Origin of the sequence: Methanolobus profundi (genome assembly GCF_900114835.1) — an archaeon.
In the GTDB taxonomy this organism is placed as follows: Archaea; Halobacteriota; Methanosarcinia; order Methanosarcinales; family Methanosarcinaceae; genus Methanolobus; species Methanolobus profundi.
In genome coordinates, this window is the sequence record NZ_FOUJ01000003.1 from 57,672 (window position 1) to 115,342 (window position 57,671).

General features: G+C 37.7%; 47 protein-coding genes (1 of these 47 only partly in view). 17 read left to right on the plus strand and 30 right to left on the minus strand.

Going from position 1 to position 57,671, the window contains the following annotated elements; all coding sequences use genetic code 11:
• The 5 genes from BM008_RS07855 to BM008_RS07880 form a co-directional block, all read left to right on the plus strand.
• Positions 1–419 carry the 3' portion of a DUF5050 domain-containing protein gene (locus tag BM008_RS07855; protein ID WP_177188020.1) on the plus strand. The gene continues 577 nt to the left of window position 1, outside the view, so the window shows 419 of its 996 coding nt (coding positions 578–996); its start codon lies off the left edge, out of view; its stop codon occupies positions 417–419.
• A 93-nt stretch (positions 420–512) separates the two neighbouring features.
• A complete protein-coding gene (gene carA / locus BM008_RS07860) occupies positions 513–1,610 on the plus strand; it encodes a glutamine-hydrolyzing carbamoyl-phosphate synthase small subunit (RefSeq protein ID WP_091935840.1) in 1,098 nt (365 codons plus the stop codon).
• Positions 1,610–4,834: a carbamoyl-phosphate synthase large subunit gene (carB, locus tag BM008_RS07865; RefSeq protein ID WP_091935842.1), complete on the plus strand. Its 3,225-nt coding sequence runs from the start codon at positions 1,610–1,612 to the stop codon at positions 4,832–4,834. The genes carA and carB overlap by 1 nt, the downstream gene beginning before the upstream one ends.
• A 48-nt stretch (positions 4,835–4,882) precedes the next feature.
• Positions 4,883–6,064, plus strand: a complete 1,182-nt coding sequence (locus tag BM008_RS07870) for an argininosuccinate synthase (RefSeq protein ID WP_091935844.1) — start codon at positions 4,883–4,885, stop codon at positions 6,062–6,064.
• A 625-nt stretch (positions 6,065–6,689) separates the two neighbouring features.
• On the plus strand, positions 6,690–8,072 hold the full coding sequence (locus tag BM008_RS07880; protein ID WP_245747972.1) for an ATP-binding protein: 1,383 nt from the start codon (positions 6,690–6,692) through the stop codon (positions 8,070–8,072).
• A 138-nt stretch (positions 8,073–8,210) separates the two neighbouring features.
• Here BM008_RS07880 and BM008_RS07885 read toward each other — a convergent pair whose 3' ends face one another.
• A complete protein-coding gene (locus BM008_RS07885; protein WP_091935849.1) occupies positions 8,211–9,545 on the minus strand; it encodes a type IV pilin N-terminal domain-containing protein in 1,335 nt (444 codons plus the stop codon).
• Between the two features lie 367 nt (positions 9,546–9,912).
• Between BM008_RS07885 and BM008_RS07890 the strand changes: the two genes are divergently transcribed.
• Positions 9,913–10,932, plus strand: coding sequence for an acyltransferase family protein (locus BM008_RS07890; RefSeq protein ID WP_091935851.1), 1,020 nt, complete (start codon positions 9,913–9,915; stop codon positions 10,930–10,932).
• Positions 10,933–10,950: 18 nt separating this feature from the next.
• Positions 10,951–12,237: a flippase gene (locus BM008_RS07895; RefSeq protein ID WP_091935852.1), complete on the plus strand. Its 1,287-nt coding sequence runs from the start codon at positions 10,951–10,953 to the stop codon at positions 12,235–12,237.
• Between the two features lie 437 nt (positions 12,238–12,674).
• Here BM008_RS07895 and BM008_RS07900 read toward each other — a convergent pair whose 3' ends face one another.
• From BM008_RS07900 to BM008_RS07950, 11 genes are all read right to left on the minus strand, one after another.
• Positions 12,675–13,259 (minus strand): DapH/DapD/GlmU-related protein, encoded by a 585-nt coding sequence (locus BM008_RS07900; RefSeq protein ID WP_091935854.1) that lies wholly within the window; start codon positions 13,257–13,259, stop codon positions 12,675–12,677.
• A 164-nt stretch (positions 13,260–13,423) separates the two neighbouring features.
• Complete coding sequence (locus BM008_RS07905; protein ID WP_091935855.1) at positions 13,424–15,196, minus strand: hypothetical protein; 1,773 nt, start codon at positions 15,194–15,196, stop codon at positions 13,424–13,426.
• Positions 15,197–15,213: 17 nt separating this feature from the next.
• Positions 15,214–16,389: a glycosyltransferase gene (locus BM008_RS07910; protein WP_091935857.1), complete on the minus strand. Its 1,176-nt coding sequence runs from the start codon at positions 16,387–16,389 to the stop codon at positions 15,214–15,216.
• A complete protein-coding gene (locus BM008_RS07915; RefSeq protein ID WP_091935858.1) occupies positions 16,386–17,726 on the minus strand; it encodes a phenylacetate--CoA ligase family protein in 1,341 nt (446 codons plus the stop codon). Before BM008_RS07915 ends, BM008_RS07910 begins: the two co-directional genes overlap by 4 nt.
• Before the next feature lie 10 nt (positions 17,727–17,736).
• Positions 17,737–19,080: a nucleotide sugar dehydrogenase gene (locus BM008_RS07920; RefSeq protein WP_091935860.1), complete on the minus strand. Its 1,344-nt coding sequence runs from the start codon at positions 19,078–19,080 to the stop codon at positions 17,737–17,739.
• A 10-nt stretch (positions 19,081–19,090) separates the two neighbouring features.
• Positions 19,091–20,137 (minus strand): DUF354 domain-containing protein, encoded by a 1,047-nt coding sequence (locus BM008_RS07925; RefSeq protein WP_091935861.1) that lies wholly within the window; start codon positions 20,135–20,137, stop codon positions 19,091–19,093.
• Positions 20,138–20,139: 2 nt separating this feature from the next.
• A complete protein-coding gene (locus tag BM008_RS07930; protein WP_091935863.1) occupies positions 20,140–21,021 on the minus strand; it encodes a hypothetical protein in 882 nt (293 codons plus the stop codon).
• A complete protein-coding gene (locus BM008_RS07935; RefSeq protein ID WP_091935864.1) occupies positions 21,018–22,043 on the minus strand; it encodes a Gfo/Idh/MocA family protein in 1,026 nt (341 codons plus the stop codon). The genes BM008_RS07930 and BM008_RS07935 overlap by 4 nt, the downstream gene beginning before the upstream one ends.
• A 112-nt stretch (positions 22,044–22,155) precedes the next feature.
• Positions 22,156–23,706 carry a glycosyltransferase family 2 protein gene (locus BM008_RS07940; RefSeq protein WP_091935866.1) on the minus strand — a complete coding sequence of 517 codons (1,551 nt, stop codon included), beginning with the start codon at positions 23,704–23,706 and terminating at the stop codon, positions 22,156–22,158.
• Between the two features lie 354 nt (positions 23,707–24,060).
• Positions 24,061–24,243 carry a hypothetical protein gene (locus tag BM008_RS07945; protein ID WP_143072315.1) on the minus strand — a complete coding sequence of 61 codons (183 nt, stop codon included), beginning with the start codon at positions 24,241–24,243 and terminating at the stop codon, positions 24,061–24,063.
• An 86-nt stretch (positions 24,244–24,329) separates the two neighbouring features.
• Positions 24,330–24,914, minus strand: a complete 585-nt coding sequence (locus BM008_RS07950; RefSeq protein WP_091935869.1) for a metal-dependent hydrolase — start codon at positions 24,912–24,914, stop codon at positions 24,330–24,332.
• A 95-nt stretch (positions 24,915–25,009) separates the two neighbouring features.
• Here BM008_RS07950 and BM008_RS07955 point away from each other — a divergent pair, with 95 nt between their 5' ends.
• The 6 genes from BM008_RS07955 (at position 25,010) to BM008_RS07980 (ending at position 34,207) form a co-directional block, all read left to right on the plus strand.
• On the plus strand, positions 25,010–25,546 hold the full coding sequence (locus BM008_RS07955; protein WP_091935871.1) for a metal-dependent hydrolase: 537 nt from the start codon (positions 25,010–25,012) through the stop codon (positions 25,544–25,546).
• A 158-nt stretch (positions 25,547–25,704) separates the two neighbouring features.
• Positions 25,705–29,868, plus strand: a complete 4,164-nt coding sequence (locus BM008_RS07960; protein WP_177188021.1) for a GAF domain-containing hybrid sensor histidine kinase/response regulator — start codon at positions 25,705–25,707, stop codon at positions 29,866–29,868.
• 152 nt (positions 29,869–30,020) lie between these two features.
• Positions 30,021–30,686: an acyltransferase gene (locus BM008_RS07965; protein WP_091935874.1), complete on the plus strand. Its 666-nt coding sequence runs from the start codon at positions 30,021–30,023 to the stop codon at positions 30,684–30,686.
• A 64-nt stretch (positions 30,687–30,750) separates the two neighbouring features.
• The gene (locus tag BM008_RS07970) at positions 30,751–31,836 is read left to right on the plus strand and encodes a DegT/DnrJ/EryC1/StrS family aminotransferase (protein WP_091935876.1); all 1,086 of its coding nucleotides are present in this window, start codon (positions 30,751–30,753) and stop codon (positions 31,834–31,836) included.
• Positions 31,830–32,768: a UDP-N-acetylglucosamine 3-dehydrogenase gene (locus BM008_RS07975; RefSeq protein WP_177188022.1), complete on the plus strand. Its 939-nt coding sequence runs from the start codon at positions 31,830–31,832 to the stop codon at positions 32,766–32,768. Before BM008_RS07970 ends, BM008_RS07975 begins: the two co-directional genes overlap by 7 nt.
• Positions 32,769–32,773: 5 nt before the next feature.
• Entirely contained in the window at positions 32,774–34,207 is a 1,434-nt protein-coding gene (locus BM008_RS07980) for a nucleotide sugar dehydrogenase (protein WP_091936321.1), read from the plus strand.
• Positions 34,208–34,233: 26 nt separating this feature from the next.
• Here BM008_RS07980 and BM008_RS07985 read toward each other — a convergent pair whose 3' ends face one another.
• The 3 genes from BM008_RS07985 to BM008_RS14900 all read right to left on the minus strand — a co-directional run bounded on the left by BM008_RS07985 (position 34,234) and on the right by BM008_RS14900 (position 36,077).
• Complete coding sequence (locus BM008_RS07985; RefSeq protein ID WP_091935879.1) at positions 34,234–34,845, minus strand: VanZ family protein; 612 nt, start codon at positions 34,843–34,845, stop codon at positions 34,234–34,236.
• A 50-nt stretch (positions 34,846–34,895) separates the two neighbouring features.
• Entirely contained in the window at positions 34,896–35,795 is a 900-nt protein-coding gene (locus tag BM008_RS07990; protein ID WP_091936323.1) for an NAD-dependent epimerase/dehydratase family protein, read from the minus strand.
• Between the two features lie 123 nt (positions 35,796–35,918).
• Complete coding sequence (locus tag BM008_RS14900) at positions 35,919–36,077, minus strand: hypothetical protein (protein ID WP_177188023.1); 159 nt, start codon at positions 36,075–36,077, stop codon at positions 35,919–35,921.
• A 424-nt stretch (positions 36,078–36,501) separates the two neighbouring features.
• Here BM008_RS14900 and BM008_RS07995 point away from each other — a divergent pair, with 424 nt between their 5' ends.
• Positions 36,502–37,395, plus strand: a complete 894-nt coding sequence (locus tag BM008_RS07995; protein ID WP_245747973.1) for an MraY family glycosyltransferase — start codon at positions 36,502–36,504, stop codon at positions 37,393–37,395.
• Positions 37,396–37,424: 29 nt separating this feature from the next.
• Positions 37,425–37,601: a hypothetical protein gene (locus BM008_RS14905; protein WP_177188024.1), complete on the plus strand. Its 177-nt coding sequence runs from the start codon at positions 37,425–37,427 to the stop codon at positions 37,599–37,601.
• Between the two features lie 560 nt (positions 37,602–38,161).
• Here the strand turns inward: BM008_RS14905 and BM008_RS08000 are convergent.
• Entirely contained in the window at positions 38,162–40,888 is a 2,727-nt protein-coding gene (locus tag BM008_RS08000) for an Ig-like domain-containing protein (RefSeq protein WP_143072316.1), read from the minus strand.
• 1,098 nt (positions 40,889–41,986) lie between these two features.
• Between BM008_RS08000 and BM008_RS08005 the strand changes: the two genes are divergently transcribed.
• Positions 41,987–43,483: an MOP flippase family protein gene (locus BM008_RS08005; protein WP_091935885.1), complete on the plus strand. Its 1,497-nt coding sequence runs from the start codon at positions 41,987–41,989 to the stop codon at positions 43,481–43,483.
• A 113-nt stretch (positions 43,484–43,596) separates the two neighbouring features.
• Here BM008_RS08005 and BM008_RS08010 read toward each other — a convergent pair whose 3' ends face one another.
• From BM008_RS08010 to BM008_RS08065, 12 genes are all read right to left on the minus strand, one after another.
• Entirely contained in the window at positions 43,597–44,775 is a 1,179-nt protein-coding gene (locus BM008_RS08010; RefSeq protein ID WP_091935887.1) for a glycosyltransferase, read from the minus strand.
• Between the two features lie 29 nt (positions 44,776–44,804).
• On the minus strand, positions 44,805–46,382 hold the full coding sequence (locus tag BM008_RS08015; RefSeq protein WP_091935888.1) for a hypothetical protein: 1,578 nt from the start codon (positions 46,380–46,382) through the stop codon (positions 44,805–44,807).
• Entirely contained in the window at positions 46,346–47,251 is a 906-nt protein-coding gene (locus BM008_RS08020) for a glycosyltransferase family 2 protein (protein WP_091935890.1), read from the minus strand. Before BM008_RS08020 ends, BM008_RS08015 begins: the two co-directional genes overlap by 37 nt.
• Positions 47,242–47,895 (minus strand): PIG-L deacetylase family protein, encoded by a 654-nt coding sequence (locus tag BM008_RS08025; RefSeq protein ID WP_091935892.1) that lies wholly within the window; start codon positions 47,893–47,895, stop codon positions 47,242–47,244. The genes BM008_RS08020 and BM008_RS08025 overlap by 10 nt, the downstream gene beginning before the upstream one ends.
• A gap of 16 nt (positions 47,896–47,911) precedes the next feature.
• Entirely contained in the window at positions 47,912–48,832 is a 921-nt protein-coding gene (locus BM008_RS08030) for a methionyl-tRNA formyltransferase (RefSeq protein ID WP_218146697.1), read from the minus strand.
• A gap of 1 nt (position 48,833) precedes the next feature.
• Positions 48,834–49,502 (minus strand): WbqC family protein, encoded by a 669-nt coding sequence (locus BM008_RS08035; RefSeq protein WP_091935896.1) that lies wholly within the window; start codon positions 49,500–49,502, stop codon positions 48,834–48,836.
• Positions 49,503–49,564: 62 nt separating this feature from the next.
• Positions 49,565–51,004: a flippase gene (locus tag BM008_RS08040; RefSeq protein WP_091935898.1), complete on the minus strand. Its 1,440-nt coding sequence runs from the start codon at positions 51,002–51,004 to the stop codon at positions 49,565–49,567.
• A 63-nt stretch (positions 51,005–51,067) separates the two neighbouring features.
• The gene (locus tag BM008_RS08045) at positions 51,068–52,108 is read right to left on the minus strand and encodes a DUF354 domain-containing protein (protein ID WP_091935899.1); all 1,041 of its coding nucleotides are present in this window, start codon (positions 52,106–52,108) and stop codon (positions 51,068–51,070) included.
• 3 nt (positions 52,109–52,111) lie between these two features.
• Complete coding sequence (locus BM008_RS08050; protein ID WP_091935901.1) at positions 52,112–53,212, minus strand: carboxylate--amine ligase; 1,101 nt, start codon at positions 53,210–53,212, stop codon at positions 52,112–52,114.
• 18 nt (positions 53,213–53,230) lie between these two features.
• Positions 53,231–53,695 (minus strand): acyltransferase, encoded by a 465-nt coding sequence (locus BM008_RS08055; RefSeq protein WP_091935903.1) that lies wholly within the window; start codon positions 53,693–53,695, stop codon positions 53,231–53,233.
• Between the two features lie 21 nt (positions 53,696–53,716).
• A complete protein-coding gene (locus BM008_RS08060; protein ID WP_091935905.1) occupies positions 53,717–54,742 on the minus strand; it encodes a lipid II:glycine glycyltransferase FemX in 1,026 nt (341 codons plus the stop codon).
• Between the two features lie 16 nt (positions 54,743–54,758).
• A complete protein-coding gene (locus BM008_RS08065) occupies positions 54,759–55,547 on the minus strand; it encodes a polysaccharide deacetylase family protein (RefSeq protein WP_091935906.1) in 789 nt (262 codons plus the stop codon).
• Positions 55,548–55,787: 240 nt separating this feature from the next.
• Between BM008_RS08065 and artC the strand changes: the two genes are divergently transcribed.
• On the plus strand, positions 55,788–56,612 hold the full coding sequence (artC, locus tag BM008_RS08070; protein ID WP_091935908.1) for an archaeosortase C: 825 nt from the start codon (positions 55,788–55,790) through the stop codon (positions 56,610–56,612).
• A gap of 12 nt (positions 56,613–56,624) precedes the next feature.
• On the opposite strand, the gene BM008_RS08075 is transcribed toward artC, so the two are convergent.
• Complete coding sequence (locus BM008_RS08075) at positions 56,625–56,861, minus strand: hypothetical protein (protein WP_091935910.1); 237 nt, start codon at positions 56,859–56,861, stop codon at positions 56,625–56,627.
• Between the two features lie 9 nt (positions 56,862–56,870).
• Positions 56,871–57,656: a M48 family metallopeptidase gene (locus BM008_RS08080; protein ID WP_177188025.1), complete on the minus strand. Its 786-nt coding sequence runs from the start codon at positions 57,654–57,656 to the stop codon at positions 56,871–56,873.
• Positions 57,657–57,671 lie beyond the last annotated feature (15 nt).

Sequence of the window (57,671 nt, forward strand, 5' to 3'; positions counted from 1 at the left end):
ACAACGTGGAACCATCCTATAGTCCGGATGGGGAATTGATAGTCTATGCATCCAATGTTGGTGGAGACTATGACCTGTGGGTACTGAACTCCGATGGCAGTTCCCATATGAAGCTTACCAGTGACAGGTCTGCAGAACGGGCACCTGCATGGAGCCCGGATGGAAGCAAAATAGCCTATGTGTCCAACAGGGATGGTGAGTTCAATATATGGGCCATGGCGGTCCAAAACGGAGATATAGAGCTTGAAAGGATCGAAGAACCTCCTGAGGTCGAGGAAAAGAAGATCGATAATGAGTATGTGCTCAAACTGCGTGACTATGCTGCAAACAAGCCCAGGGAGTTCATTGGTATAGTTCTTTTGGCATCTTTCGCTTTTGTAGTACTTATTGTGGGGTCATTCCTGAGAAAGATCTCATAATCCTGAATTTTTCAGCCTTACTCTCTTCAAAAAATGAAGAGGCCATCGCAATGCTTATAGCCTATTCCTCACATGTATTCGCAGGTTCAAAAGATGAATGCAGTACTAGGATTAGAAGATGGGACTATTATAAAAGGCACTGGCTTTGGTGCCGAAGGTATCGTTTCCGGGGAACTTGTTTTCACAACTCAATATACTGGCTATGAGGAGGCTCTTACAGACCCTTCATATAAAGGCCAGATCCTTATGTTCACTTATCCTCTTATAGGCAACTACGGCGTCAGTGGCAACTGTATGGAGTCCAGTGGCGTCAAAGCTGAAGGTCTTGTGGTCAGGGAGGCTTGTCCCGAGCCGTCTCACCACTTAGGAAAGAAGACCATTGTTGAGCTTATGGAGGAAGAAGGCAAGCCCGGCATTGCAGGCGTGGACACACGTATGCTAACTATAAAGACCCGTGAGCACGGAACGATGCGTGCAGCCCTCGTCAATGGTAGTGATGATGGAGAGGAGGCAGTAAGGATCGCACGTTCACAGAAGAGCATTTCTGATATAGATCTTATCTCACAGGTAACCTGTCCTGAGCCTTTCAGGCTTGAGAGTCCTTTAAGGGACCCTAACAACCCGATAAATGTGGTTCTTGTGGACTGTGGCCGTAAGCTCAGCATCGAGAGGAGCCTTCTGGCAAGAGGTATAGATGTGACCGTCGTACCGGGTAACTCATCTATCTCAACAATAGAATCATACGACCCTGACCTATTGTTCATTTCCAATGGTCCCGGAGACCCTGCACAGGCACAGGATGCGGTCGCTGCTGTGAAACACTTCACAGGTGAACTGCCGATAGTAGGCATATGCCTGGGTCACCAGATCATCTCCCGTGCACTTGGTGCTGATACATATAAGTTGAAGTTCGGTCACAGAGGAGCAAACCAGCCTGTTAAGGACCTTGAAACAGGGATCGTTCATATCACATCCCAGAATCACGGATTTGCTGTGGATGGAGATTCCTTTGAAGAGGCAGAGGTTGCAGTTACACAGTATAATACTAACGACAAGACGGTCGAAGGTATTGCACACAAATATCTGGACATGTTCAGTGTACAGTATCACCCTGATGCACACCCCGGTCCAATGGATACCGAGGGAATATTCTTTGAGAAGGTTCTCAAACTAGCAGGAGGAAAGAAATAATGCCAAAACGTGACGACATTAAGAAAATACTCCTGATAGGTTCAGGACCAATTATGATCGGGCAGGCAGCAGAATTTGACTTCTCAGGAAGTCAGGCATGCCGCTCCCTTAAGGAAGAAGGTTATGAGGTCGTACTTGTAAACTCCAATCCGGCAACCATAATGACAGATCCGGATACAGCAGATGCAGTTTACATCGAGCCAATAGAGGCAAAGACCATTGAGAAGATCATAGCGAAGGAAAGACCAGATGGTCTTATTGCAGGTATTGGTGGACAGACCGGACTCAATATTACAAGTGAGCTCGCCGAGAATGGCGTCTTTGAAAAGTATGGAGTGGAACTCCTTGGTACTTCCCTTGAAGCTATCAAGAACACTGAGGACCGTGAACTTTTCAAGCAGGCAATGGAAAAGATAGGCGAAAAGGTACCTCGCAGTACTGCAATATCAACATTAAAGGAAGCTGAAGCTCTTATAGATGAACTTGGCCTTCCCCTGATCATCCGTCCTGCATACACTCTTGGTGGTGCTGGTGGCGGTATCGCTTACTCCAGGGAAGAGTTGCTGGAAATAACGGAGAGAGGACTGAGGCGCAGTCGTATCAACCAGGTACTCATCGAGGAAAGTGTCCTCGGATGGAAAGAATTCGAGTACGAGGTAATGCGTGATTCAAATGACACCTGTATTGTCATCTGTAACATGGAGAACCTTGACCCAATGGGTGTTCACACAGGCGAGTCCATTGTTGTAACTCCATCACAGACCCTCAATGATGAGGAACACCAGATGCTTAGGAGTGCAGCTATTAAGATCATCCGTGCATTTGGAATTGAAGGTGGATGTAATATCCAGTTCGCTGCAAAGGATGGGGAATACCGCATTGTGGAAGTCAACCCACGTGTATCCCGTTCATCAGCACTTGCTTCAAAGGCAACAGGTTATCCGATCGCCAGGGTAACAGCTAAGATCGCTATTGGAATGGCACTTGATGAGATACTCAATGATGTTACCAAGAAGACACCTGCATCCTTTGAACCAACTATCGATTATATTGTCACAAAGATACCAAGGTGGCCATTCGACAAGTTCGTAACAGCTGATAACACGCTTACAACAGCCATGAAGAGTACCGGCGAGGTCATGTCGATCGGCCGTACTATTGAAGAGTCACTTCTAAAGGCTGTACGTTCCCTTGATATCAAGATGGACTTTGGCAATGGAGAATGGTCCAACAACGAGGTCAAGACCCTGCTCAAGACACCTACGAGCGAGAGGCTTTTCGTGATCTACCATGCACTTGCAAATGGATTCTCAATTGAAGAGGTGTCAGAGCTCTCAGGAATTGATGTTTTCTTCCTCCGGAAGATCAGGAACATCATTGATATGGAGAACTCTATAAAGGAGGCAGCAAGCTCCGGCGATCTATCTGCAGATGTTCTGCTTGATGCAAAACGTATGGGACTGACAGATACAAGGATCGCTGAGATCACAGGCAAGACCCGCGAGGAGATCAATGACCTCAGGCGCGAGTTAGGGGTCATATCTACATACAAGATGGTAGATACCTGTGCAGCGGAGTTTGCAGCTGCAACACCATACTATTATTCATGTTATGAACAGATGTGTGAGGTCGAGCCAACCGAGAATAAGAAGATACTGATCCTCGGTGCAGGTCCTATACGCATTGGTCAGGGAATAGAGTTCGATTACTGTACCGTCCATGCAGTAACTGCTATCAGGGATGAGGGGATCGAAGCCCACATCATTAACAACAATCCTGAAACAGTATCTACTGACTACGATACCTCAGATAAGCTCTTCTTTGAGCCTCTGACGCTTGAGGATGTAATGAATGTGATCGAGCGTGAGGATCCTGATGGTGTACTGGTGCAGTTCGGTGGTCAGACATCTGTCAACCTTGCTCTGCCACTTGAGAAGGAGCTTAAAAGGCGTACCGATCTTAAGACCGTTATCATGGGAACATCCCCTGATGATATTGATGTCGCAGAGGACCGTGAAAGGTTCAATCACATGATGGAAAAGCTGGAGATCAACCAGCCGGATGCAGGTTATGCAACATCACAGGAAGAAGCGATCACTATTGCTAATCGCATTGATTATCCTGTACTTGTGAGGCCATCATACGTTCTTGGTGGAAGGGCCATGGAGATCGTCTACGACCAGAACGATCTGGAACGTTACATGCGTGAGGCAGTAAATGTTTCACCGGAACATCCGATCCTTATCGATGATTTCCTTGAGGGTGCTGTTGAGATCGATGTTGATGCCGTGTGTGACGGTGAGGACGTGCTCATCGGTGCTATCATGGAACATATCGAGGAAGCTGGTGTTCACTCCGGTGACTCTGCATGTGTGATCCCACCGCAGTCACTCTCAGATGAAACACTGCAGATAGTACGTGATTACACTCGCAAGATCGCACTTGCACTTAATGTCAAGGGTCTTCTGAACATTCAGATGGCACTTCAGAATGACAAGGTCTATGTGCTTGAAGCAAATCCACGTTCAAGCAGGACCATTCCATTCGTATCAAAGGCAGTCGGACTTCCAATGGCAAAGATCGCAGCCCATGTTATTATGGGGCAGAGCCTGAAAGAACTTGGCTACACTTCACTGGATGAACCAAAGGTCAAACACGTTTCCGTGAAAGAGGTACTTCTGCCATTCGATAAACTCCCGGGAGCTGATCCAATACTCGGTCCTGAGATGAAGAGTACCGGTGAGGTCATGGGTGTGGATTACGATTACGGACGTGCATTCTTTAAGGCACAGCTCAGTGCTGATAATCTCCTGCCACTCTCAGGCAAGGTATTCATGTCCATCAGGGATGAGGACAAGGAACAACTGGTGGATGTGGCACGCAAGCTGAAAGATGCAGGTATAGAGCTTATCGGTACCCGTGGTACTGCTGTATTCCTTGAAGAGAAGGGGATCGAGATGGACATCATTAAGAAGGTCCATGACGGCAGTCCAAATGTGATCGACATGATGCGCAGGGATGAGGTGGCTCTTGTCATCAATACCCCAACCAACAAGCAGTCCCGCAAGGACGGCTCAAGGATACGCCGTGCAGCAGTGGATTTCAAGGTTCCGTATATCACCACTATCCAGGCAGCTGTTGCAGCATCCAACGCCATCGTCTCAATGAAACAGGGAGAGGGCGAGGTCAAATCGATAAATGAATATCACAGGGATATGGCTTAATTCTCCTTATCCCCTATTATTTTCAGGATCAGTTAAGGATCTGATATTATGACAAAGAAAGTAGTACTTGCTTATTCAGGCGGACTTGACACTTCAGTGTGCATTCCGCTTATCAAAGAAGAATACGGCTACGATGAAGTGATCACTGTCGCCGTTGATGTAGGACAGCCTGAGGATGATGTCAAACAGGCTACAGAGAAGGCACAGAAGATCAGTGACAAGCACTTCACCCTTGATGTGCGTGAGGAGTTCGTCAATGATTATATCTTCCCTCTTATCAAGGCCAATGGTGACTATGAAGGATATGTCATGGGCACATCCATCGCACGTCCACTCATCGCAAAGAAGGTCGTTGAGATCGCTGAGAAGGAAGGCGCTGTTGCACTTGCACACGGCTGTACCGGCAAAGGCAATGATCAGCTTCGTTTCGAGGCAGTTTTCCGCCTTACAGACATGGATGTCATCGCACCTATGAGGGACATGAACCTTACCCGTGAATGGGAGATCGAGTATGCTAAGAAGCACGGCATACCAGTAAGTGTCACAAGCGCAAAGCCATGGAGTGTTGACGAGAATATCTGGAGCCGCAGTATCGAGGGCGGTAAGCTTGAGGACCCTGGATTTATCCCACCTGAGGAGATCTACCAGTGGACCGTTTCCCCTGAAGCAGCTCCTGAAGGACAGACACTTGTTATCGGCTTTGAGAACGGTGTCCCTGTTTCCCTTGACGGCGAGGAGATGAACGGTGTTGAACTTATCATCAAGCTCAACGAGATAGCAGGTTCCCATGGTGTCGGCAGGACCGATATGATCGAGGACCGTGTTCTCGGACTTAAAGCACGTGAGAACTACGAGCACCCTGCAGCAACTGTACTGCTCACAGCTCACAAGGACCTTGAGAAGCTTGTACTCACAAGGGCAGAGCTGAAGTTCAAGAAAGGTGTTGACGACCAGTGGTCAGAACTTGCCTACTACGGCCTTGTTGACGAACCACTCTACGCAGACCTCAATGCTTTCATCAACAAGACACAGGAACGTGTTAGCGGTACTGTGACAGTGAAACTGCACAAGGGCAGCGTTATCATACTCGCACGTACATCCCCGTATGCACTCTACTCAGAAGACCTCGTGTCCTTTGACAGTGCGACCATCGACCAGAAGGATGCCGAGGGCTTTGCAAAGTACCATGGCTTCCAGGCAAGGATGTACAAGAAGGTTATTGAAAAGTGAAGTTCACCTTCACTTTCTAATTCTCTATTTTTTTGTCAACGTTACTCTGATCTGTAGTGCAATTTCATCTACAGTCAGTTTTATACTGGAAAATGCTACTTTATAGAAAAGCATAGGCCCTTGACCAAGTATTTACTCCTTTGAAATGTTGTGCCAAATTGGAAGTATGACTTTTTTATATATAATGCAACTTTGAACTCAACTGTTTTCAATAACTGCACTATTTAAAGACTCTCCAGAATTCTAGTAAAGGAACGTGCCGCCTACGGCGGATGTCACATTTATTTGTAGCCAATTATTTGTTGCAGATCTGCCAGAAACATAAGGTTACGGTGGATAATAAGTGCTACCAACAGGAAATCGTAAATAACTAAAACCTTCCCGAAGGGTCCGGCGAAGCCGGCATGATCCGAAAAAATGAATACAAATATATTGCCTTCAATTCTTTTTCTGAATCTCTGCAATTTAAAAACGTGATAGATTTCATAAGTGTTGTAGCAAAATATCTTGACAAGGATGACGATTGCATAAGATATTCAAATGTGTATTCTTCAAAGCTCATTTTTAACTATCTTTGGCCTCATAAACAATGATTATAAATATAATGATTACAAAAATAATCATTATGGAATTCTACAACCGGGAGAAAGAACTCACCCTAATGTCCCTCCTGGACAAAAGCAAGCCGTCCTTTCTCGTGATAACCGGGAAAAGAAGGGTCGGAAAGACCGAGCTTATCAAACAGTTCAGCAGAGACAGGCAGGCGCTCTATTTTTTTGTGGACAGCAACAAGAGTATTGACATACTCATGGATGAGTTCGACAGGATGCTCAGGGAGGAAATGGACCTGCCGGATTACATCAATGTTAAAGAGCCGGAGAATTTCCTCAGGTTCATCACATCCTATGACAAAGACATGGTGATAGCTATTGACGAATTCCAGAGATTCCTTAAGATCTATCCTTCTTTCATTACGCAGCTTCAGCGATACTGGGACATGAAGACGGACAATTGCAGGGTCTTTCTCATCGTATCCGGTTCTTCAATTGGGATGATAAGGAAGATATTCATCGAAGAGCAGGCTCCGCTCTTTAAGCGGGCGGACAACATACTGACACTGCGACCTTTCACGGTTCGCGAGACCTTTGCCATGCTTGATGGCATGGGCATCACGGATACACAGGAGAAACTGAATCTGTACTTCCTTTTCGGAGGAACGGTCTACTATTACCGCCTCTTCGAAAAATACCAGTGTACCGGTTTCCTTGATGCACTTGAAAAGCTCGTGTTCAGTGAGTTCGCACCTCTGAAGGACGAGGTAAGGGATATCCTCATAGAGGAATTCGGCAAGGAACACTCCACCTATTATGAGATAATATCCGCCATATCACAGGGCAAATGTTCCAAAAACGAGATAGCGGAGATGACGCACGTATCTTCAAGTTCCCTTTCCCCTTATTTCTATGACCTTGCGGACCTGCTTGGAATAGTTGAGTACAGGATACCTGTTACGGATGATCTAAAAAAGAGCAAGAAGGGTCGATATTTCCTCAAGGATAATTTCTTCAGGTTCTATGGACGTTTCATCTATCCATCATTGAGCCAGTACATGGCTGGTAAATATGACCAGATAATAGACACCGTTCTGCAGGAGTGGCAGAGCTACACAGGGAAACTTTTCGAGGATATGGTCCGGGAGATGATAGCTGACAGGATCATTTCCGAGTATCCTGAAATTGGAAGCTGGTGGAACAGGAAAGGAGATGAGATAGACCTACTTGCCATAGATCGCGAGAAAAGAAAGGTTCTGGCGATCGAGATCAAGAACAGAGAACTTACCGGGAACGAGGCAAGGAGAATTCTCAACTCAACTACAGACAAGGCAAAACTTGTCAGCGAAGTATCAGGAATGAGTTTCAAAATAGGGATCGCTGCAAGAAAGATAGAGGACAGGAAGTCGCTTGAAGATGAAGGTTTTTCTGTATGGGAACTGGAGGAACTCCTATAGAACCATATCATTGATCATTCCAGCAAGTAATGATCTTCCTCTTTTCAGCAATAATGCAAAGTGCCGCCTGCGGCGTATGGTTGCGTTCTGCAGTATATCAATATAGCTTTGATGGTCACTTTTTAAAATAGAAATTGATCAATTGATAGAATAATCAGCATCGAAGCCAGCTATGTATGTATGGCTGGCATCGTACTCCATCCTGAAGTTGATACTGTTGCTTGGTGTTATGTTGTAGAGAGTGATCTCTGAACCATTGGCAGGGAACCAGTCTATGATGACGTTGCTGCCGCCGTTCTCGCTCAGGTATGTTGTTGAGAGATCGGATGGCAGGTAGTATGTGAGTGTGGACTCGATGTTATCTGCCTTACTGATGAAGATGCTGTCAATGTCACCGGTGTTTGTCAGGACACCGTTGAGGTAGAACTCTACATTGAAGTCATAGGTAGTTATACGTCTGGAACCACCTGATATGCCTATATCTATTTCGCCTGTGTTCTGCTGACCGTTCATGACAAGCATGACATCCCTGTTGTTAGGTATGCCGGTTGTGACACCATTGATTGTTATGGAGCTACCACCACCTCCACCTCCACCGGTTCTGAATTTGATATAGTCACCGTCTGCGACGTACCCGCCTTTATTGTTCTTCTGCAGGACCATGTTGGTACCAGTGGATACTACCGGAGCAGGTGTGGTCACTGTCCATGTCCATGTGAGCGAGTCGGTGAGCAGTGGGTCCACAGTGTTCCTTGCAATGAGCGTGACCGTGTAAGTACCATCTACCGAGGTCGTGTTGGTATATGTAGGACTGGTGCCGTTGGACCATGCAAGATGCTGACCGTTGAGCAGGAACTCGTTTGTGGATGCCTGGCTGCTGGTAGCGCTGAAGGTCACGGAAGTGGAGGTATTGCTCTCATAAGGTGTCAGTGGGCTCTGTCCCGAAAGTACCGGAGCTGTCGGCGTGGTTCCGTTGCTTCCGCTTCCTCCTCCACCGGATGAGCCTGTTACATCCTGAGCCTCACCAAGAAGAGTACCGCTCTTTATCACAAGATTGGAGTCCGTGGTCAGCATGATAATGGCAACGTTGTCATCCTCACCAATACTCTGCGACCACAGGTCTGAAGTGTTGATCATGATGGTCTCACCAAGATCCCATATGTCACTGCCCTTTACCAGTTCCAGTTCAGATGAAGATAACTCCCACCTGGTCCCATTGATATCCAGCAGGACCCGTGTCTTTGTGATATCGACCCTCTCGCCACCTGCATGACGAAGATAGACCGTGTCAGAGTCCACGTCCACCCATCCCTGTATGTCCGCATGAACCTGCTCCTGCGGGTCCGCATACGAGAACACAGACACAGCTATGACAGAGAATGCAAGCACAGCAATGGCTGTCAGAAGCACCTCTCCTATCACTTCGGAGACTGCTTGCGTATTGTTCAGGAATGAATTTTGGTTGTTGGGCATGGGCGGTCGTCTTTTTGTTTGTGAATAGTATTATCACGGATAATATATAATATAGTTGGTATTTAATACAGATATTAGATGCAGCATACTCGACATCACCCACCATCTGTGCAAATTTTTCACAATAAAATTTCACAAAACTTAAATATGTATAAATGGTTTAGTGTACCCAGTGGAGTACAAAAGTACAGGCATCTAGCCATGCTCACAAAACGATATGGGTGATTCGAAAAATGGTGGTATTGGATAATTTTTTTGATTTTGACTATTTGCTAGTAGTTATTACCTGAATAAAACTAAAAAATGTATTCCAAAGTAGTTGTCAATTAAATACACATTAAAATAATCAAACTGGTATCATAAAGTTATGAGACATCAATGGATTGACTCTTTAAAAGGATTTGCAATAATACTAGTTGTCATAGGCCATTTAAACGATGTATCTGAAGGATTAAATACGTATATTTACTCTTTTCATATGCCGTTGTTTTTCTTCATATCAGGATACCTATTTAATTATCAAAAATACAAAAATAATTCAATCCAGTTTATCCGAAAAAAAATAAATTCATTAGTAATTCCATATTTTACATTTACATTAATATCCTACTTATATTACATCATCACTGATTACATGTACGAACCAAATATTACCAACATAGAATTACTTGGAAATGGAATAATATACAACTTATACACTAGTATTTTTGCAATCAGTAAAAGTATTATAAATACACCATTGTGGTTTTTACCCTGTTTGTTTATAACGGAACTAACATATTTCTATATACTAACAAAAGTTAGTGAAAAAAAAATGAAATTGATGATTATACTAGTTGCAAGTGCGCTAATAGGATATTTATATAGTAGTAATGTTACTATCCGCCTACCGTGGGGACTTGATATAGCATTTGTTGCAATTATATTCTATGCTGCTGGAAATATTTTAAAGAAGCATTTTCAAATAAAACAACCTACACAGAATACATACACATTATTTTTACTTTTTGTTTTCAGTCTATCATTTTGCTTATTGAACAAAAGAGTGGATATGTATAATTTAGTTTATAATAACTACATATTATTTTATACATCGGCATTTTTAGGGATTATTTTCTACATGCACATATTCCTAAAAATAGAACCAAGTAATATTCTATCATATTATGGACAAAATAGTATAATAATATTAGGAATTCATTATCCATTGATTTCTTCAATTAAGTACATGATACTTTTTTTGAGCCCCATAATTTCAATTCAAACGGGGATTTACTTATTTGCACTAAAATTAATTTTAGTGATTATTTTCCTTATCCCAATTATATACGTAATAAATAATTATATTCCTTTCATAATATGTAAAAAACGAGCAAAGATAAAATGATATTTCATAGAGGTTAGAATGTCAATATTAAACATGAGCAAAACAATGAAAGACGTGCAATGGTCTTTTATTAGTCTTGCTACAGTTTCTCTGTCCCATTTAATTCTTAGAATAATCCTTGGAAGAGAACTTGGACCATCGAGACTTGGAGTTTATACATTAGTATTCACTATTTATATGTTTGGAATGCAGTTTGCTGCATTTGGGATTGGTGCTGCCCTAACTAAATATATCGCTGAATTCAGTGATAATATTAATCAAATAAAAAAATATATCTCCTCTGGAATAGCTGGTTCTATTATAACAGGAGTCATTATGGGGATAGCCCTTCTTTTGTCATCCAACATTATTGCCAACAGTATATTTACAATACCTGAAATGACTAATCTATTGAAGACAATAGCTATCTGTTTTCCATTCATCGCAATGCATAAAGCAGCTATTGGAGCTCTTAATGGTTTTAGGAATATGAAAGCTTACGCCTTTCTTAACATTTTGCTTAATATCTCAGTATTGTTCTTATCAGCATTTTTAGTCCTTTTTCTAAAGATGAATGTTTACGGAGCGGTTTTAGGGTTTGTATTACCGACAATTGTAATCGGTTTGCTCTCTATAATTCCCATTCACTCTTATCTATTATATCCAAGCATATCACTGCTGCAAAATAGTATTTTAAAAGAAATATTAAATTTTGGTTTTTATGTGGTCCTTGGAAACTCGATAGGTTATATCTATGCACACATTGACAGCTTGATGATAGGATACTATCTCAATGAAACAGAAGTTGGCTTTTACGCAGTATCCATGATTTTTATCCAAGGAATTACACTTATACCCAGTGCTATTCAAAGAGTGACCACGCCCATGATTGCTCGAAGTTTTGCAAAGAAGGAATATGAATCAATATTGAATTTACTTAAAAGTGTTACTTTGAAAGTACTTATAATATCACTATTCTTCTCCCTGATTCTGCTGATGTTTGGAGAAAAATTGATAGTTCTCATTTTTGAAGATGCTTACCTACCTGCATACACTCCATTGTTAATCTTACTTATTGGCTATACAATATACTCTATGTTCATGTCAATTGGTACTTTTTATGCAAGTATTGGACGTGTTCAATTATCATATCAGGTTGCTTTATTCTCAGCGCTATTAAGCATTTTAATGAATACCCTGCTAATTCCAAATTTTGGAATTATTGGTGCAGCAATAGCAACATCTTTCACACTAATTCTATTGACTGTTTTCCATTACATTATCATAAAACACATTATAAGCCAGGTTACAAAGTATGACATGTAGAAAAACTATTCCCCATTTTGTTTTATCATAGTATTTTAAAAAAGATTAATTTCCTTGAAATTACATGCTATTGAAACACAAAAATACGGATGTGTTGTTTATAAATCTTCAGAAAATTACGTAAAAAAGCAAATTCAAGATATTAATGAATAAACTTGCTAGGCAGTATACCACATACTGTAATCAAAATAAGGATTTCTATTGATCGTAATATTCATTCACATTCCTTTAATATATAAGAAATCATATCAACAATAATTACTATCAATCTATTGGTAACTAAGTGATTCACCGCATCGTAATTATAAGCTGCTATCCAATTTAGCACCTTTTAAATATATGCATAATACTACGGAATAATAATAATAAACCACGTATTACACAATAAAAAATTAATTGAGTATATGATAAATATAAAATCAACAATACATGAATTATTATTTGAATGCATTATTCAATTTATTCAAAATATCAACATCATTTTCAGGTATAAATGTGTTTTCTTCACAGTATACCCATTTATTTCCATGTTTAGAATAAAAATGATTATTCAAGTTATCTTTTTGAATAATCAACGGTTTTGAAGAAATAACTACAGAGTTGTCAGGAATATCTTGAAAAACCGTCGTATTAGCACCTATTCTACAATTGTTTCCTATATTAATATTACCAATAATTACGGCACCTGCACCAATATAACAATTATCACCTATTGTAGGAGATCCCAATCCTTTGGAGTCTGGTAAAGTATTTGAACCTATGGTTGTGTTTTGAAAAATAACACAATTCTTACCTATTACAGCATTTCCTGAAATAAAAATCCCATTAATTCCATGTGGTAAAGTGGGAGTTGCTGCAAATATGGAATTGTAACCAATAAAACTACAATTAGATTTTAAATACAAAACATATAATAAAAGATATATTTTTTTTACTAATAAATGGTTGGTGCTGTTAATTTTGTTTTTTAATTCAAAAAATCCACCATTTAATCTTACTATTAAATCAACTATTATCAGCATAATAACCTCATCCATAACAATAACAACTATTTAAGAACTCCATAAGATATTAATACAATATATTGTAAGGATAATAAAATGTTTGGATAAAATAAACCAGAATCACCTATCCATGTAGATAAGATATAAATATAAATACAAGACTACTTAAGAGTCATAGTTGCTCATGAACTAACAATAAATATATCAAGATTTAACGTATCATAAATTTTGTTAATAGAAGGGTCATTTCTAATTAATTCAAAATCTTCTTTGTTAAACCTACCAGCTCTTTTATGAGCTGGAAGTTCTTGATACAGCAATTCCCCATATGAGGTAATAAGAAGATAGCCATAATTATAATCACTTAAAAAAGAATCAAAATATACCTCACTAAAATCAGATACATTTAAACCATAACCAAAGTGGTCAGGTATTGTATCCTTATAAACCCAATTTGAGCGTGCAAATCCAAATATGTCAGGATATCTAGAAGTTTGTTCAAACATCATATTTATAGGATAGTTCATCTTTGAATCAGAAAACCAAGTCATTCCTTGAATTTCATTATTTGTAAGAGCAACATTTGGACGATACACATTAGGAGAATCAAAAACTCCAAAAAAACTAATTGCCCAAATTGATGTAAGAATACTGCAAATTAGTAAAACATGAGTTAATGAGTTGTTTTTTTTAAAAATAAGATAAAGTGATATAGAAAAAAGAGGTATTTGCGCATATACAATAAAATTAAGATTCATTATTCTATCAGGTTGATGCACAATTAATGGATTGAACAAAAGAATAAGTTGTATTAGTGCAAATAGAAGATATAATACTATAATAGCAAAATATTTTCTAAAAAATACATGTGAGATTTTTTGCCTATTGTGAAAAATAAAAATAAAACCTATTAAAATAAAGATTGTTGGAAAAATATACCTGCCATAAAAAAAAATTAATAGCTTAAAGTAATCAAAATAATCAAAATTTACTTGACTTAATTTCTCTGCAGTCCAAATTGCCGTAGGATCACGCCCTATTTGGTTTATATAAACATGTATTTGTTTAACTAAATCATTAAGAAGACGCCCTTGATAAACAAACCAAGCAAGATAGGATATAATTAAAACCAACAAACTATTTAATTTGAAAAAATTTACTACTGATTGATTTCCAAGATGTTTAAAAATCAGCGGACTCAATATATAATATATAAATAATACAAATACAAAGAAAACAATGAATGGATGACTATAAGGTAAAACTAATGTGAGCAAAATAAACATGAAAACGTAACTTAATAATCTTTTATGATTAGATTTCATGTACAAAGTAATAATATATAAATAAAATGGCATATATGCAAAAAATAAAGCATGAGGAACATTTAAAAAATTGTAGATGCCTAAGTATAAGATAAATGATGACGGTATTGCTATCAAATTTGCAAATTGACATGAAAGTAAGATCCTTGAAAATAAATAAGCTCCCGCGCAAAACATAAAAGAAAATAGCACAGGAATTATTAAAGCTATTACATGAGGCTCTAAATTAGAGATATGGGAACTCACTGCTCCCATAATATGACTCGCAGGATAAATATCCCAATTTGCAATATGACCTGAGTTTTTAATCTGCAAATATTCTCCAATATAAGTCATATCATCTGCTCTACCCATTGAATAATATCCTAACATACAAGGTATCAAAAGTACCTCTAAATGATTCATGCAGAGAATTATTGTTCCTAGAACCTTTTTTTCATTTAAAACTAAAAATGAAGCAATAAAATAAGTAATAATCAATCCTAAGTAAAAGCTAAGTGGAAACATTGAATATATATTTGTAATATACCCAACTGATATAGTAAATTTTAGGAGCAATAGACCTCTTATTAATAAAAAAAAAGCCACAATAGCTAAAAGTGAAAGTATTTGATTTCTATTAATTCTCATAAAATCACATGACCTAGCTAGTGAACATACCCTGCTTTTTCATATACAGTTATAATTTGCTTAGATATATTTTCCCATCTAAAATTGTAAGCATAATTAGTAATAACATTTGAATCCCAATCTTTGCCCAATGCTGACAGTATTTTGTTCGCCAACTCTCTTGAATTGCCAGGATTGACCAATAAACCGTATTCATCTGAAATAATTACTTCTGGAACTCCACCCACTTTAGTTCCAACGAATGGTTTACCACAACCCAAACATTCAAACATTACTGTAGGATTTCCTTCATTGAGACTAGGTAGAACAAATATGTCACAGGAATTCATCCAAAGTGGTATTTCATCATGAGATTTGCCTCCAACAAGTTTGACATAGTTTTCTAACTTGAAATCCATAATTTGATCTTGAATTACATTTTTTAGTTTTCCATTCCCAACGATGACACAAAAAACATCATCCCTATATTTAACTACATCATTCATAGCTTCAATTAAATACTTATGACCTTTTGCTTCATCATAGAGATTACCAACATATAACAATATTTTTTTATCCAATGGTAAACCAAGTTTTTTTCTGCATTCTAAGGTGTTATCATTATAAAAAATAGAAGAATCAAAACCATTAGGAATGGGAAAAACTTTGTTCTTAGATATACCTATAGACTCAAATGAGCTTATATCATTTTTTCGAACTCTAATAATAGCATCACATTTATCCCATGTATCAATAAATATTTTCTCTTTTCTTTCCACAGCTCTTTGGAAAGTTATTGATGTGTGCTCAGTAACTATAACTGGCACATCATATTTATCCCCTATTTTAATTGAGCATGAGCCAGAAGGCCACGTAAAATGTGAATGAATAATAGCAAAATTAAGGTTTTTAGATTCAATCGATTTAATTATTGCTTTCGTAGCAAAATAAATCCATGAATCTTTAAAACAAAAATAAAATAATGGTATATTAAAGTATTTAGGATAAAATACTTCCACATTATCATACTTATAATTTTTATAAGTTGTTTTTCTAAATTTATCTATACCATATGCAACTGGAGAAATAACATATATATTTTTAAAATAGTGTTTTAAGTAATTTATTTGTTCCTTAACAAATATTCCGCCTACATAAGAATCATCTTCATTTGGGTAATTATTAGTAATTACTAACAAATTATTGGAACTCATAAACTAACCTCATTAACTATGAATTTATACTTTCCCGCTTTCGTCCGCTCAATCTCATCAACAAACCTAAACTCTACATCCCAACCATTCTTTTTCATTATAGTCCCACGTATATAATCTAATTGAGATTTGTTAAAATCATCTTTGCAAACCATATTGAAAATAATACCATCCTTATTCTTTTGAAGAATCTGACATTCTACAATACTATTAGCATCATTGAATTTACTTATCATATTATTATAGAAAGCAGCCCCATGAACATGTTTTCCATCGGGCGTAATCAATAATTCTTTATCCCTTCCAATAACTTCCTTTAATAACCGTGAACCACGCCCACAACTACAAGAATCTTCAATGATATCACCAAGATCACCGGTATCATAACGAATAAATGGCATCGCAAAATTTCCTAAATTAGTAGCAAGTATTTTGCCGACTCCACTATTAATTTGTTCTCCATCATTTGAAGATATTTCCATGATACTTCTTTCTGTATCTATATGCAAACCATTATGTTCGTGACATTCATAAGCTCCAACACCACCATCAGTTAAACCATAAGCATCAAAAACATCGCAATTAAATGCGTTTATAATTTTTTCTCGCATATCTGGATACAATTTCTCAGAAGTTGTTGATACAAATAATGGAGATTCTATATGTAAACCATTTTCATCTATATACTTAGCCAAAAAATTAATGGATGATGCATATCCTCTTATCATTTTTGGTTTGAAGGAATTTATCACATTAACATAATTGTTCATTTCCAACTCATTCATATCAAAAGCTGAAAGTTTTTTTAAATTTCTAGTTATTTCATGAATTTTTTTAATGATATAAGGATTTGACCCCACATCAAGAGATGTTCCTGCTAAAAATACTTTCTTATCTCCTGGTTTATATCCTGCATATCCCCATCCCCTATAAAGTAAAGCAGCACCTAAAAAACGATTCGGTTTTGATAAACGATATTTTAAAGGTGTGCCAGTTGACCCTCCGGTTGTCCAATTATAATATTGCATAGATTTTAGATTTCGAGGTTTAAAATCATCCCAATTTTTCTTAATAATCTCTTTATTCAGAATGGGGAGTTTTTCTAAATCTTCAATTGTTTTGATAGCTTCTGGCCTTAGACCTAATTCTTTGAAAAGTTTATGATAGTACGGAACATATTCATATGAAAATTTTATCATATACCGAAGTTTTTGTTCTTGGTCTAATTTCTGGGCTTCATAAGAATTCCATTGATTTTTTACAACATGATCATACATTGAATTAAATTCAGGACACTGAAGCTGATGTGCTAGTCGAAATAGTTGTTTTTGTAGCATAAATAACCCTTCATTTGTTATCTACGAAACTGCACGCTTTTCCAATTCCAAAATAAACTAATTTATCAGTATTTGAAAATAGATTTTTACAATCAATTACAACAGGATGTTTCATGACATCAACTATTTCCTGAAGATTCATTACCCTAAATTTACTATGATCCGTAACAAATATAGCACAATCCACTTCATTTAAAGTGTCTTCAATAGTATTTTCAGAGATAAATACGCCAGCATTTGTTTTTATCTCTGAAGTATATGGATCATAAACTCTTACTTTTGCTCCAAGATTAACCAATTCCTCAATTATTTTTTTAGCTGGAGATTCCCTTGTATCAGCAATATCTTTTTTATATGCAAGTCCCATTACTGCCACAGTTGATCCATAAATTTTTTTGTCAACTTGCTTTAGTCCTTTCTCCACTAAGTTAATTGTATGAATTCGCATGAAATTATTAATTTCACCTGACGTTTCAATAAATCGTGGAATTAAACCAAATTTTTTGGCTTTGTAGGACATGTAAAAGGGATCAAGTGGAATACAATGTCCACCAATCCCAGGACCGGGATAAAATGGCATAAACCCATATGGCTTAGTTGCTGCAGCATCTATAACTTCCCACGTATCAATGTCCATTCTTTCAAATATCAATGCCAGTTCATTTACAAGTGCAATATTTACATTTCTGAAGATATTCTCTACTATTTTAACAGCCTCAGCAGTTCTTGCATCTTGTACAGGAACGATTTGCTCAATTATACTTCCATAAAGTTTAGAAGCTATTTCAGTACACTCTTCTGTAATACCACCTACAACTTTAGCAGTGTTTGAAACAGTATAATTTGCATTTCCGGGGTCTATCCTTTCAGGAGAATATGCAAGACAAAAATCATCTATGACTTTTAAACCAGTAGATTCCAGTATTGGAAGAACCACATCTTCAGTTGTACCTGGGTAAGTTGTACTTTCAAGTATTATGAACTGACCTTTCCTTAATGTTTTAACAATCGTTTCACAAGCACTTTTCACATAAGCAAGATTGGGTTCGTTTTCTAATGTTAAAGGAGTGGGTACACAAATAATAATAAAATCACATTTGGCCAACTTTTCATGATTAGTTGTTGGATAAAATGATTTGTTTAGTTTTGAAGCAACTATCGAATCAGGAACATCTTGAATATAAGATTTACCACTCATAAGTTGATCAATTGCTGACTGATTGACGTCGTAACCTATTACATCAAACTTTTTAGAGAATTCAATCGCAAGAGGTAAACCTACGTATCCTAAACCCATAATTCCTACACATGCGCTACAATCTTCAATAATTGTGTTAAATTTATTCAATGCCATTCCACCTGAGTTATTTATTTTGCACAGTGTTTTCGATTATATTCACCATAAATTCTGTAACTTCAATTGTATCTTCAAGTAATATTTTCTGTTTTTCTCTTCCCTTTTTTTTCAGATCAGGATCTTTTAACAACTCAATTGCCTTATTAACAGAATTTTGTTGACTTGCTTCGTCTAATTTGAAATTATAGACTAAATCATATTTTTCTTCTTCTTCATCTGTGTAACCGCGACCTGCAAAATCAGAGAATATAGCATGTGTACCTAGTACTGCACATTCAGATGCCATTGTTGCACTTTCACCATAGAGAAGAGTTGCATAATACAATAGATCATGCATTTTTTCTGGAGAAACTGTAACTCTATAAGGTTCGAATTCTGCATCAAGAGGCTTTTCAGATGTAATTAAAACACGACCAAATTTACTTAGTTCACTAACAGCCTTTCTTTTTATATCTAAAGATAAACCTGCACATCCTATATCGTGACTTGCGCCCCATGACACAAATCTCATAATAATAAAGGTATCATCTTCTGTAAGTCCTAACTCTTCAAGCACAGATACGTTAGGTGTGAAATATTTTGGAGAAAGATATGCAAGTTCATGGTAACCATTATACCTTACCTGTTTAGAACCTATTGATTTATTGTAACAATTAGGAGTAGCAATGGTTGAAACAAAAGGAAAAGAGAGAAAATCCTGTATTTTTCCATGTTCAGTATCATTAAACAGAATAGAGGGTTTATTCAATAAAAAAGAAACATGAGCCACATATACATTTCCTACTCCTCCAACCAGAATATCTGGATTGAACTTTTTAGCCAAGAAATACAATTTGAAGTCAATTAAGAGCATGTATAGTCCCTTCAAAATAGGATTGTTCTTATAAACACCTATTTCAGAATAAGCAATCCCATATGCCCGTAGCAAATCTAAAGTAACCTCCTTATTTCTTCCAGTAACTTTAACATCATGCCCTTTTGACTTTAAAATATCAATAGCATTCCTAAATTGATGGACATGAGCCGGATGTGAAAGATCAAACAGAAGGTTCATAATTATACCTTTGACATGTAATCTTTAATTAGTCCAAATGTCTCGTTTGCATGTTCTTTTGTAGATACACCTACAACAACCGATTCTATATTAGGTAATGAGAACAGATATTCATAGGCCTCTTTAGGTTTCAAATATCCTGAAGCAAGAGTACTCATAGCAAGAACATCAACATCGTATTGGCTTAAACACTTCTCACATTCCTCTTTTGAAGGATTCATTTGAAAACCTGCTTTGTTAAAAGAACACATAACCAATGGTTTATCTAAGCCCCATTCATCAAAGCTCTCAACTAATTTTACAAAGTTCATAGTTCCATATGCAGGTATTGCATTATAGTTCTCTTTTACATAGTTGTTAAAATACCTGAATATTTCAGGAGAATTCATTGAAAGTGCAAGATCTGTTAACACATTATGTAAGAAAATGGCTTTTACGTTTAAACCATTAAAAGGCAACATTTCGACATCAATAAAAGTTGAAAGTATACTGAAAAAATCCTGATTCAAAGCATTGATTCCGCCTTTAAGCATTATTTTTAACTTTGTGGAAGTACTTGCTGGCTCTAAGGTGTCTTTAAGCATACCTAAGATTCCAACTTCGTTAGCTTTTCTTACATAACCCTGAGCATAAGGAATTAGAGGATAAATATTCATATTCTTTGCAAGAGTTGAATCTGAGCGAATAGCATCTAGAATATATTTGGTTTTTGGATGAGTAGAAAGCATAATTCCTGTTCCACCCAAATCATAAAAATCACGAATAACATTAAGAATTCTATCTGAATCATTAAAATAGTCAGTTCTGCTTCTTGCTCTTTCTTGTGAAAAATGATCAACACCGATAAACTGATTGTGGCCCAAAATAATTGGATCTATGCTCATAAATTACCACCTTCTATTGAAGAATTAATAGTAGAAGACTTATATATGCCATCTACAACTTTTTGTACTTTCAATCCATCGTACACATTCAAGCCAGTATCTTTATTGTTTTTAACAGATTCAACCATATGCATATCTTCTCTAGTATATTCGGGTCCACCCAAATCAAAATAAACTCCATTATCTAAATCTTGCTTGTAATAAGTATTCCATTTAGAATCGGAATCACGGTAAATTTTTACAAAATCATTTGACACAATTAATAGACCATTCTCACCATGGATTTCGATTGTTATTTCAGGGAGACGATAATTCCTTACACTCCAAGAGGCATCTAAGTATCCTTCCAACCCAGACTCAAATAAGAAATATGAATGTACAAAATCTTCAACATCTCTTGAATAATAAGAATTAGTATGACCATTTAGTAGAGAAACATCACCAAAATACCATAACAATAAATCTACAATATGTGTAGCGAGGGTACTCAGCACTCCTCCTCCACTTTTATTCTTATTATACCTCCATCCTTTACCTTTTGAGAAATTCTGAGAAACATACATACTGGATTTAAAATAAATAAGTTTACCAATATCGTTATTGTCTAAAATTTCCTTTGCTTTCAGAAAAGTATCAGAGAAACGCATAGAATAACCAATCATATTAACAACAGGATTATGAGCAAGTTCTTCAATTAATGGTTTGCATTCAGCTACTGATGTGCTTAGAGGTTTTTCAACAAAAAAAGGAATGTTTGATTCTACACAATCCAAAGCCATTCCTATATGAGATGAAGTAGGCGTGGTAATATAAACTAAATCCAGGTCTTCATTCTTGATCATACTCGAATAATCACTATAAGTGGCTATTTTTGGAAGCACCTGCTTTAACGGTTTTAAAATAAGAGATTGGCTTTCTGCAATCGCAGTTACATTTGTTCCATTTAACATATTGAGTATTCCTGTGTGCAAAATACCCATTTTTCCCATTCCAATAATTCCAACATTAAGATTATCTTTCACTAAAATCACTCACCAAAAACAAGCAAACAATTAACATATACCAATTTTTTCATCATCGAGTTGATATAAATACGTTTTTTCACTATTCTTCGCTATTAAAAATGTTAAAATATTATTGATTAGCCAGTAAATGATTATTCTCCTGCATATCAAAGAGCATCGCAAATAATGTAAACTGTATACCTGTAATTAACAATAAAGCATCAAGTAATGGCATGTTTGTGGATACAGGCCAACCCGTAATCAGCTTTGATATGAAAATATAAGAACCTAACAATACACCCGATGGAACCAATACCATACCGAAAATATAGAATAATACTAGCGGATGGAAACTCATAACCATATATTTCATTTTTAGCCTCCACAAGAATTTGCGGAAAAGCATAACAGAAACTTTGCTAATATACCTACTATATTTTATCGATGATCGTTCCTGCCCATAGCGAGATGGCATTGGAATATCCATAACTTTGAAACCAAAAGTATTTAGTTTTATAAGCACATCATTACAATAACCATAATACGTGTAGAGACTGTTTATATCAATGTTAGATAAGGCCTTCTTGGATATTGCTGTATAGCCGTTTTGAGGATCCATGATATGCCAGTTTCCACTTGCAATTTTAGTTATCATTGTAAGCATGGAATTACCAAATGATCTCCATTTACTCATGCCTACACGATATTCCTCATGGAAAAGTCGATTTCCTTTTGTATAATCTGCTTTACCTTCGATAATTGGCATTAATAGATTTGGAAGCTGTAAAGGATTCATCTGATTATCGCCATTCATAATGACAGCAATATCCATGTTCTCTTTAAGTGCTTCCTGATAGCCATGCAAGTTTGCCGCACCAACACCCTGGTTAACTTCATGCGTAATGACACACAAACGAGGATCGTCAATAGACTCTAAGACCTGTGCAGTACTATCTGTACTGCAATCATTGACCACATATATACGGCTAATATAATCTGGCATTCCACTTATTGTCGTTCTGATCAATTTCTCTTCGTTGTAAGCAGCAACAACAACACCTATACGATATTTATGGAAAACACTATGGTCATACTCAAACAAAGGAGAAGCAGAAAGCAATTTAATATCATAACCTGCATTTTTCACATCCTGTAGAAGAGTAATCTCAACTGCAGTACCATTCTCATGAAATCGAAGCGAATCAACAGCGTTTGCTGAAAATGCAGTGAAGCCCATACATTGTTCTATTAAGCCTGTATCAATAGCAGTGTCACACATCAAAGAATGGTCGGGATAATCATCCATACCTATCAATGAGAGAACATCCTGATCCTTGAAGATAGTATTCCCGGACACAACATCAGCTTCAAGCCAGTATATAGGCTCTACAAGCCGGGGTATATCTTCAGGATTGTGGTAACCATTGGCATAAATTGTCACTATAATACGAGGTTTAAGTTCCTTTGCAGCACTAAAACCAGATCTTAAAGATTCCACCTTACCCATGTTCCTGTCATGGTGAACAACCCTGACACCAAGACTTTGAGCAATAAAAGCAGTTGCATCTTTACTGCAATCATCAACTACAATGATCTCGTCCACATAATGTTTAGCTTTTTTTATCACATCATGTATGTGAACTTCCTCATTGAACGCCGGAATCACAGCAACTATTGTCATATCCTACCACCCATTTTTCGTTTTGTTGCGCGCAGCCTCACACATGTAGAATCATATACGAGAGCGAGCTTTTAATGTAGATATGTGTTACACATATCCTTTGCACAGTATGAAGATAACTAATGCAATATAAAAGTTTCTCAACTGATATCAAATATGTTTTATAAAACTAGGTAAATATAACTGCTGACAAATATTATAACTTTGTTCGCAGCAGTACGAATATTGAGACCTCAATAGACAAATATCAAATAACCAGAATAGCATAGATTAAAACCATCCTACATAAATATGACCATTTGGTCATATACACAAAAAAAGAAATAACCGGTCAAAGCTCAGTGTTCATCATCCTTATGCAAACATTTCCCTGATATGGACAACGGGACGAAAAAGAAAGTTACCGGAAGCACACTCTTTAGACTCAGCGGATAATACACGGAACTTTCCACAATATGTACCGCCGCCATTCTCGGTACAGGTCATAGCCATAGGGTCAGCCTGTTCACACCTGCCGTAGTATTTGCACTTCATCATATCGCCTCAATATATAATTGTATGAATAATAATTAGAACTATAGCAATATATAACTTATTGGATAGAAGTGTACATTATTCTGCATTTACTCAATAGGCTCATACCTGAACCCAAAGCCCAGGTCCTTCAGTGCCAGAAGTGCCATGAACATCACAGCGAAGATGAAGAACACCGATAAGAAGCACGCAAAGTTGTAGTAGAAGAAATCCACACCTGAGAGATTTACGTTCATAAATACAAAAATGCTCAACGGCTCATTGTAAACAGGATAGAGGTATGTAAGACCGCCATCTGCAATATCATCCAGTAGCAAATGCGAAAGGAAAGCTGCCTCTGCGAATATCCCGAGGGATGTTGCCCTGGAAATGTTCCTATATATTATGTATCCGAGGAACAATGCAAGCACAAATGCCACCAGACCGAAGAAAAGTGAATGTGTTGGCATCGTGCCGATCGTTGTATGACGGAGGTTTCCATGTAATAGATAGTTCCATACTGCAGGAACATCAGGGAACACCGAACCTATACTTCCCACAACGAACAGCAGACCAAGATGCTTTGCATCCTTCAGACCCATCTCCCTGCGAAAGCCACTTCCAGCTATTGCAAAGATACCTACAAGTGAGATGCAGAATATGAAGAATGTAAGATGAACTGCTGGATAGGGCATAGTAATTATATACTAATTATAATTATATAAATCTGATGTCCTGTATTCAAAACTCTGAAAAACCATAAATACAGCAGATCATAATACTCTTTCAAATGTTCATCTTCGGCCACATAGGCATAAGCTATGGAATATTGCAGATACTGAAAAAGTATTCTAACCGATATCCCATCATTCCTGAAATTCCCACTGACCTGCCCATCATTGCATTTGCTGCCATGCTCCCGGACCTTATAGACAAGCCGATAGGCGAGGTCATACTTGCAGATTCCCTTGCTAACGGACGTATCTATGGCCACACACTCCTGTTCTGTATCCTGGTCCTAATGGTGTCGTTGTACGTATACAGAAGGAACTCCGACACACGCATACTTATCGTTCCTGTTGCCACCTTCCTGCATCTGATGGAAGACAGGATTTGGATGACACCACAGACATTGTTCTGGCCGCTCATGGGATGGGAATTCCCTGATGGATATCAGTCAGCCGGAATACTCGACTATTTCCTGAGCATATTCAGGAACGCATATACACCCGAAGCAAGCTACGTATTTCTCTCCGAGATACTTGGAATTTTAATTATGATAATTGCATGGATCAGACATCATAAGAATGCTAGAAAACATACATAATAAAATTGTGTATTGTCCTATTTACAGATCAAAAAGCCAAACTATTTCTATAATGGTGCAGATATTTCTTTGAAACTTACACTAATATACAAATGGATATATACAATTGTCTTGCACTGAATACCTAATAATAACATAGCTTTTCCATGGTCGGGAAAATGAATGAGAACATAGAAAAGAACAAAAGGCTCAAAAAACTTGTCACACTGTCAGAGGAACTCTTCCGTAGTCCTGTAAACAACATAGACTACCAGAAGATCACAGATAACCTCCTGGAAATATCAGATGCAAGATATGCAGCTTTCATTCAATTCAATGAAAGGACAAGATCATATTTTACAACGGCCATCTCAGGAGCTTCCGGGAATCTGGAAAAAGCCTGCGCTATCCTCGGCTTTAACCTTGAAGGTAAAGAATGGCAATTTGACCCCATACTTGAAAATAGGATCAAGAAAGGAAATATTTCCCGCTTCCCGGCCATACACGAGCTAACTGCAGACATATTCCCTGAAAGACCGATATTCCTGCTTGAGAATGCATTCAGAGTAGGGGAGACAATTGTAGCGAATATATTTCGTGAGGACATAAACTTCGGATACTTCGTACTGGTCATGCCATCTGGAATTACATTTCAGGATGAGGACATAATAGGGATCTATACCAGACAGGTAGGCCTCCTTCTGGAACGTAAGAAGACAGAAGAAGAGCTCCAGTTCCAATACAATTTCCAGAAAATGGTATCAGATATATCTGCAGGCTTTCTCAGTATGGATGACGATGGCCTGGATGAAATGCTCGACGATACCATTAGAGCATGCGGTGAATTGTTCAATATGGACAGGGCCTACATATCCATAATATCCGATGACTGGAAAGAGATAACTGTCACTAATATATGGTGTGCTCCAAAAGTGGATGATCCCACCCGGAAGCAAAGAATATTCAGTTTAGAAGAGCACACCTGGTTCAAAGAAGTGATAACAGGACAGGAGTACATACTCATACCTGATACAGAGGAAATGGGCATTGAGCGTGCTGCTCTGAAGAAGGACCTGATAAAGAATTCCATCAGATCGCTCCTCAGTATACCCCTGGAAAAGAAAGGAACTTATTTCGGTTTTATCGGATTTGACAGCGTCAGAAGAAAATGTACCTGGACAAAAGAGCAAATATCACTCCTGAAGATAGTGGCAGGGATAATATCCAGCACGTTCGAGAAAAGAGAAGATAAAAAGGAACGACTCCTGAAAGAGAAACAGCTTGAGAGCGCCCAGAGAATAGGACACATAGGAAGCTGGGAGATCGATCTGAACACAGATAGTGTTTACGCATCGCAAGAAGCATTCTCCATATATGGACTTGATAACAGAAATCCAACCATCAGGGAAATACAGTCCTTGGTGCTCCCTGAATATCGTCCAATGCTTGACAAAGCACTCTATGAGCTCATTGAACAGAACAGAACGTATGACGTAGAGTACAGTATAATAAGACCTGCTGATGGAGTGATCAGCCACATACACTCAGTAGCTGAATATGATCCGGCCAGCAACACAGTGACCGGAACTATCCAGGATATAACCGAACGTAAAGATGCACAGGAAAAACTTGCAGAGGAAGAGACCTGGAGACGTATCCTCATAGAAAATTCAATTGACGGCATAGTGGTCCTTGATGCTCAGGGCAGCGTATACGAGACTAACGATCGCTTTGCGGAAATGCTTGGATACAGCCACGAAGAAGTGCAAAGACTTCGCATATGGGACTGGGATGAAAAGTGGACACGCGAAGATCTACTTGAAATGCTTAATAATGCACATGAGAATCGTGGGTATTTTGAGACAAAACATATACGCAAAGACGGGAAAGTTATCGACGTCGAGATCAGTTCCAGTAGTGCAATATGTAGTGGCAGGAAACTGATATTCTGTGTTTGCAGAGAGATCTCTGACAGGAAACGCTCTGAAGAACAAATGCAGAAATGGACACAAACACTGGACCTCGCACTTGAAGCAACGCATGCAGGCATATGGGACCTTGACCTGACGAATGGGAACATAGAACTTCAGGGACTTGAGAGCTGGAACAAGATCACCGGCTATATAATAGATGATTTTCCCGAATTCGATCTGAAAATATGGGAACGAATGATACATCCGGATGACCTTGAACGTGTTTCCGGGAAACTGCAGGATGTCATTGAAGGAAATGAAAAATACTTCATATCAGAATATAGGATCCTCCACAAGAATGGACAATGGGTGTGGGTCCGTGCACAGGGAAGGATCGCACAATATGACCCTGAAGGCATGCCACTTCACATGTACGGGACTCACATCAGCATCGATGAAAATAAAAAAGCTGAAGAGAATGCCAAAAAAGCGAGTCAGGCAAAGTCGGAGTTCCTTGCCAATATCAGCCATGAGATGCGTACACCACTTAATGGCATCATTGGTTTTATGGATCTGCTCCAGCAAACCGAACTGACCCAGAGACAGTCAAATTACATGAACACGATATCTACTTCCGCATCTTCCCTTCTTGACCTTATAAACGACGTCCTTGACCTGTCAAAGATAGAGGCTGGAAAACTGGAGCTGGACACCGAAAGAACAGACCTTATACAACTATGTGAAGACATAGTGGATATGTTAAAGCACAGGGTCCATGAAAAGGATCTTGAACTATTAATGGACATACCAGTAGATCTTCCATGGAACATCATTGTAGACAAACTAAGATTGAGACAGGTACTTGTCAATCTTATAGGGAATGCAATAAAGTTCACCAGCACAGGAGAGATCGAACTGAAGGTAGAGGTCTTTGATATACATGAAACCTCTGAAAGAAAGAAGTTCATATTCTCTGTGAGGGACACAGGGATCGGCATATCTGAAGATAGTGTATCGAAGATCTTCGAGTCCTTTTCTCAGGCCGATGGGTCCATTACAAGAAAATACGGTGGCACTGGACTTGGACTGAGCATCTCCAGCGAAATTCTGGACAAAATGGGTTCCAGACTGGAACTGGAAAGTGAACAAGGAAAAGGTAGCAGGTTCTTCTTTACAGTTGATCTGCCAGTGGAAGAGAACATACCCCATTATACCATGCCCCTGTTCGATCATAAAAAAGCCCTCATAGCTGATGATAATCCAGGGAACTGCTCCATACTGGAAAAAATGCTAAGAACATTATCCATTGAGACAGATACTGTCACAGGCTATGCGGACATATTAACAATACTTGAAAATGAAGAGGATCATGGATACGACCTGCTACTGATCGATAAGCACATGCTTTCTGAAGAAGAGGTCCAAAACATCCTCACAGTACTTACTGATAGAAGTGAGGTCAATGGACATCCATCAGTTGTAATGATGCATAAGTCCAATGACATGTCCATCATGCATGAAAAAGTTGGCACTATAAAATATACAGATATAGTCAAGCCGGTCAAAATGAAAGACCTCATTGATGCAATATCCACCTCCTCCCCAGGAGAAAAGCCGGAGGATAAGCATGAAGCTGTAAGCACCCTTCCGCTTGACGTTGCAGCCAATAAAAGACATAGCATCCTTATAGCCGAGGATAATGAGACAAATATGATACTTGCATCTACGATCATAAGCAACCTCTTGCCTGAAGCTGAAATATTACAGGCAAAGGATGGGCGTGATGCAGTAAAAATATACATGGAACACCGACCAGATCTTGCCTTCATGGACATACAGATGCCTGAGGTCAGTGGCTATGATGCCACAGCCATGATAAGGGATATTGAAAGTGAGAATGGCAACAATATGCCCATTATCGCACTTACCGCTGGCATACTTAAAGGGGAAAGGGAAAAATGCCTTCAGGCCGGCATGAACGATTATATTACAAAACCAATAGTTACCGATACCATCCATAATGTACTGAGGAAGTGGCTGCCCGGACAGAGTGAAATTAAGGACATATCCACCACTAAAAATGATAAAGTGACCATGGATAAGGTCCACTTTAACAATGAACTCCTTATCCAAAGTACCAGAGGTGACCGGGAGCTATACGACAATCTCATTTCACTTGCATTGAAGTCTTTTGACCGCAATTACGATGAACTAGCTGATTCCTTCGCCCAGAACGATATGGACATGTTGAAAAGAAAAGCACATAACTGTAAGGGCACTGCCCTGAACATCGGATTCGGCATAATAGCAGACATTGCCAGTGACCTGGAACACGCAGCTATCAATGACAATACATTGATACCAGGATTAATGGAAATGATGGAGGAGGAACTTTCTCTCCTTAAAGAACTCCTGAATAAAGATAAATGATCAATAATACTTTTTGTGAAGTTACCCTTTGTATTCCCTATGAGATACGCCTACTAAATAAATTGATCACATATCAAGTTTAATGAAATTGGATGAATTGAATAAATTTATATAAACTGACACACTTTTATGGCATAATAATTGGTGGGAAAATGGAAAACAAAACTTACATCCACCCCTCTGCTAAGCTCTATGGAACCAGCAGCTTGGGGGAAAACTCAGTTGTTCTGGAGAATGCCATCATTGGGTATCCTCAGCACGGCATACTGACAGAGAGTATCAGATCAGGCAAGGATATAGAAGAATATGAGGGAGCCGGTACAGTGATCGGCAAGAATGCTTTCATAAGAGCAGGCACCACGATATTCAGTAATGTCATAACAGGGGATAACTTCAAGACCGGACATAATGCCATGATAAGGGAGAACACCACCATAGGAGATAATGTTCTTGTTGGCACCAATGTGATAATCGATGGTAACGTGACCATTGGTAATAATGTCAGTATCCAGGGAAATGTCTACATACCCACCCATGTGACCATCGAGGATAATGTGTTCATCGGACCATGCGCAGTACTTGCCAACGACAGATATCCCATAAGAGGAGAGTATCATCCTGAAGGACCCATTCTCAGGAAAGGAGCATCCATAGGTGCAAATGCCACACTCATACCCGGAGTGGAGATAGGCGAAGGAGCAATGGTAGCGGCCGGTGCACTCGTAACAAAAGATGTACCAGCATGGAAACTTGCCATCGGATGTCCTGCAAAGATGACCGACCTTCCTGAGAAACTACATCAGATTAACCAGATATGATACAACATATCCAGAACATGAACGTGTATTACAATATTGTACATTATAATAGTGGAGTTATAACATGATACCTATTGCAAAACCACAGCTTGACGAGACAGAGATACAGGCTGTGACCGACGTCCTGCGTTCCGGCATAATAGCTGAGGGACAACGTGTAAAAGATTTTGAACAGGCATTTGCTGAATACACAGGCACAGAACATGCTGTGGCTGTAAACTCAGGTACTGCTGCCCTTCATGCTGCAATACTTGCCCATGGGATCGGAAAGGGAGATGAGGTCATAACAAGCTCTTTCAGCTTCATAGCCACTGCGAACTCCATACTTTTCACCGGAGCTAAGCCAGTGTTCGCAGATATCAGTGCAGACACGTTCAACATCGACCCACATATGATCGAAGAGAAGATAACACCTGCAACAAAGGCGATCATGCCTGTGCACCTCTATGGCCATCCTGCAGAAATGGATGCTATAAAGGATATAGCAGAGGACCGCGGGCTAATATTGCTGGAAGATGCATGCCAGGCGCACGGAGCCACATACAAAGGAAAGAAGGTCGGTTCATTCGGTACAGGTTCATTCAGCTTCTACCCTACAAAGAATATGACCACCAGCGAAGGTGGCATTATAACTACCAACGATGAAGAAGTGGCATCTAAGGCACGCATGATACGTGCACACGGCTCTAAACAGCGATATCTGCATGAGATGTTAGGATTCAACCTCCGTATGACAGACATATCTGCAGCTATCGGAATTGCACAGCTAAAGAAACTTCCTGATTACACATCCAGAAGACAGCACAATGCTAAATTGCTCACCGAAAAGCTCAGTAATATAGAATGGATAAAGTGCCCCGAGGTCAAAGAGAATTGCACCCATTCATTCCACCAGTACACTGTTCGTACACAGGACAGGGATGAACTTTCCGACTATCTGAGAATAAAGGAAATAGGTACTGGCATCTATTACCCGATACCCATCCACAGACAACCATACTATAAGGAACTGGGTTATAATGACTCACTGCTTGCAACAGAGAAAGCTTCCAGAGAAGTACTATCCTTACCAGTACATCCGGGCATCACAGATGAGGACATAGATACCATTGCCAATGCAATTGAAAGCTGGGGTGGTCCTTCATGTTGAAAGTAGGTGTGATCGGTGCGGGAGCAATGGGAAAGAACCATATCCGCATATATAGTGAGATGCCTGACGTTGAGCTTGTCGGGATATCAGATATCGATAAGGACCTCGTGGAAGCACTTGCACAACAATACGGTACGAAAGCATTTACAGATTACAGGAAAATGCTCGCTGAAGGCCTTGACGCTGTAAGCATCGTAGTTCCCACTAAGATGCACAGGCAGGTGGCCATCGAAGCAATAGAGGCAGGCGCCCACGTGCTTGTGGAAAAACCTATCGCAGATACCGTAGAGAATGCAGAGGCCATCATAAAGGCTGCTGAAGAAAATGACCGTCTGGTAATGGTCGGTCATATAGAGAGGTTCAATCCGGCGGTGATCAAACTAAAAGAGATGATCAGCGAAGGACTCTTAGGTAAGGTCGTCTCCATATCCACAACAAGAGTAGGACCTTATAACCCAAGAATAAGGGATGTAGGAGTGATCCTCGATATAGGCGTACATGACATTGACATCATATCATACCTGTACGGTACACATGTGAACCAGGTATATGCAGTGGCTGGTGCAGACATACATTCTTTTGAGGACCATGCAACCATCCATATGCGCCTGGACCATGAATATTCCGGGCTTGTAGAAGTTAACTGGCTTACACCACACAAGGTCAGAAAGTTAACTGCCGTGGGTGTTGGTGGTGTTGCCTACCTTGATTATATCGACCAGACAGTGGAACTCCATGATAGCGGCTGGATCAGGAAAGCAAAGATCGACCCGAAAGAGCCACTGAAGAACGAACTTGAATACTTCATAGATTGTATTAACAGCGGAAAACAGCCGGAACCTTCCGGAGAGGATGGCAAGCATGCCCTAAAGGTAAGCCTAGCTGCCATCAGCTCATATAAAGATGCAAAATTGATAGAGATAAAAGAGTGATCATCATGAGCCATAAACTTGAGAATATACTAAAAGAGAGAGGACCCATCAAAAAGATAGGTGTCATTGGCATGGGATATGTAGGAATACCTGCTGCAGCCCTTTTTGCTGATTCTGATAAGTTCGACCTTGTACTGGGATTCCAGAGGGATTCACCTTCATCCGGTTACAAGATAGAGATGCTCAACCGTGGAGAAAGTCCCCTGAAGGGAGAAGAACCAGGTCTTGAGGAACTGCTCAAGAAGGTAGTCGATGCAGGTAAGTTCGTATGTACACCGGACTTTTCAAGAATATCAGAACTTGATGCCATCACTCTTGCAATACAGACACCTTTTGCAGACCCAAAGGCACTTGAACCGGACTTTGGAGCACTCAAGGAAGGTATCCGTAATGTGGGTAGATACCTCAGACCAGGTATGCTCGTGGTGCTGGAATCCACAATAACACCAGGCACTACGGACAGTATGGCAAAGGAGATACTTGAAGAGGAGTCAGGCCTGAAAGCAGGAGAGGATTTTGCACTTGCACACGCTCCGGAAAGAGTAATGGTCGGAAGGCTTCTACGTAACATACAGGAACATGACCGTATCGTTGGTGGTATCGATCAGCCAAGTACCGACAGAGCAGTTGAACTTTACAGCCCGGTACTTACAAAAGGTAAGGTCATCCCTATGAGCGCTACTGCAGCCGAGGTAACAAAGACCGCAGAGAACACCTTCAGGGACCTGCAGATCGCAGCGGCCAACCAGCTTGCACTCTACTGTGAGTCCATGGGCATCAATGTATATGATGTCAGAGCAGGGATCGACAGTCTCAAAGGTGAAGGTATCACCAGGGCAATACTCTGGCCAGGAGCCGGTGTTGGTGGACATTGCCTGACCAAGGATACATACCACCTCGAACGTGGTGTTAAACTTGGAACTGAAGCTCTTGATTATCCACAGGATGCAGAATCTATCTACGTACTTGCACGCAGGGTCAATGATTTCATGCCCGTTCACATGTACAATCTGACAGTTGCTGCACTCCACAGACTTGGCAAGGACATTAAAGGTTCAAAGATAGCAATGCTCGGCTGGGCATTCATTAACGATTCAGATGATGCACGTAACCCACCTTCCGAACCTTACAGGGACATGGTTATCGAAGCAGGTGCAGAACTGATGATACATGACCCACACGTACTGAACTATCCCGATGTCGAGATCCACAAGGACATGAACAAGGTTATTTCCGGTTCAGATGTTGTAGTGATCTTCACCGGTCACAAGGAATACTTCAATCTGAGACCTGATGATGTGAAAGGAATGACAGGAAATGAACATACTGTGATCATAGATGGAAGGAATGTTATTGACCCTGACATGTTCATAGATTCAGGATTTATATACAAGGGAATTGGACGTGGCGACAAGAATGGTCACGAAATAAAAAGCTGATACCAGTTTCAGGCCAGGGTGGGAATTTATTCCCGCTCTTGATCATCCCTGTCTTTTTTGTCTTTTTTCCACCTGATATTCACAAGAATGAGTATCACAAAAAGTATCTGTGCAATGGTCACCCCTATACCATCAGCAAGAAGGTCATGTATGCTTGATGACCGGCCTGGCACGAATGACTGATGAAACTCATCCGTAATGCCATATATTATACCAAGGACGATTGCAAAGATAGCTGCATACTTCCTCAGTAAGACATGGTCAGAGTGCCTGAATGTCAGATGTAAAAGTACTCCCAAACCAAAATACAGGAACATATGGGCTACCTTGTCCATGTGTTGGTAGGCATAGGCTGCAATGTCAATGAAAATATCCAGACCAAGTTCTTTAAAGATATCTGCCAATTGATACATTATAGGTATCTTGAACACGGAGGAAGGAACACTCAAATTCGCCTGGGATGACAGATAGAATATGAATCCTGCATATAGTACTGTAAGAGCGATCAGGATATTCTTTTTATTGCCAGCATAATCGAATCTCTGGATACGGGAAATAATATCAAGGGAAATCCTGAGAACGTAAAGAACATGAAGTGCCAGATAAGCTACATATCTGTTGTTTTTTAAGTTTTGCATAAAACCCTGAATATATAATGGCAACAAAGTTAAAATAATTATCCGGCCATTCAGCCAATTATCTCTTCAAGTCCTTTATAAAGATCCATCTTTGGTTCAAACCCAATTGCATTGGCCTTTGATATATCTGCATAGCTGTGTTTGATATCACCTGGCATAGCATCACGATATTCAATTTCCAGATCCTTGTCAAAGATATCAAGGACGATCTGTGCCAATTCTTTGACGCTAGTGACCTTGCCAGTCCCTACGTTATAGACCTCGCCATTGTCCCCTTTTCCATTTGCAAGAAGCCTTATCATATTGACAACATCATGAGCAGAGACAAAGTCCCTTGTCTGGGATCCATCGCCAAAGATGATCGGTGGCTGGCCTTCTTTCACACGACCTATGAATTTGGATATGACACCTGAATAGGGATTTGAAGGATCCTGCCTTGGACTGTAGATATTAAAAGGTCTTATACAGACCGTGGGCAGACCATAAGCATGATGATACATGCTGCAATATTTCTCACCACAGAACTTGCTGGCACCATAGGGAGACATAGGGTTCTGAGGATGACTTTCATCTATCGGAAGATATTCCGGATCCCCATAGACAGCAGCTGAACTTATGTATATGAACTTTTCAGGATTGCCTGCACGGGCTCCTTCAAGTAAGTTGAGAGTGCCAAATACATTATTGTCAGCATCGAACATCGGATCATCCATAGACCTTGCAACACTGATCTGAGCAGCTGTATGGATAATTATATCGAACTCACCTGCCATTTCCCTGGCAACAGGTGACCTTATATCTTCTTTAATGAAATGTACATTGTCCAGGAGGTCTGGCTCTTTACCTGAGGAAAGGTTGTCAAGGACCGTAACCTCATAGTCATTCTGCATACTATCAACAAGGTAGCTGCCAACCTGACCTATACCCCCGGTTATAAGTACCTGCTTCATGGACATATGAGAGTGAATAAAGTATAATTAGATTACCCTGTAAAAGATATCAATACAGTAGTTATAACAGTCAACAAGTATCCTACGCAATAATAACAAAAAAGTCAAAAGAAGATGAAGAACTTAGCAGGCAGTTCGCACCTGATCTAAGCCCCTTTGAACACTCCCTGATGCAGCACGTTCCATACAATGGAGAGTACAGAACATATCCTCACGTGCATAGTCCTCGTAGATATAGATAGGACTGCCGCATGTTGCACATTTCTTTTCTACTAATTTCATTCGTACCACCTTAAGCATTTTTGACATATGCCACAAAAAGGACATATGTTCTATATATTCAATGACAATAACCCGATTGTCAAGTGTACATTGGAGAATGATACTATATAAATTTATGTTTGATGCCAAAAATGATACTCATAATGATGAGCATAGTGTGCGTCGTTGCACAAATGGGAAAACATTATTATATAATAATCAGTCATTAACCGGAAGGAGTGGTGATAGACATTGTTCATACGATCATCACCGGGAACAGTAAATACATATATTATAATAGTATAGAATAAATAGATCTTTAGGAAGAATAATATATTGGAGATAGGGGATTTGAACTATGCTGGAGATAGCATCACCATTCACGCTAATGACTTTGGTTCTTGCAAGTAATTTCTTAATACCGTTCTTAGTGACATTCATATCGATGCCGTATTTCATAAAGAAACTGACAGAAAAAGGCATCCTTGCAAGAGATTATTATAAAAGGGAAATGACCATGATCCCTGACAGGGGAGGTATTGCCATTCTTCTGGTAGCAATGGTCTGTTTCTCATTGAACACACTTTTCTTCAAATTCTCTACAACCAACTATGTAGCACTCATAGTTATCGCTATGTTCGGCCTTTTCGGCATACTTGATGACATGATCGATATAGGAAGAGTGACCAAGCTTCTTCTTATGTACTATTGTTCCTATCCATTGATCCAATATGCAACTCACACTGCATTTACACTTCCCAGTGTTGGCAACATAGAGCTTGGCATCCTTTATCTGCAATTCATAGTACCAACCTATGTTCTGGTAGCCTCGAACCTTGTGAACATGCATTCAGGTTTCAACGGATTGGCTTCAGGGCTCTCAGTGATAGTGCTCATATCACTCATAGTAAAATCATTCCTTATAGGTGATATTGAAAATATCATTGCGGTAGTAAGTATAACCGGTGCAGCCCTTGGATACTTTATGTTCGATAAATATCCCTCTAAGATATTCTGGGGCAACGTAGGGTCCCTAACAATTGGAGCTGCGATCGGCATCATTATAGTTATACAGGGATTCATCATCAGTGGATTTATCATGTTCATACCACATACTATCAATTTCCTTATGTACGCGTACTGGAGAGCCATGAAGTTCCCTGTAGCAAAGTTCGGAAAGGAAAGAGAAGACAGGACACTGGAGGTTCCAAACCCACTGACCTTAAAATGGGTACTTCCATACTATTACAGAGTTACAGAGAAGCAGGCTACATGGGCCATGTATGCTGTTACCATATTCTTCTGTGCACTCGGAGTAATGCTGCCTGGAAGAATGTAAAGCAGTATTATTTTGGCTCTATAGAGATCTTGACAATTGCAACTTTGAACACAGCAATTTCAAACAACTGCAATATTTCAATAGTCTTCAGGATGATGGAAAAGGAATGTGCCGCCTGCGGCGGATGGTATCATAGTTCTTTGTCTGTCAATGATCTTGCAGAGATATCAGAAATGCAAGGTGCAGGGAACACTAAGTCAAATTGAGCGGAAGGCATGAATAACTCCATCCATCCCGGAGGGTTCCGGCGAAGCCGGCATAATCCAAAAAGATTAACGAGATCATCTGTTGTTTTCTATTCTTTTTCTACATACTAATAACCAAAAACCGTGATCTATCTGTTAAAATGATATGCTGTAATAATGACAGGCATGTATGATCGCATGAACCATTTAACTGAGGAACTCTACAGAGCCACTACTTTTTATTTTATGTTTGCTCTTCAATATCATCACTGCCATATATGACAGAAAGAGATGATTTTAAAAAGCTGCCCAATTGATCGACCTATCTGAGCACTGAACGGCCTAATTAGTGGACACTCTACAGACCTCAACATCAACTGAGAACATACAAATACCAGCTTATAGGACATAATTAATGTATGTACATAGAAGAACATGACCTTGCAACAGCATAGTTGTGGTCATGAACATATGATATGTCCACTATTGATCTGCCAATACACAGATAGATAGAAATGAAATGATCAAATGTAAAAAAGAAGAAAGATGACCCGATGTGGGTCATTTTAGTTACTACTTGTTCAAATTGTTTCACCGAAGTGTCCGGAGACTATTGAGAGATCCTGGATGTTAACAGTTCCATCCTGATTGACATCCCAGCGTGGTGGATTTTCGGTGTATGTTGCACCATAGTTCTGACCTATGAGGGTGATATCAAGTACGTTGACAACACCATCCTCGTTGACATCCCAGCGTGGCTGGAGGTCTGTAATGGTTATGGTGCTTGTAGCACGTACCTCGTCGATACCGTCACTTACTATGACCTCGATCGTGTGAGTGCCTGCTGATTCATAATCAACTGCCCATGCATAGCTTGAAGCTGTAGTTACCTGGACACCGTCTATCTTAATGATGTAACTAAGGCTTTCTCCATCTGCATCACTTGCGATAACATTCACATTGATAGTGGACCCTTCTTCAAAGACAGCTGAATCTGCCGGCTCGAAGAGTGTGATCACAGGAGCATGGTTCATTGGAGTGACAGTTACAGCCACGGTCATGGAATCACTGAGATATCCATCTGTGACCTCGAATACTGCACTATAACTTCCGTCGTCACCTTCTGCCGGAGTCCAGCTGAAGGTCTGGCCATCAAATGATGCACCTGATGGAAGTGAGGTTGCTGAGTATGTCAGTGAATCACCCTCTGCATCTGTTGCGCTTACGGTGAAGCTCAGGCTCTGGCCTTCCTCTACGGTCTGTGAAGCCGTTGTTGCAAATACCGGAGCTGTGTCCACAAGGACCGTTGCGTTGGTCACTGTGTATCCTGCCGGAGCGGAGTTCGCATCACTTACTATAACATTGTTCAGGCCAAGGTCCAGTATACCGGATTCACTGCCTGCGGTCATGGTAATAGTTGCCATGGTACCTGCAGTTGATACTGTTCCTGACCCTACTATTGCGGAGTATACATGTGTAAGTATACCTAGAGTATTATCGATACCCTCGTATTCGAACATTGTTGAAAGTCCGCTCTGTGTGAACAGATCACCTTCAGCAACTGTGGTCACGCTTGCAAGCTGACTGTATTGAAGATCGAACTGTGAACCAGTTATAGATTCTGTTGGATCGATGTAAACATCTATGGTGAATGACTCACCTGGTTTTACAATTGGTGCAGATGCTGAGATACTGATGGATGAGTATTCAGATACTGTCTGTTCTGAAACTTCAACTGTCCATGTATTTGTCACTGTTTCTGTTGTTGTTGTTCCCAGGAATTCAACTGTGTGAGTACCTACCTTATCCCAGTTCTGTACATAGCTGGTTCCGGTTGCGACCTGTACACCATCATAGGACCATGAACTGCTTACAAGCTCATCAGTTGAATCTGCAGTGAAAGTTGTTGATTCACCAGCAGTTGCTGTGAGTGAGGTTGTTGATGGAGTGAATGTTACACCTGTACCTGAGGAGCCTGGTGTTGTACTAGGCACTTCACCTTCAGTTACTTCCCATGTCTGAACTACAGCACCATTAGAGTTGGAACCTGCAAACATGATAGTGTGTGAACCGGTCTCTACAGTCCAGTCATATGTCATTGATCCAGATGATCTGAGGTTTCCATTAACATACCATTTCATGGTTGTCAGTTCCTCATCTGTCCATATCTGGAACTTCTTGGTCTCACCTGCTGTGAATGGGTTTTCAGAGCTTGGTGCGAAACCTGTAATATGTGGTCCTGTGGTACTGTCAGGAATCACTGCTGTGATCGTGTATGTTGGGGTGTTTGGATCCTCACGATACCAAGTTGAATCGGGGGTGATGCCAGTGAGGGCTACAGAATCCCCTGAAGGTGTATTAATTGTTGCTTTATGGGATAAAAGTACTGACTCTAAAGATGCAGCTCTGTAGGCACCTGCCATGACAGGAGACTGGGCTCTATTGACCTGAGGATCATATGTTCTTCCATTTGAATCAACTAAAAATGAGGTCATATCCATACCAAATCCATTTGAACTTTCAATTGCTGCACTATCCTCATTTTTGAGTGCAATATTTGATTCTGAAAATGGATTTCCATTTGAATCAAGAACTATAAGATCCAAGTAATAATTATTGGAGAAATAATCATTATCCAAGCGTACTGTTGAATATTGTGTATTGACAATTTTAGTTACACCATCATTTATCCATAAATCATTCCAGTTGTTATCAGAGAAGTCACTATCTATAATGCTAACATCTTCCAAGTATACAAAATTACTTGCATCTATAATAGTAGAAAGGAAGCCTACACCTTCTGCGCCTGATCCAACTGCATCCCTTTGTACAACATTCAACAAAGTTATATTTTTAGAGTTTGACACATAAGGACCTTTTCCAATGAAAGTAGAATTAGCAATAATAGTATCAAAACTACCCTCTGTAATGCAAGCTCCATAACCAAGGTCAGAATTAATACTAGTCACTTCTTCATAGATGTTATTTCCTCGAGTAGCACCTACTTCAGCTTTTCCTACCTGGAAAAGATTGTGTCTATGAGAATCCTGTATGTAAATATTAGTAAACTTTGAATCATTAACTTCAACTTCAAAACCATTATGACCTGCATCTATCACCTTAATGTTGTAGGCCGTAAGATTTACACCATCCGTGAAACTTGTACCACTATAAGCCACATAATCAATATAAACATCATGAATTACATTGTTGCTACCCGCAAGTTCCACACCATATGCAGCAGTAGCATCATTGCTTTTCTCGCTTGCATTTATAACTTGAACATCGTATATCGTAGAGTTATCCATTTCACAATTAAGTAAACCGCCACCTGAGACCCTGTTACCATCTTTTATTAAAATGTCGTGTACAGTAACCCGGTCTGCATTTTGAAACGTAAGACCATACTTTGTTTGTTCTAGAGTAAGATTAGAGAACTCTAGATTTGAAATAGAATCACCATATTTATAACCAAAATAAACATTCTTAAAGTTCTTAAAAGTTACATTATTTGCCTCATTATATGATACACCATATCCAGGATTGGTAGGACCATCCGATGATATTAGAGCTACATTTTCAAATTGTATATATCCCTTATATGCCCATCCATTTGTACTTGTTCTAAAACTAACTTGTTCAGCATCAGTATCATTGATAAATAGAGTATTTGGTGTTTTTACATAGAGAGTATATACATTCCAATGTTTAGGAGATGTTTCATATATCACTGAATCAGCAAATTCTTGACCAAACTGATCGATGATCTTTGCCCTTAATTGCGTAAGATTGGTAATCCCTGGCTCGTTAGAAATTTCAATCTGTTCATAGTAATTACTATATGTAACACTAGCACTAGCAACGTTTGACAAAAAAATTAAACCCACAATAAATAGAATGACGTTTTTTATGTTTTTTGAATATAGATGCATACCATTACCTCAAATATTCCTTGATTTCAAAACTAAATGTACTGATATATATCCAGCATGTTCACAAATAGACAGGATTTGTACATAGTATGAACATGGAATTTTTTGATTATATGAACTAATACTAAAATATGCATCCATCATAGCGTAATTTCCAATTAATTAATACAATACTAAGAACTTTAAGCAAAGTACAAATAACAGATACAGTCAGGACAAATCAGTCATTATTGTACATAGACATAAATACCAATATTATTCATCCACCTGAATAATTTCATCATATAAAAATCAGTTGATATTTGTATTCATATATAAAGATACATAGATGAGATTATTACCGACAAAAGTAATCATCAGATAAGTAAAAATAAATAGATAGAAGCATATTTTACCGTGGATAATAAAATTAAATTAAATTATAATCAGTCTTGTTTTTTAAACCACAACACATAGCTTAAAAGATGTGATTCCTTGAACAGAACAGAAGTCAATAAAAACAATCTTAAAGAAAAAACTTTTGAAGGCCTATTCTGGTCAATGAATTCCAAATTTACAATGCAATTATTCAATCTTGTCATCACAGCAATACTTGCGAGACTTTTACTACCGAAGGATTTTGGCTTAGTAGGAATGTCACTGATAATTATCGGACTTGTTTCATTAATAAACGAAAGTGGATTAGCAACTGCAATAGTTCAAAGAAAGGATTTAGAAGAACTGCACCTATCAACTGCTTTCTGGTCAAATATAGCTACAGGTATCCTATTGTATATTGGAACTTTTTATTTTTCACCTTTCATTGCATCTTTTTTTAAGATAGACACAGTTGAAATTATTATAAAAGTTGCAGCCATAAGCTTTCTAATATCATCAATAACAATTGTTCATCGCTCACTGTTATCAAGGAACTTACAATTTAAAACAATAGCTAAAACAGAAATTGCTGGCTCACTCATTTCAGGAACCTTTGCCTTATACCTTGCACTTTCAGGTTTTGGATTTTGGAGCCTTGTTGCAAAAAATCTAATGAATGATCTTATAGTTGTTTCATTAACTCTTATAATTTATCCGTGGAAACCTACGTTTGAATTTAGCAGAGAAAAGTTTAATGATCTCTTTGGTTTTGGAGCAAATGTGATTGGTGGAAATATGCTGAACTATTTTAGACAAAATATGGACTACATCATAATAGGGCGTATAATGGGAGCTGAATTACTTGGCTATTACACTCTTGCATATACATTGGCCGTATTTCCTGCAGTAAAGATAATTCCAGTTATCACAAGAGTCGTGTTTCCTGCGTTTTCATTATTGCAAGATGATAATATACGTTTCAGGAAAGGCTATATGAAGCTTGTATCTGCTTTGTCCTTTTTTATAATGCCTGCACTTATAGGCCTTGCAATGGTCGCTCCAGAATTGATAATAAAAGTTTATGGAGATAAATGGGAAGCCACAATATTACCATTACAAATACTTTGCATTCTTGGCCTTGTTGAAGCAACATCACACACTACAAAATCAGTATTCTATGCAAAAGGACTGCCTGGAATGGAACTGAAATTGAACGCTGCAAAAATAATAGTATCGACTTGTGTGATAATTCTAGGTTCATATTATGGAATAGTAGGTGTAGCTATAGCACTTTCACTTATATCACTATTCTATTTTTCAATTACTCAACAAATTGTAAATAAAATCATTCAACTTACATGGAAAGAGTATGCAAGTTGTATTAGAGAATTTTTATTTGCTTCTTTATTTATGGGCTCTTTCCTCTCAATATACAAATATTGGGCATATTCTACAAACATGTTTGATGAAATGGTTATACTTATAAGCTCAATTGGAATTGGAATATTAGTTTATTCAATAATTATATGGAAACTAAAACCAGAATATTTAAAGATAGGTAAAAAAACACTTGATAATATGGTCCTCAATAAATTAAAATCAATTATCAAATAAAATAGAGATCATACTATAATTAAAGATATCAATACAAAAAGAATCTACACTTTATGATTATGATGAGAACATACGTCACGATTCAGTTGAGCCAGTATTGCAGTTTATTTTCTTCACCCCGAGTCAAATGAAGAGAAATATAAATATGCTTTAAATAATTCTTCTGCAGAAGCTTCCCATGAATACGAAGCAACTATTGAAACAGCTTCCTTTGCTCGCTCTAAATAATAGACTTTATTATCAAGTACCTTGATAATTCCATCAGCAAAAGAAACGATATTCTCAGGTTCTACAAGGATGGCTTTATCACCAACAACTTCTTTTACAGCCTTGAAATCAAAGGAAACAATTGGTTTACCTGCTTTTAGATATTCAAAAAGTTTAGTAGGGGGATCAAGCTCTGTTTGCAAGCATTTAGAATGAGGGATTAAAAGAACATCTGCTTTTTTCAGGTAGAAAGGAATAATTTCAGAAGGCACATAGCCAACTAAAATTACGTTGTCCAGTTGTTTTCTTTCAATAAAACTTTCTAGTTCCTCTTTAAATGGACCCGTGCCCAGAATTAAGAACAATACATCAGGCCTTTTAGCATTTAGTTCATCGATAACAGACATTAGATGGGGAGTTCCATGAAGGCGAGACAATGAACCTACATACATTGCAATAGCTCCATATTTTGAGAGTTCCCTTTGAAAATTCGGGATTTCAACCTCATTATTGCAAAAGTCCACATCTACACCATGAGGAACTACACATATTTTATTCCCATCAATCCCAAAATGATTAATGACATAATCTTTTATTATAGAAGTATATACAATCACACCTTTACTTTTCTTGAATGCATAAGTTTCAAAATACCTGATATATGGCCTTAATATTCTTACTTTTAAAGAAGCGTTCGTGCTTGTTGTAGATTCGGCATCGGCTAAACCCATAGCCTCAAAGACAGTGATGTATTTACGGGCCCTGAAAATATTAGCAATATGTGCAACAAATAAGGCCTGATAATTAAAACAATGCACTATGTCACAATCTACTTTAACTAATTTTGGAAATGAAAAAAGAAGTGCAGATATCATTTTGATACCTTTTTTAGGGAGATACTGGTAGTGGGTGTAATATAGATTATCATAATCAAGATAATCCATCTTTTTTGCGGATGGACTCATGATTTCCAAATCGAAGTCTTTGTCGCCAAAATATTTTACCCTTTCAAGTAAATAATTTTTTCGAACATCAATATTATCCCTATCAAGAGAGATTACACCTGAAAAGATACAGACTCTCATATTCAACTCACTCTTAGCTGGAATTCATATTAAACTTCGATTTGCCTCAAGTTGTAAATATCCAAAATACCATTTGAGTAAATAATTTCTGCATTCTCTGTAGAGAGACCTTTTGTCTTATAAGGGCCCGTTCTTGATTGAACCAGATAATCAAGCGTGTATACATCTTTAATTATTTTGATGTCTTTATTACTTATATACCAATCCATACTTCTATAAATATCCCTTTCTTCAACACGATAAGGCCCTTCTGAGTAAAAATAACTACTGGTCATTGGAACTTCTTCAAGATTATCAAGATATGAATCGTTAATATATCCATAAGCAAAACCCTGAACACCTCCGACAAGTATTGGCATTTCGTTCTCTACAAGAGCTATTGTACGTACTTCATAATTATTTTCAGAAACCATGAATATACGACTACTATGATTTATCTCACCATCTATCCAATTTGCAAGATCATAGTTCTTTTCATTCATATACCACAGGTATTGATACTCGCCAGTCCTGCTATGATTATAAAATGCTGTAAACAATGTTGAGACCAGTATAATAGAAATCGCAAAAACTGCCACAACTCGAACCATATTATTATTTTTCTGCAATCTACTATAAATCGAGTTTTTAAATCCAATACTTAAAAAAACAATTGAAAACAGCAGTAAAAGATAATGTCCATACAATAAATCATATACAAAAGGAACCATAAATATAAAACTTATTAAAAAATACCATTGAGAAAAACTTTTTTTTGCAGATAAGGATAAAGAAATAACACCACTTATTGCAAAGAATGCTGCTGGACCAATGAACCTTAAGTTAATAGTAAGCAAATCAATAATCCATCCATATCTTGACCCTGCAGTAATCATAGTATGGGTAAGAAAAGGATACATAAAAGAACTTACCAAAATAAACAAGTAAAGCAAGTTGATTTTATCTTCATACTTGTGCAACGAATATTTAATTTCAAAAAATCTACCCAACATAAAGACTATTTGTAATACTATGTAAGCCATAGTAAGAACTATCGCAAAAATAGCATAATGATGCAAGGAAAATAAGAAAGTAATGCACATAGCAGATAACATCAATTTTTTAGATATTGAATATTTCTTTAATAGGAGATATATAAAGAAAGGTAAGAATATCATAAAAGGTCCACGAGCACTTGCCTCCCATGTTGTAAAAAGCATGATTCCCGGAGATATTGAGAAGAAAAAAGCCATAAAATATTGAAAGATGTAATTCTTATAAATAAGGCCTGCAAGTGTAAAAGCGATGAAAATTGAAAATACACCGAAAATGAATGAATATATCAAAATTGATGTTTCTACATTAATACCCATTAGTTGGGACATTCCAGATAGTGTAAAAGGCAAGCCACTTGCGTACGAATATGGATAATATCCAAATATTGAGAGCCAATGCTCCCACCAGTTTGCTTGCCCAAAAGCATTGATAGAGTTTGCAAGAGAATGAATGAAAAATGAATCTCTTCCTTTCTCATGTGGTATTGAAGGTATACGCAATACTAAATTCAACAAAACCAAAAGTCCAAAAGAGATTACTTTGAATTTGTGAGATTTGAGATTCTGGAACATATTATCTCCTTAAGCCTTTTATCCCTGTAATAATTTAGAATATCCTCATCCTCTATTTGAGGCTTCAGCAATATAAAATCTGTAAAATACCCCATAATATAGGCAATGCCTATACCCGGCTTATGGTATCCTTTTTTACTATACAACATTTTTGTACCTTTTAACAGAACATGTATAGGAGAATAACCTATAAAATAATTATTGGAGCCTAACCTTTTGTAACCTTTCCATTGTCCTTGAGCGCTTGAATAAGGTCGAGTAGAAAGGGCTTTTGTTTTTATAAATTGCCTGGTCTTCCAGCCTTTTAACTTTGCTTTTACATTAGAAACACTGTCAGGACTACATGTTAAAAGAAAACCTCCAGTGTCATTAAAACATTGGATATTCCATAATCGTGCACCTCCAGAAGGAAGATCATCTCTAAAATTGCTCCACACTATAGAGCCATTAATTATATTCCCTACATGCCCACTGCATATACCAAGTTTTGAATCAGACTCAAATTCTGCCATCAGAGTAGAATAATAATCTTCATCCAATATAATATCTGCATCTACACTTGCAATATAATTATACTTAATATCGTTCTTTTTACAATACTCGATAGCAGTATTGAATCCGGTACGATAAACATGGGACACGTGAACTCCCAAGTCACGGGGCTTTTCATTTAGCCTGACTGATCGAATCCAAGAATGATTTGAACAAAGTTCATCCAAAATATCAGGAGTATTATCTGTACTGCCATCATCAACAATAATCCACAGTACAGGAGTAATCTCTTGATTAATGACTGATTCAGCAAGCTTTGGAAGACTTACTTCTTCGTCTTTGCATGGAGTTACCAGTATGTAGGACCTCATATCCATAAACTATCATCCATTCTAATGACTTCGAAACATTCAGCAAATTCATAGCTCATCGCCCACCCATAGGTCCTGGCCATCGAGCGTACTCTTTCTATAAGAACTTCCCCACCAAACTTATTATATTGTGTTTCATAGGCCCTTATAGCATCCATTTTAGTATCTATAGTATCAGTAATATCAACATAGAACTGTGGCCTGAAAGCAAAAACATTTGGCCTGTACGGTAGAGTAGAACCACTCAATACAGTCTTCACACGCCCTTGTCTTGAAACTGCAAACATAATATCAGCTGCAGCTTTATGATCCTGGTGAGAATCAAAAGGGTGATGAGAAATAAATACATCAGGTTTTATTTCATCAACCAAAGCATCTACTTTTGAAACGATTTCACCACCAGATGGAAGCTCAGTTGTATGATAATCATAAAAAATTACTTCTTTGATTCCCAGAATTTTAGAAGCATTAATAGCCTCATTTCTCAACTGTTCATCAAAATAGGTATTACCATTCATATCAGTATACCCGCCTGAAGTAAGAATCAGAAGATATACATCATATCCTTTCTTAATGAATTTTGCCAAGGTTCCTCCGGCTTCAAGTTCCATGTCATCGGGATGAGCTCCCATCGCAAGTATTTTTGGCATATTTGCAGATTCCTCCTCAAGTAAATGTATTTCCTTCTATAAAAGTTAATTTTTTTGTTTTTGCATTGTTTGGTACAACTTCAAATTTGTTTACTGCAATCATACCATCTATAGTACTAATTAATAAATAGTTTTCAGCAGCTTTTATGATACTTCCACAAGGATAATCCTCCTTTGGAGAATGACTGACATCTATTGAAGCTTCCCAAAAAATGATTTTAGAACCATTGAAATAACTGAAAGCGCCTGGCCAAGGTTTTGATAAAGCCCTTATAATGTTATAGACTTCAATACTACTTTTGCTCCAGTCCAGATGACCATCTTCTGGTTTTCTAGGTTTGAAAAATGTAGCGTTAGAAGAATCTTGGACTTTTCTTTCAAATTGTCCCGTCTTACTAAAATCATTGAGTACATCCTTTAACAAATAACAGGCTTTGTCGTAGATCCTATCATGTAATTGTTTTGCAGTATCATCAAAGTAAATAGGAACCGACCTTTGAGCAATAATATCACCAGTGTCTAAATCATCATCAACAAAGTGTACTGTAACTCCTGTTTTTGTTTCTCCATTAACTATAGCCCAATTAATCACATGTTGTCCCCTATATTTAGGTAACATGGAAGGATGGATATTAATAGCTCCACTTTTAGGCAATGAAAATATCTCACGAGGAATTATATACTTATAACCACAGACAATGATTAAATCAACATCCTCATTTTTTAAAAAAGGAGAATGCATATACAATTCTTTTTTAGTCGGTTGAAATAAAAGAATATCCTTAGAATCTAAATAGCGCTCAATTAGGTCAATAGAGTCATTCGAACCATTGTTTGGTCTTGTGAAAACTGCAACTATATTTACGATTGAATCCAAATATTCAAGGATTTTAAGATTATTTCCAAAAAAAACAATATTTAATGAAGAATTATCCATTTTAATCGAACCTGTATCCATTAAGTAAAGAATCTATTGCTGACATGTTGGGAATAAATCCATCATATTGCTGTCTATATAGAGGATGATCAAATTTCTGAAAAAGTAAGTCGATTCCTGATTTTTCAAACATTTCAACGTCAAGATAGTTAACACCAGACGGACCTGAAAGATAAGCGTCCCCTCCAACTGCTTGGACAAGCTCTATAAGTCTTTTTGTTGAAAATGAAGTTGAAGGATAAGAACTCGAGTTTACTATTTTCGTATCTATATCAAATGAATCATTCATAAAAGAGATCAATTTCATATTTAATTCAAATAAGTACTGATAATCCTCACCATATATCAATGAGAGCCCATCAAAATAATCTTCAAAGCACTGTGCTTTATTGTAATTATCATAAATTTGATTTAAATGATGGATAGACCATTTTTCATTTTTAATCATTGAATCATTAATAACCCGTATTTCATTTATTGGTTTATGTTGTTTTTCAACGGGAACTGTAAGCCATTTGGAACCATTGTGTATTTTAATTCTATTACGATGTTGAAAATCACCTTTATTGAATTGGGCATCGTCATAAATAACAAAGATATCAGATTTTTTCATTTTATCAAAAAAACCTAAGTATGGAAGATAATTGGGCTGGTGTATTCCAACAATCATGGTTTAAGGATAGACGTCTTAGTATAAATACATTAATTAAATGGCATATATAAAAATGGATTTTATGGTTTATTTTCTGAAGCATTCACAAGAAGAGATTTGAACAATAAAATATCATCTTTCGAAATACTTCCTAAGACATATAATATTAATATATAAGCTGAACTACATACAATGATACCAACAAAAAAATTAAAATCCAAAATATTTGATAGAAAAATACATACAACTAATGAAGCCAACACTATTTTGTAAGAACTTCTGTTTAGTGATGACAAAGAGAGTTCTGCCCTAATAAAAAGAAATTCAATAGCAAAGAGGATGAATACAGAAACCAAGGTCGCAATTGCAGCACCATTATAATTGTAAATAGGTATAAGAATTAGATTTAAAGCTACATTGAGTATGCAACAGAAACCTACAGAAACAGTATTTATTTTTTGTCTATTAGAGGCAACCAGCAAAGAATTCTGAATTGAATTCAATGAATTAAAGATGACAGTTAAAGATAATATTTGAAAAGTAAGGATTGCAGAATAGTAATCAACTGTATACAACACTTGAAATATATAACTAGATTTGACATATAATATACAAGATATGAAAAGCATCAATTGAAATATATACTTTGATCCTAAAGAATAAACTTGTTTCAATTTAGGACGATTATTTACATAATTAGCAGACATTATTGGCATCAACACAGATACAAGAGCTCCTGGTATAAATAACAAAGGATCAGTTAACTTGTAAGCTGCAGAATAAAGGCCTACAGCAATATTTCCTTCCATTTTTGATAACATTAGAATGTCAATACGATAATAAATGATTAAAAGTGCATATCCAACAATAAATGGGATACATTCTTTAAGAAGATATTTGCATAGTTTCAAATCGATACTCATACGAATTGATACAAATTTTCTAGAATAATAAATTGATATTAATGCACGAATAAATTCTGTAATTACGTATAAATAAAAAAAGCTAATAAGTTGTTCGTCTAAAATAATGAGAATGAAAACAGCTAATGCATAAAATAGTTTAGAAACTACCATGCTAATTGATGAATAGTGCATTTTTAGATTGCCATGAAAAACAGACTCAAATAAGTAACTCAATCCTTGAAACAATAAAATTAAAGACAATAATGAAACATGCATTATTGTCTCAGCAGGATAATCAAGGACATAAACAACTGTTATAGCTAAGATAATGGACAATAAAGAAGTTAATATTCGTATCATTAAAACATTCGATACAAAAATATTTACATTGAACTTATTCCTAGAAATATCCCTAATCAAAATTGAATCTAATCCAAAATTTGCAAGAAACACAAAAAGTGATAAATATGTAATTACAAAATTGTATTCTCCAAAGTATTCGACACCTAGATATCTTGCAAGATTGATAGAAATTAGAAGAGCTAAACCCTTAACAACGATATTTCCAAACAAAATAGCTGTTGTATTAGTTGCTACCTTCCTAGCAGTTTTCATAGATTTTGGATATAAGACATTAAGTGATAAATAATAGTAGACAGCTTTAATGTTTAAAGTAAACTATTCAAGGTTGTTCCCTATTACTTCCACAATAAATTCAACAACATCTATTTTCTCAGATAACATCTTATTTCTTTTAATAGTCCATTCGTCATTAGAATTTTTTGTTAAAATATCAACTGCCTTTTCGAGGGCTTCAGCCGAATTGACAATTGTGTAAGCAAGGCCATACCTCTGTTCAAGTTCCTCTAGGTAACCTCTTGTTGTATTAGAAACATATATAGAAGGGACACCTAAAACTGCAGCTTCTGCAGCCATTGAAGCCCCTTCTCCTATATACAAAGAAGAATAATACAAAAAACTATGAAAACTCTCAGGAGGGACATTTACTTTATACGTTTCAAGTTCAGGAGTGAGCTCAATCTCCGTAGTTATAAAAACCTTTCCATACTTTTGGAGTGATTCTACAAAAGATAAAATTTCGGATTCATTTTTAAAATTAAATCCTTCTGCATTAACATCATGATGTGCATTTAAAGCTGAAAGACGAAGTATTGTATATTTTTCAAATTTTTGCAAGCCAGCAAATTGCAACACACTTTCATCAGGAGTGAAGTATTTTGGATGTAAATAAGAAAGTTCATAATATCCATTGAATTTTTTTTGTTTTTTGCCTCTATCGATTCTATGACATGAAGGAACATAATCTACTTTTGAGAATATTAAAGTAGTAAATACAAACTGATTAATTGTTGCCTTTTCAGAGTCGGTATCAGTAAATGATATATGATCTTTTCTTAATAAAAAACTAGCTTGAGCTGCATAAGGTGACCCAAAACTCACAAAAAGGTCTGCACCGAATTTCTTCGCTATTTTATATACTCGATAATCATTTTTAAACATACCACATAATTTATTGAATAGACCCGTATAATGAGGCTTTACTTCATAGTCTAAACAATAAGATTTTAAAATATCTAATATATTCTCTTTGTTTGCAGCAATAATCTTAATTGAATGACCATCAATAGACAATATCTTTATTACATTAAGAAAAACATTAATGTCCTTGGGATGATTTATATCGATAAGGATACGCATTGATTACCTCCAAATAAATGTATTTAATAAATCTTTTGATGAGAAAACTTTTTTGCCAGTATAGGAAGAAATTGTTGAATTAATTATTTTTTTCTTGTTATTACTTCCTAATAACTGATTTATAACAGAAGGAACGTCTTTATAAAAATTTATAAACTTCACATTCATATCATACGAAGTATTTGCTTCAAAATCATAGCCAAGTGATACATTATATAGATAAAATGGAAAGTCAACTCCACATGCAATTGGATGTTTTAAATACTGCCAAAAACGAGGATTTATTTCAATCAGCTTAAAGCAATTATCCCGCAAATCCAATTTAAATTCAATTTCTGCTACTCCATACCACTTAAGGCTGGAAAATATTTTTTTTGCATAATCCAATAAAATCTGTTCAAATATACTCACACCACATGTAGTGACTCCACCTGTGTGAGGATATTCACGTATTTTTTTTGCCATGAAAAAAGATACGAGCTCATGATTTTTATCATAAAGAACATTTATCATATACATTTGCTCACTCGACCCTGGAATATATTCTTGTATCATGGGCAGGTGACCATCAGCAATAAGTTCATAATAAAAGTTTACAAGCTCATCTTTTGATGTAACAATATGAATGCTCCTTGCAGCCCCCCCACCCATCCGAGGTTTTATTATCAGAGGATACGTTGCAATAGCTGAAAATTCAATTAACTCATCATAATCACTAAAAATAAATGTTTCTGGAACTGGAACGTTCAATGACCTAGCCAAATCAAATGTTTGAAATTTATCGTGTGCCTTAATTAAATAATCATAATCAGAAAGAGGAACATCACATACTTCATTTAAAATAGGCTTATTTTTGCTTAATGGAATAACAACATCGTCACTCATTGGAAATACTGTTTCTACATTGTTTTCCAAACATATTTCATACACTGAATCAATAAAATTCTCAGTTGTTGGAGACAAATACTTTACATATTTTTGATTGGTCAAATTAAAAATGGGTTGTGATACATCTGCTGCTACAGTAGAAACACTTTTTTTGTGAAGAGATTTTGCCGCCTCTTTTGATATTTTCCACGAAGAATTTGTTAATAGAACAGACATGTGAAACGACTCCTATTTTTACTTAAGTGTCCTTATTTTTTTTGCAGGAACACCCGCAACTATAGTATAAGAATCTACATTTTTGGTAACAACTGCTCCTGCACCTACAATGGACCCTTCACCAATCGTAACATTAGGCAATATTGTAACAGAAGCTCCAATCCATGAACCTTTCTTAATACATATAGAACCACTTATTGTTGAACTTATTTTACCATATTTAGCAATATCACTTGCAGGATGAGTACGAAGAACTAAAATTGAATACGGACCTATATGAACATCATCCTCAATTGTAAGTAGATTTGTATCTGAATGATGAGTACCCCATAATAAACAATAAGGACTTATTATAGAGTTATCACCTATATTATAGCCACATTTCCTCCACCAATATGTAGGCCACTTGTATGATACAGGATAACGTGCTAACAGACTGTATATCTTTAACTTTAATTTACAAATATATAATAGTATGCCCATACTCCTCCATTACTTAACATATCAACATAAAAACCTATGCAAGAGCGGCCTTATTATTTGATAGGTTTTAAATAATTTGAATGCTACTGTTTTTTTCGTCACTGAATGCACTTTCTCATATCTACCATAGTTCACCATTTCCCCACCAAACCTTCTCTTGAATTCCCTTACACCATATGGTTTATCTGGGTGCCCGGCACCACCGAAATCAAATATCTTATACTTGCCAGCATTCATCTTCAGAATATGCCATACAAGAGCCTCATCAACGTAATCCACACCTTGGCGTGAGCCTGCATACCAGTCATAGACCATGTCTTTATAGTTAAGAGTGATTCTGGTCCCCACAACTTCCTCATTCTTATAGGCGATTAAGAAATCTGCATAACCTGTTTCTGAAAGAGCATCATATACTGCTTCAAAAAGAGAGATATCTGCAATAGGGATCTTAAATCGTTTATATGTATCAAGAACCAGATCATAGCACAGCTTTAATTCTTCACGTTCCTCTACATTCCTGACTATGATCCCGTCCCTTTCCGCCCGGTTTATGCCTTTTCGACGGGATTTCTGGATATCCGACCATATTTCTTCTTCTTTGCGGTCCAGATTTATCAAAAAATCAAGATGCTCCTCGTATTCATAACCCATAGCATCCAACATTTTACAGCAATTACTGGTATCCCCCATATTTCTTATTTGGGTATAAACTACCTTATCCTTCATTAAATCATTATAGTGGACCATAAGTTCTTGAACTGCTTTCTTCCCTTGATCAGAATCCACAAATAACGGAGCACCCTGTATCACTGAACGTGATGAAAAAGAAGAAAGTATTCCTTTCATTTCACTGATAACAGAACCTTGCACCAAGGCCAGTATTTTACCAGACCCTTCGTCTTTTGCTATAAGGCGTACTGTTTCATACTTGGTAGCTTTGCTATAAACTTTTGCCATATGAGAAGTCTGGAAAATATTTCCATATGGGTGGTCAAGAACAAACTTATCCCATTCTGTATCATCAAAAATATCAGTAATCATTAGCATCAAAGTACCCCTATAACTATTTGGTAAGCTTCCTGTACTGTATAATTCCCGCCTTACCAACATTCTTAAGGTTCTGCATGACCAGTTCTTTGGTCCAACCAAGCATTCCATCACACCACCTGTTAGGATGGGCAAGGATACATAGCTGTTTCACTTCCTCACTTCTGACCAGGCCAATGACATCATCCGTTGATCTTATTTTACTTCCATATTTAAGGCTCAGTTCATTATCAGGGACTTCAAGTACATCCTTAACACGTATATTTCGGTCGGCCCATGTCCTTCCTGTGTCAGTGAGATACAGAACTTTTGAGTAATCTATCGAAAAGTAAGGTTCACCAACGATCCCAAAGTCAGTATAATCATGATCCTTCCAGAGATCCCTGTTGGACCAGGTCGCAAAAGGATTTCCATGCATGCAGGCTGTCGTTACCTCAGCATACCTGCGCAGATCCTCCAGTTCGGTCCTGAAGATATCCAGAGCCTTTGCCTTATCTCCTTTTGCCTTATCCAGCACTTCATAGTGAAAACCCACCTCATGGCCAAGGTCAGCGATCTCTTCGATTGCAGAGGGAACAAATACATCCTCCACATGCCTGAAATAGTAGGTCGATCTAATTCCATGCTCTGCTTCCTGTCTTGCCATTGCAAGGTTCCTGTCGACCGCACGATCCACATCATGTCGAAGGATTATGCACCTGCCATCTGGAGAAGACAGGTAATCGCATACGGCCATCGCCTTATATTCGCTTGAAACTATAGCTTCAATAAGCTCTTCATATTTAGATAATGTGAAATCTCTCAAGACAGGACCTCTTTGTATTATTGCTTCATATTTCTGTAGAGTGCATAATAATATAATCAGCTATTTCACAGGTGTACTTTCAAAAGACTCCCACTTTCGAACCCATGCACCTGAATTAAACAGAGGAAAATATAAATTACTATACTATATAAAGTTAGTACCTTATCGAATAAATGATGATTATGATGACTTCAGTCAAATATAAATATGATTTGATGATTCTCTAGATAGGTACAAAAAATGCAAGATGAAAACAAAAACATAATAATTATTCTTCTGGTACTTGCACTTTTCACAGGGGCAACTATAGAACTCAGTGAAGGCTCGACCATAATGGGTGTGGTACTCTTCATAATTGCTGCGATACTTATATCCCGGATGGAACTATCAGGAACCGAAGGATTGAAAAGCTCCAGGAATCTGATGCTTATCGGAGGATTCATTGTAGCTGCAGACCTCATTTATAATTATGTGAATTCCAGTGAACTGGGGACACTTGATTCAATGGTCTTTTTCCTGGGTGCCTCATTGCTCGCCATGGGAACCGGCAAGAAGGACATAAAGCAACTGGGAGAGTTCGGATTTTACATTTCTTTTGTCTTCACCACATTATATTTGATATTCTACACGTTCTTTGGAGTGTTCAATATAGATTTCCTGCATCTTTTCGACCATTATTTCGTCCTTATGCCGACAGTTATGATAATAAGGCTTTTTGGCATACCTGTTGAGATAATAGCAACAGAAACAGTGATTCTCTATGGTGCAGAACCCATGACCATCCTAATAGGTGGTCCATGTTCAGGATTATACTCGATGTTCCTTTTGATAGGGATCGTAGCCGGATATTCCAGAATAGAAAGAATGGACGTAAGAAGATCCATCAACCTGCTGGGTTTTGCTGTGGCCATTGCATACATTGCAAACCTCATAAGGGTCCTAATATTATACATCACAGCCTACCTTTATGGCATGGATACGATGATGATGGTTCACACACACATAGGATGGATGATCTTCGCAGTGACAGCAGGCGGCATAATGTATCTGGTAAATAGAAAATGAAGAAGGACTCCTTCATTTTTCTATCAATCTCTTTTTCAGTATCCTTACTGATATGATCATCAATAGTATTACAGCGCCCATATAGACAAAAGTTAACCCGAATACAAGGACGAACTTGAAATCTTTAAGAATAAAAGTAATAGCAACAATCAGTCCAAAAAGGATGATGGAATACGAGATAAAGCTGAACATCAATGCCTTTTGCCAGTCCTTCAGACTTGTATAGAAATAATTTAGCTCAGAAAACATTTTTACCCCTCAAAATTCCGATCCATTAACCATTACCTGAGAAATTGCATTCAAACGCTGGGCCATATCAGGTCTCATCTCAAAAAGTGAAAGATGGAGATCGAAGAAGGAGTTGACCTTTACAGGGTTCATAGTAAAAAGGTGAACATGCCCTGGATTGAAATATTCCATAGAATTTAAAAGAATATCAGTGTGCATCCTTTTTAAAGCAGATACAAGAACATCCTTTTTGCCTAATACCCTGGCAACCTCCGTATCAGCCTTTAAAGTAAGGTCAGAGGCACCAGTATATACTATGATAGAACAGGGAAACATCACTATACCCATTACTACAAAGCGTATGAATTTTGGAGCAGGGTCTTCCTCGTTACCAAACCCACTTAACATGGCCATCCACAGAGCAGTAGTCGAAAATGAAGCAATTATACCGGCCACCAATGCGACAAAGGTATTTTGAGAAATGCTTCCTTCTTTAATACGCACCATCTCACGTGCAATGATACATTTTAATTCATTCTTATCAAGTATAGATAGCGATCTGCTCGAAAGCACCATACATGGACCCTTATGAGAACCAACAGTGAATATAACCGGGACCGAGGATTCAAAGATATAGATTTTGGGCCTCTTTACAGAGAAGTTAGAAGAAAGATCATCAATTATAGGATCAATAGTCGATAGTTCGCCTTGACCTGGTTCCCGGCACCTGTACCACTTCAGAAGCACACGGAAAGCTGACAGATATACATACCTACCCAGTATGATTATAATAACCAGACTCAAGGCCCCTGCCACAATACCTCCAAAATA

What these genes read in the sequence shown, in the direction of transcription:
- carA (WP_091935840.1), top strand. Translation starts at nt 513, where the DNA reads ATGAATGCAGTACTAGGATTAGAAGATGGGACTATTATAAAAGGCACT.
- carB (WP_091935842.1), top strand. Translation starts at nt 1,610, where the DNA reads ATGCCAAAACGTGACGACATTAAGAAAATACTCCTGATAGGTTCAGGA.
- BM008_RS07870 (WP_091935844.1), top strand. Translation starts at nt 4,883, where the DNA reads ATGACAAAGAAAGTAGTACTTGCTTATTCAGGCGGACTTGACACTTCA.
- BM008_RS07880 (WP_245747972.1), top strand. Translation starts at nt 6,690, where the DNA reads ATGGAATTCTACAACCGGGAGAAAGAACTCACCCTAATGTCCCTCCTG.
- BM008_RS07885 (WP_091935849.1), bottom strand. Translation starts at nt 9,545, where the DNA reads ATGCCCAACAACCAAAATTCATTCCTGAACAATACGCAAGCAGTCTCC.
- BM008_RS07890 (WP_091935851.1), top strand. Translation starts at nt 9,913, where the DNA reads ATGAGACATCAATGGATTGACTCTTTAAAAGGATTTGCAATAATACTA.
- BM008_RS07895 (WP_091935852.1), top strand. Translation starts at nt 10,951, where the DNA reads ATGTCAATATTAAACATGAGCAAAACAATGAAAGACGTGCAATGGTCT.
- BM008_RS07900 (WP_091935854.1), bottom strand. Translation starts at nt 13,259, where the DNA reads ATGCTGATAATAGTTGATTTAATAGTAAGATTAAATGGTGGATTTTTT.
- BM008_RS07905 (WP_091935855.1), bottom strand. Translation starts at nt 15,196, where the DNA reads ATGAGAATTAATAGAAATCAAATACTTTCACTTTTAGCTATTGTGGCT.
- BM008_RS07910 (WP_091935857.1), bottom strand. Translation starts at nt 16,389, where the DNA reads ATGAGTTCCAATAATTTGTTAGTAATTACTAATAATTACCCAAATGAA.
- BM008_RS07915 (WP_091935858.1), bottom strand. Translation starts at nt 17,726, where the DNA reads ATGCTACAAAAACAACTATTTCGACTAGCACATCAGCTTCAGTGTCCT.
- BM008_RS07920 (WP_091935860.1), bottom strand. Translation starts at nt 19,080, where the DNA reads ATGGCATTGAATAAATTTAACACAATTATTGAAGATTGTAGCGCATGT.
- BM008_RS07925 (WP_091935861.1), bottom strand. Translation starts at nt 20,137, where the DNA reads ATGAACCTTCTGTTTGATCTTTCACATCCGGCTCATGTCCATCAATTT.
- BM008_RS07930 (WP_091935863.1), bottom strand. Translation starts at nt 21,021, where the DNA reads ATGAGCATAGATCCAATTATTTTGGGCCACAATCAGTTTATCGGTGTT.
- BM008_RS07940 (WP_091935866.1), bottom strand. Translation starts at nt 23,706, where the DNA reads ATGACAATAGTTGCTGTGATTCCGGCGTTCAATGAGGAAGTTCACATA.
- BM008_RS07945 (WP_143072315.1), bottom strand. Translation starts at nt 24,243, where the DNA reads ATGATGAAGTGCAAATACTACGGCAGGTGTGAACAGGCTGACCCTATG.
- BM008_RS07950 (WP_091935869.1), bottom strand. Translation starts at nt 24,914, where the DNA reads ATGCCCTATCCAGCAGTTCATCTTACATTCTTCATATTCTGCATCTCA.
- BM008_RS07955 (WP_091935871.1), top strand. Translation starts at nt 25,010, where the DNA reads ATGTTCATCTTCGGCCACATAGGCATAAGCTATGGAATATTGCAGATA.
- BM008_RS07960 (WP_177188021.1), top strand. Translation starts at nt 25,705, where the DNA reads ATGAATGAGAACATAGAAAAGAACAAAAGGCTCAAAAAACTTGTCACA.
- BM008_RS07965 (WP_091935874.1), top strand. Translation starts at nt 30,021, where the DNA reads ATGGAAAACAAAACTTACATCCACCCCTCTGCTAAGCTCTATGGAACC.
- BM008_RS07970 (WP_091935876.1), top strand. Translation starts at nt 30,751, where the DNA reads ATGATACCTATTGCAAAACCACAGCTTGACGAGACAGAGATACAGGCT.
- BM008_RS07975 (WP_177188022.1), top strand. Translation starts at nt 31,830, where the DNA reads ATGTTGAAAGTAGGTGTGATCGGTGCGGGAGCAATGGGAAAGAACCAT.
- BM008_RS07980 (WP_091936321.1), top strand. Translation starts at nt 32,774, where the DNA reads ATGAGCCATAAACTTGAGAATATACTAAAAGAGAGAGGACCCATCAAA.
- BM008_RS07985 (WP_091935879.1), bottom strand. Translation starts at nt 34,845, where the DNA reads ATGCAAAACTTAAAAAACAACAGATATGTAGCTTATCTGGCACTTCAT.
- BM008_RS07990 (WP_091936323.1), bottom strand. Translation starts at nt 35,795, where the DNA reads ATGAAGCAGGTACTTATAACCGGGGGTATAGGTCAGGTTGGCAGCTAC.
- BM008_RS14900 (WP_177188023.1), bottom strand. Translation starts at nt 36,077, where the DNA reads ATGAAATTAGTAGAAAAGAAATGTGCAACATGCGGCAGTCCTATCTAT.
- BM008_RS07995 (WP_245747973.1), top strand. Translation starts at nt 36,502, where the DNA reads ATGCCGTATTTCATAAAGAAACTGACAGAAAAAGGCATCCTTGCAAGA.
- BM008_RS08000 (WP_143072316.1), bottom strand. Translation starts at nt 40,888, where the DNA reads ATGGATAACTCTACGATATACGATGTTCAAGTTATAAATGCAAGCGAG.
- BM008_RS08010 (WP_091935887.1), bottom strand. Translation starts at nt 44,775, where the DNA reads ATGAGAGTCTGTATCTTTTCAGGTGTAATCTCTCTTGATAGGGATAAT.
- BM008_RS08015 (WP_091935888.1), bottom strand. Translation starts at nt 46,382, where the DNA reads ATGTTCCAGAATCTCAAATCTCACAAATTCAAAGTAATCTCTTTTGGA.
- BM008_RS08020 (WP_091935890.1), bottom strand. Translation starts at nt 47,251, where the DNA reads ATGGATATGAGGTCCTACATACTGGTAACTCCATGCAAAGACGAAGAA.
- BM008_RS08025 (WP_091935892.1), bottom strand. Translation starts at nt 47,895, where the DNA reads ATGCCAAAAATACTTGCGATGGGAGCTCATCCCGATGACATGGAACTT.
- BM008_RS08030 (WP_218146697.1), bottom strand. Translation starts at nt 48,832, where the DNA reads ATGGATAATTCTTCATTAAATATTGTTTTTTTTGGAAATAATCTTAAA.
- BM008_RS08035 (WP_091935896.1), bottom strand. Translation starts at nt 49,502, where the DNA reads ATGATTGTTGGAATACACCAGCCCAATTATCTTCCATACTTAGGTTTT.
- BM008_RS08040 (WP_091935898.1), bottom strand. Translation starts at nt 51,004, where the DNA reads ATGAAAACTGCTAGGAAGGTAGCAACTAATACAACAGCTATTTTGTTT.
- BM008_RS08045 (WP_091935899.1), bottom strand. Translation starts at nt 52,108, where the DNA reads ATGCGTATCCTTATCGATATAAATCATCCCAAGGACATTAATGTTTTT.
- BM008_RS08050 (WP_091935901.1), bottom strand. Translation starts at nt 53,212, where the DNA reads ATGTCTGTTCTATTAACAAATTCTTCGTGGAAAATATCAAAAGAGGCG.
- BM008_RS08055 (WP_091935903.1), bottom strand. Translation starts at nt 53,695, where the DNA reads ATGGGCATACTATTATATATTTGTAAATTAAAGTTAAAGATATACAGT.
- BM008_RS08060 (WP_091935905.1), bottom strand. Translation starts at nt 54,742, where the DNA reads ATGCTAATGATTACTGATATTTTTGATGATACAGAATGGGATAAGTTT.
- artC (WP_091935908.1), top strand. Translation starts at nt 55,788, where the DNA reads ATGCAAGATGAAAACAAAAACATAATAATTATTCTTCTGGTACTTGCA.
- BM008_RS08075 (WP_091935910.1), bottom strand. Translation starts at nt 56,861, where the DNA reads ATGTTTTCTGAGCTAAATTATTTCTATACAAGTCTGAAGGACTGGCAA.